Origin of the sequence: Corynebacterium sp. 401_CJEI (assembly GCF_001076435.1) — a bacterium.
GTDB lineage: Bacteria > Actinomycetota > Actinomycetes > Mycobacteriales > Mycobacteriaceae > Corynebacterium > Corynebacterium jeikeium_D.
The window spans coordinates 1-56,792 of sequence record NZ_JVIP01000011.1 but is presented as its reverse complement, the minus strand read 5'-3'; the positions used below and the strand labels follow the sequence as shown (position 1 = coordinate 56,792).

Below are 56,792 nucleotides of genomic sequence, written 5' to 3'. Positions count from 1 at the left end.
AGCGGGGATTTCACAGATTTAATGGAACCGATTCCGGGATTTTCGCGCCTAACTTAATATGAGCCCAAAATATTCGTCCCGGTTTCCGCGTCCATTCCGAAAGCTCCGCCCCACAACTATTCGGCGAATAGTTGCAGTCACAGTTTTCCTATGTGCCGTCGGACTGGCGGCGGTGGAGTCATTGACACCTCGCAGCGGCCATATCCGGGTCATGATTAGCGCCAAATCCATTGCCGCTGGCGCATCGGTGGCAGAAGAAGATGTGGCTTTCAAGGACATTCCCCGGGATCTCGTTCCTGGCGGGGCCGTAACGGACATCGCTGCTGTGCGGGGACGCACCCTGGCCACCGGCATGTCACCAGGAGAGATACTTACAGAGCAGCGAATGGTCGGCCCGTCACTTGCCAAGTCGCTGACGGGGACGTCGGAAAGCAAAATTATTGCCATCACGTTGACTGATGTGGGCATCGTGTCCGCTCTTCGCACTGGTGACAGCGTGGATATTGTGTCGACCGCGGATGAGCGCGGGATGGCGGCACCGCTTGCACACGGAGCGAGAGTGGTCAACATCGTCGACGATGAGGTGGTTTTGGTTGCACTGCCCACCGGCGCCGCGGAGGTGGTGGCAGCGACATCGCTAACGTCCCCGCTCACACTGTTACTCGCGGGATAGTGACCAAAATCTCATTGATTACCAGATTTTATGCCCCTGAACAGTGCTTTTTGCAGAAAGTTGACTTGTCCCATAACTTAGCGAAGGGATACAATGGACAGGCAATTCAAAACTACGATGAGAGCTAAGAAGAGTGGCACTGCCAGACATCGCACTGCCCCGTCTCTGAAATCGTAGGGGCCTGCACTGAGCAACGCGATGACTCACAGGTCTCGTTTGGTTTGTTCCGTTTCTACAGAAGGAAATTTCCTATGCTTAAGGGCTTTAAAGAGTTCATCATGCGCGGCAACGTCATCGACCTGGCGGTCGGTGTTGTCATCGGTGCTGCGTTCACCGCAATCGTCACTGCTTTCACCGACAGCCTGCTCGAGCCGCTGCTGAACACCATCGGTGGCGCTGAGGTCACTGGCCTCGGCTTCGAAATCATCAAGGGCAACCCGTCGACCTACCTTGACTTCGCAGCTGTCATCACCGCAGTCATCAACTTCCTGCTGGTCGCAGCGGTTGTCTACTTCGTCATCGTTGCTCCGATGAACAAGTTCAACGAGATGCGTGAGGCTCGTCTGGAGACCTCCGCTGAGCCAGAGGTCACCGAGGCTGACCTGCTGACTGAGATTCGTGACCTGCTGGCAGAGCAGAACGGCAAGCCGAAGACGGAGCTGAACTAGCCTCTAGCTGCTAGTTGCAGGCTTCCGATAAGAAGCGAACTAACGCTTTTACACAGCGCTCATCCCCAATGGGGTGGGCGCTGTTTTGTCCAGTAGTCCACATCAAAATCACGAGCATCCTCCGGGGATTCATCGTGATAGTGCACTGTGCGCGCGGTTTTCGCACTGCGTGACTGGGCAAAGTTTTTCGCCGGTGCACCTGCGCGGCGGCGCTGCCTACGGCTTCCACTGCGCGGCGCAGCTTGCTCGGGCTGATTGGGCTGCTTAGCGTCGCCCATTCCTAAACGCTCCAGCGGCAGAGATCATCAAGCACATGAGAGACCAGCGGGAGAATTGTCGCCATGCCATCGCGCACTGCAGCGCGAGACTCCGCGAGATTGATAATCACTGTCTGACCGGACACACCGGCCAAACCGCGGGACAGACCGGCATCCAATGCGCCAGCTCCCATACCGGAGTTACGAATAGCCTGCTCGATGCCCTGCAGTCGCACATCGAGAACCTTGCGAGTGGCATCCGGGGTCTTCGCACGAGGCCCAACACCAACACCGCCCACCGTAACGACCAAATCTGCGCCACCGACAACAGCGGTATCTAGAGCCTTCCGGATCTCACGCTTCACTGCACCAGTGCTGACCACGGCATCGACCGAGTAGCCGTCTTCTTCCAACAGCTCAACCATGAGCGAAGCCGCACCATCCGGGTTCTCGAAATGGTCACCCACGAGGACAACGAACGCATTTCGAACCTGGCCGTCGTCGTTGATAAGACGCTCCATCTCAGCGAGGTTGACGTCACTTGGCTCAGTACTCACGGTTTCACTCATCTGCTCTATCTCGCTTTCTCCCACAGCTTTTCACTCGAAGTTTCACTCGAAAACTCTTCTACAGATGGTGAGGTACTCACTCCACCACGCTGCCTATCAATCCTGGGCTTCTGCCAAGGTGACATCGACCGTTCGCTCGTTGCCGCCTCGCTCATCTGTAACTGTAAGTGTGACAGAATCCCCGATCCGATGCGACCGAATAGCCGCAATTAGTGCAACGCCGTTGTCAAGTGTGCGGTCATCAACCTTGGTAATCAGGTCACCATCTTTCAGCCCCGCTTTATCAGCTGGGCCACCTGGCGTTACCTCTCGCACCAGTGCACCACGTGCAATCGGACGCGAATCGATCTGGGCGCCAATGACAGGCATCCGCGCCTTGCCGGAATCGATCAGGTCTTCCGCTATGCGACGAGCCTGATTAACCGGAATTGCGAAACCAAGGCCAATGCTGCCCGCCTGTTCCGATGCCTCACTGTTAGAGGCAATCACGCTGGGCACACCGATGAGGTTGCCTTCCATATCCACTAGCGCTCCGCCGGAGTTACCCGGATTAATCGCCGCGTCGGTCTGGATTGCATCAATGACCGAGGACTGACCGTCTTCACCAGCGGCGGTCACTGGACGGTTTTTAGCGGAGACAATGCCCTGCGTAACAGTGGAGGTCAGTCCCAGTGGCGAACCAACGGCCACCACTTCCTGGCCAACCTGGACCTGCGAGGAGTTACCCAGAGAGATTGGGCGCAGCCCGTTAACACCTTCAATTCGAATAACGGCAATATCAGTCGCTGCATCCCCTGCAACCAGAGTTGCCGGGTGCGTGGTGCCGTCGGAAAGCAGGACTTCCATATGTGCGTCCGGACCTGCGCCTGCGACGACGTGATTATTCGTCAGCACCAGGCCGTCGGACGACAGAATGGAACCTGAGCCCGACGCCGTGCCCCGCTCCGAGACAGTGGTGATGGAGACGACACTGGGAAGGACCTTCTGCGCGACCTTCTCCACGGACCCCTCAGCTGCTGCTACCTGACGGGTTTCCGCAGGCTTATCCAGCGCGTTGTCCGCGGGAGCCGACGACTGCGAGTTGTGAACTACCCATGCGCCGACACCGCCACCAATACCGGCCGAGCACAGCATCAGGGCAGCGACTGCCAGCGCCCCCATGCCCTTAGCCCCCTGGGCACCCTTGGTCTTCTGCTGATTGGCCGCAACATCCCACTCTGAACCGCCTCCGTAAGCGCCGTTCGGCTGAGACGGGATGGTGTTGTAGTGGGAATTCTCCCAGCCGCGCTCGTCGGCAGAAAACTGGTTTGTCTCACCAGCATTCCCCATGGCACGGTTCTCGCTGAAGTTGTGAGACTGCGAGGAGTAGTGTCCCCGCTCATCTCCTCGCGAGGAATCGTTGAAAGAGTTGCTCATACGTAATACCTTGCACTGTCTGTCTAACAATTGGCTGAGAGCAGTCTGCAGTCTCGCCGAAAATTCCCCGAATGAAACACCGAATCCCCGCCACGCACTTCCTTAAAAGGCTGCGCGCAGCGAGGATTACATCAGCTTTGACGTGGGGTTATGCGTTTCTAGCTAGGCTCTTGAGCGGAATCGGAGTCGTCACCTTTTCCGCTGTGCGGACTGCCCGGCAGCGTTACTCTCATCAAGGCACCGCCATCATCGGACTCATCGGCAGTAATCGTACCCCCGTGGCGAACGATGACCGACTTCACAATGGCCAAGCCCAGGCCGGATCCAGGCATCGACCGCGACTGAATGGAACGGTAGAAACGCTCGAAGACCTTGTCTCGATCTTCCTTCGGGATACCTGGCCCCGAGTCCGCCACCGTGAATTCAGCAACAACCTCGCTGAGCGGCGTCAGACGAACCCGCACGGTGCCATTTTCTGGCGACCACTTTGCAGCATTGTCCATCAAGTTCAAAACTGCGCGACCAAGACCCGCCGAATCCCCGTAGACATACCACGGAGCTGTCTGCACATCGAAAGTAATGTCCGGACGACGACGCTCAACACGCGCCAGCGACGTGGAAATGATTTCGTCGACATCGACATGCTCAATAACCTGTTGCGGGCCATCTTCGCGTGCCAGATCAACCAGGTCACCGACCAGCGTCGACAGCTCTTCCAGCTGTGCGATGACGTCAGCTTCCAGATCCGCGCGATCCTCATCCGAGATTGCCGCTCCCGAACGGGAGGCCATCATCAGCAGTTCAATATTTGTGCGTAACGACGTCAGCGGAGTCTTCAACTCATGACCAGCATCTGCAACCAGCTCCGCCTGCTTAATGCGCGACGCTTGAAGTGCAGCCAACATCTCATTGAAGCTGCGGGTGAAGCGCGCAAGCTCATCGTCGCCCTCCACAGGGATTGGGCGCAGCTCGTCGGTTTCCGTCACCCGCTCCGCAGCAATGCGCAGCCGAGTGACCGGGCGCAGACCCGTTGTTGCCACCGTAATACCTGATCCGATTGCGAAGAGGATTCCGATAGCAGAGATACTCAGCAGCACTGCACTGAGCGCTTTCAAGACCGACTGCGTCGAGCTCAGATCCTGCGAAAGGATCAGCGTCGCACCGTCTTCGGAGCGGACGGCGTATACACGACGGCCGTTGTACTCATCGGTGCGAATCGATTCCTGTCGATTCCCCCGCAACACCGCAAGTTCGGGGCCACCAATAGAGATTGAGCCACCGCCTTTGCCCGCCACACTGCCGTGGGCAAAGTACACCGCGTCCAAATCGGGGTTCAGAATCCTGTTCGAGTCCGCTTCAAAGGAGGGGCCAATGGCAAACTCCGAAGCGTACGGTGACATCAGCAGCTTTTCCGCCTGGCTACGGAGGTTACTGTCCACCTCGCGGTATAGCGCTGCCTGCACAGTAAAAAATGCAGCCAGCGTCATCAGCCCCACCGACATCGCCACAATGAGCGCTGTCAGAATAGTCAGCCGCCAACGCAGCGAAGGGATACGCGAGCTCCGCGGCAGGCCGGGAAGCGATTCCCCTGCCATCGTCTCAGTATTCGCGGACTTCTCTTGCTTACCGACGGTACCTTGCCCCGGATTGACCTCCGTGGCAGAACGCTGATTTGATTGCACGCCACCGCCGGTCGAACGACGACGGCGCAACATCACGGTGCGGTCTCCCGCATCACATAACCGACACCACGAACGGTGTGAATCAGACGCGGCTCTCCCTCTGCCTCAGTCTTACGACGCAGGTAACCAATGTAGACCTCCAGCGCATTGCCGGACGTCGGGAAGTCATAGCCCCAGACATCCTCCAAGATGGCGGTACGGGAGAGTACACGCCGCGGGTTGCTCATCAGCAATTCCAGCAGCGCAAATTCTGTACGAGTGAGGCTAATGCGGCGTTCACCGCGGAAGACCTCACGAGTTTCCGGGTCCAAGGAGAGATCCTCAAACTGCAGAGTTGCGGCATCCTCCATCGCAGGCACTTCCAAAGCAGAACGACGAAGTAGCGAACGGACACGAGCGAGCAGCTCTTCCAATGCGAACGGCTTGGGCAGGTAGTCATCTGCGCCGGCATCAAGACCAGCTACGCGCTCGGAGACCGAATCACGTGCAGTCAACATCATGACCGGCAGATCATCGCCTTCGCTGCGCAGCCGACGGCAAACATCCAGGCCGTCCAGCTTCGGCATCATGACATCCAAAATGGCCAAATCCGGACGATCCTTGGCAATCTTTTCCAAGGCCTCTGCGCCATCCTCGGCGAGCTCGACCGTGTAGCCATTAAAAGTCAACGATCGCCGCAACGCTTCGCGTACCGCTTGATCGTCATCAACTACCAAAATCTTCATACTGCCCATTGTGCCTTGAAAATATAAGGTGAGTGTAAATGTGACACAGATTCTTCGTGAGAGTGCTCCCATAAAACCTGGCCATAGAACTGAAAAACCTCACCCCATCGCCGAGTACAAGCGATGGGGTGAGGTTTAAAAAGCTCTTTATCAACTGTTCCTTACACACTGAACGCGCTCTGGGCGCTCGAAGCGCTCTTCGGTTCAGCGAGGAACGTTGTCAGCATCCTAAAAGATGCGCGTTAGAACTTCTCGACGTCAACCAGGCCGAGCTGAACAGCCTTGGCGATGCGACGAGGAACGTTGTAGACGCGGCCGTTTACCTTGACTTCCTGGAGAGCGACGTTGTTGCTCTTCCACTGGGAACGGCGAGCGCGGGTGTTAGCACGCGACATGCGACGCTTTGGTACTGCCATTTTCTTATTCCCCTCCTATTCTTAGTTCTTCTTCGCGCGGCGAATGCGGTTACCGTAACGGCGCTGGAACTTCTCGACGCGACCAGCGGTGTCCATGACACGCTGAGCACCGGTCCAGAACGGGTGCGACTCGCTGGTGACGTCAACGACGATCAGCGGGTACTCGTTACCGTCTTCCCACTCGACAGTGCGGTCGGAGGTGGCGGTGGAACGGGTAAGGAAAGAGTGACCCGTGCCTGCGTCCTTGAAAACCACCGGGTGGTAATCAGGATGGATGTCCTTCTTCATTAATTCTCGTTTCCCTCAGGATTGAACTTCAGGTCGCTTTCCCCCAGCTAAGAGTGAGAGAATCGTGCCTGAGTTGGGTACGAACACGACTTACAATGACACGTACCGGGTCAATATTTCTATAAACCGGCATGTGACACTCGATGGAATATTACAGGCTCGAGCCCGAAAATTAAAAAAGGGCCCTGCACTAACGCCCGTCGACAAGCACGAACTCTATGACGACCCGCGAGAGTCGCGCCGAGAAAACCACAGTGGAACAGCGATTAGGTTATCCCGCAACTCGTGTGTAAACTGTTCTCTCGCTGTTGTCTAGTTATTCGTTTACGCGCTCAGCGTCGAGTGTCAGTGGGCAGCGCCCCGGAAAAGGCCAGGTGGATTCCTCGGTTATTCAATAGTCCGGCGTGGCGCACCAGTGATGTCGGCATTGGGCGGCAAGGAAGCAAAGGAATCCCTATGTCGGCGATTTGCCAGGTTACGGGACGCAAGCCGTCTTTCGGCAAGACCGTGTCCCACTCCCACCGGCGCACGTCGCGCCGTTGGAACCCCAACGTGCAGCGTAAGAAGTTCTACCTCGCCTCTGAGGGGCGTCACATCACTCTGAATGTGTCCCCGAAGGGTCTGAAGACCATCGACAAGTACGGTATCGAGGCTGTTGTTGCTCAGATTCGTGCACGTGGGGAGAAGATCTAAAAAATGGCACGTAATGACATTCGTCCAATCATCAAGCTGAAGTCCACTGCGGGCACCGGTTACACCTACGTGACCCGTAAGAACAAGCGCAATACCCCGGACCGTATCACCATTAAGAAGTACGATCCGGTTGTCCGCAAGCACGTCGAATTCCGCGAGGAGCGCTAATTCATGGCTAAGAAGTCCAAGATTGCCAAGAACGAGCAGCGCAAGGAAATCGTCGCTCGTTATGCAGAACGTCGCGCTGAACTGAAGCGCATCATCAAGTCCCCGCACTCCACTGACGAAGAGCGCATGGACGCACAGTACGAGCTGAACCGTCAGCCGCGTGACGCGTCCCCGATTCGCGTCCGCAACCGTGACGCTGCAGATGGTCGCCCGCGCGGCTACCTCCGCAAGTTCGGTCTGTCCCGTGTCCGCGTTCGTGAGATGGCCCACCGTGGCGAACTCCCGGGCGTCCGTAAGTCCAGCTGGTAAGTCGAGGAGCACCAATGAAGCGCAATCACTCTAACAAGAAGGCGCGGATGGAGCAGTCCCGCCGCCCGAAGAAGAACCCGCTCAAGGCCGCAGGCGTTGAGAAGGTTGATTACAAGGACATTAACCTGCTCCGCCAGTTCATCTCTGACCGTGGCAAGATTCGTTCCCGCCGCGTCACCGGTCTGACTCCGCAGCAGCAGCGCCAGGTCGCTACCGCTGTGAAGAACGCCCGCGAGATGGCACTCCTGCCGTTCACCAGCCGCTAAAGATGGCTGGTCGGCGGGAGCCGATCATTCGAACACCCGCCGAAAGGCCTTATTTACGCGCTGGCCGCATGACGATACATGCGATAACAGCGTAAAACGGACTCAGTCCTTCCCCACCGAGGGGATTGGATTGGGTCCGTTTTTTATTGTCTAAAATATGCACTTATGCCCGCTCTCACCGAAATATTCACCGGCTTTGGTTCCGTCGCAGTACTGATCATTGTTGGCTGGTTGTTTGGGCGCAGTGAGATCGTCGATAAGCGGGCATCTTTTACCCTGAACATGGTCGTGTTCTGGATCGCGATGCCGTGCATGCTCGCGCACACTCTCGCAACGGCGGATTCGGCGAGCATCTTCGGTTCGGCGTTTGGTGTCGCGGCACTGTCGGCGCTTGGCACGGCGGCGTTCTACCGGATTTTTGTGGCGCCCATGTTCAAACAGCGCGGCGCCGATGCTGTGGTCGGCGCGATGTCGACGAGTTACAACAACGTCGCTAATCTCGGCGTGCCCATCGCAGTCGCAGTGCTTCACGACGCTACCGCCGTCGTCCCAGCCCTTATCTTTCAGATTGCCTTCTATGCGCCCGCTTCCATGACGGTGCTGGAAATCCTCACTAACCGCGGTCATTTCCGGCCGCGCAATGTCATCATGGCACCGCTGAAGAACCCAATCTTTCTGGCGGCGATGGTGGGGCTTGCGGTTAATGCGTTTGCTATCGAAGTACCTCAGTTCGTAGCGCATCCAGTGGGGCTATTGGGGCAAGCCGCAGTGCCAATGGCACTTCTGGCCTTCGGTATTAGCCTGCATGGCATGCCGTTTATGGAAGCCGGCCGCTCCCCTCGTCGCGCCGTCGTGGTGGCGTCTATGCTGAAGCTTTTCCTCCACCCCGCGCTCGCTCTGCTGTTCGGTCATTTCGTCTTCGGTCTCAACGGGCATGCGCTGCTGGCAGCTGTGATTATCGCCGGCCTGCCGACAGCCCAGAACGTCTACACCTTCGCCTCCCGCTTCGGCCGGAACCTTGAGCAGGCGCGCGATTGTGGCGTGATTACGACAATCGCCTGCTTGCCGACGGTCCTGTTGTTCACCCTGCTATTGAGTTAGGCGACTCTTCCCGACGGCCTGGAGAGAATCTCGTTACCCTTGGAGGCGTGGAGATTCTGAAGACACTTCTCGAGGCCGACCCGTCCGTGCCTCGTTTGACCTGTTATGACGAAACTACCGGCGGTCGTACCGATTTATCGGCCCAAACCCTGGACAACTGGGCCAGCAAGATCGCCAACATGCTGCACGATGAGTTCGACCTCGTCGCCGGAGACCAAGTATGGATTGACTTGCCGTTGATCTGGCAGTCCGCCTGCATCATCCTGGGCTGCGAGCGTGCTGGCGTCACCGTTAGCGATGAGGAGCCGCTGGTCGTATTCACCACTGTCAGCAACGTCAGCACGTGGGAAGAGAAGTTCCCAGATGCCTACCTCGCAGTGCTTACCGACGATCCCTTTGGCCGTGGTGTCGTGGAATGCGGTGATGATATTCCACCGGGAGTCATTGACTTTGGTCCGGAAGTTCGTTTCCACCCAGACGCATATCTAGGCGCAGGCCCGGACTCCGACCAAACCCCCGTTATTGGGGAGAAGTCGGCTGCAGAACTGCTTTCATCTGCTGGCGATTACGCGGACGAGATGCAGCTCACGACCGGTTCCCGCGTCGTTTCCGACGGCTGGCTGGTGCCTGATTCTTCACAGGTCACCGCAGATAAATGGGCACGTAATGTGCTGTCGGCTTGGGTTCGTGGAGGTGCTGCCGTCGTCGTGCGCGGTGGTGATAGCGAGCGTGTCACTGCTATTTCTACGGCCGAAAAAGCCCGTGTGATTTAGTCGCAGCTGTCCCGTCGAGAAGCGCTCTAAGTAGTCGCGATAACCTGGAAACCGTGATTACCCGACCATATATTCTTGCGATTCTCGCCCTCATCAACGTCTTGGGCGCACTGGCTGTATGGGATCTGAGCCCATGGTGGTGGATTCTGATGGCCTTCATCCTCTTCCTGGATGTTGTGGCTATCTATGACATGCTTCAAAAGAAGCACTCCATCTTGCGGAACTTCCCGGTCATCGGCCATCTGCGCTACATGGGTGAGACCATTCGCCCTGAGATGCAGCAGTATTTCATCGAGCGCAACTTCGACGGCGCTCCGTTCGACCGCGATACTCGTACCGTGGTCTACGAGCGTGCGAAGGGGCTGTCCTCGAAGAAGTCATTCGGTACTGAGCGAAAGATTAATGCGCCCGGCTACGAGTACGTCCGCCACTCGATGGCGCCGAGCCAGCACGTCATCGAGGATCCGCGCGTAGATATTGGCGGTCCGGACTGCGCCCAGCCGTACTCAGCGTCTATCTTCAACATCTCAGCCATGAGTTTCGGCTCTCTGTCCCCTAACGCTGTCATGGCAATGAATAAGGGCGCGAAGCTGGGCAACTTCGTACAGGACACCGGCGAGGGCGCTATCAGCCCTTACCACTTGAAGTATGGCGCAGACCTCTATTGGCAGCTGGGGTCCGGATACTTCGGTGCACGTACTGAGGATGGCGACTTCGACCCGGAGCTCTTCCGCGAAAAGGCTAAGATTCCGCAGGTCAAGGCAACCTATCTGAAGGTTAGCCAGGGCGCAAAACCTGGACTCGGCGGCATGCTGCCAGGTCACAAGGTCAACGAAGAGATTGCGGCTACTCGCCACGTACCAGTTGGCAAGGGCGTGATGAGCCCTCCGTACCACCGCGTCTACTCCACCCCGCGTGAACTTGTTCGGTTTATGGGCACCATGCGTGAGCTCAACGGTGGCAAGCCGGTCGGTTTCAAGCTGTGTGTTGGCTCCCAGCTTGAGTTCCTCGCCGTGTGCAAGGCCATGCTGGAAGAGAACATCACCCCGGACTTCATCATCGTCGACGGCGCTGAAGGCGGCACCGGTGCTGCACCGCTGGAATACTCCGACCGCGTTGGCCTGCCGCTTACCGACGGCCTGATTCTCGTCCATAACGCGCTCGTAGGTGCCGGTCTGCGCGATCGCATTAAGCTCGGTGCGTCCGGCAAGGTCATTACTGGCTTCGATATTGTGAAGCGCATGTGCATCGGTGCTGACTTTGTGAACTCGGCTCGCGGCATGATGATGGCCACCGGCTGTATCCAATCTCAGCTATGTCATACAAACACCTGCCCGGTGGGTGTGGCTACCCAGGATCCGAGCCTGTGGAAGGCCCTGGATGTCGACGACAAGGGTCAGCGTGTGGCCAACTATCACAATGCCACGGTCGCGGAAGCAGCTAGCCTGTTGGCATCGATGGGCCTGAATAGCTTCTCTGAGCTGGGGCCGTCCCACCTGCTGCGGCGCACCAATGAGCAGGTCGGTGAGACCTACGCGGAGCTCTACAACTGGCTGCAGCCAGGCGAGCTGCTGAGCGGAACTCGCTTCCACAACTGGGCCGAAGCCTGGGAGACCGCCGACCCGGACACGTTCCACTACCCCGCAGTTCATATGCGCGGGTAGTTCGGGGCTGGTTGCGCGCCCTACTCACCCATCAGCTTCTTGCGCAGACGCTCGTCCTTCGCCAGAACTTCATCGCGCATGTTGGCCTGGTAGTTCTCCATCGCCACAATGAGCTCCGGGTAACCGGCCGAGAGAATACGCACAGCCAGCAGGCCAGCGTTCTTAGCGCCGCCCACACCGACGGTTGCCACCGGAACGCCGCCCGGCATCTGAACGATTGACAGCAGGGAATCGACACCCTCCAGGTTCTCCAACGCGCGTGGCACGCCGATAACCGGCAGCGGAGTGGCCGACGCAACCATGCCCGGCAGGTGTGCTGCACCACCGGCGCCAGCGATAATGCAGCGCAGCCCCTTGTCAGCGGCGGACTTTGCGTAGTCAATCATGCGTTCCGGAGTGCGGTGTGCAGAGACCACACCTACCTCAAAGGGAATTCCGAACTCAGCCAAGACCTCCGCTGCGGGCTCCATGGTCGGCCAATCCGAGTCCGACCCCATAATCAGACCGACCAGCGGACCGGTTACGTTGGCCAACTTCGGGCTTGCCACCTGGTTTGCTTCAGCCAATGTTGTCTCCTTGAGATAGCAATCTAATTCTTATACAGCGCCAGCCACCTATGCGGTGTAGCCGTCTGCCCACACGCCATCGACGATGTAGCCAGCAGCGAGGTTGGCAACCCGCCGGGTCTCCGCGATGCCTTCCGGGCTTGCGTCGTAGCCGCACAGGTTGACGTGCCCCAGCTTACGTCCAGGGCGCCAATCCTTCCCGTACCAGTGAATCTTCGCTGATGGGAAACGACGCCATACCTCAGCAAAACGCTGTGAAATAGGTACATCCGAGGCCTCATCGCCACCGAGCGTATTGACCATTACCGTCACCGGCGCAGTCGGGCGAGTGGAACCCAGTGGCATGTCAGCAACTGCACGCAGGTGCTGCTCAAACTGGCTGGTCTCACAGCCGTCCTGCGACCAGTGACCAGTGTTGTGTGGCCGCATGGCCAACTCGTTGACAAAAATCTCCGGATTGCCGTCAGCATCGACGGTTTCGAACAGCTCAACTGCCAGCGCGCCGGTTACTCCCAGCTCGGAAGCGATGGTCACACTGAGCTTTTCGGCCGCTCTCGCAAGGTCGTCGGCAAGCCCTGGCGCCGGGCAGATTGCCTCAACACAGATGCCGTCACGCTGCACGGACTCGAGGACCGGCCAGGCCTTGACCTCGCCCGACGGCGTGCGCGCACACATGGCCGACAACTCACGAACCAGCGCGACCTTCCGCTCGGCCATCAGCGGCACATCTTTGCCCAACAGCTCGTCGACAAGCGTGCGCAGATTCTCGCGGTCCTTCGGGAACCACACGCCGTGACCGTCGTAACCGCCGCGGCGAGCCTTCAGGCAGACGGCACCGTCAACGCGGTCGAAGAATGCTTCGGCATCCTCGGCGGACTCAATTGCAGCGTAGGCAGGTACTGGAGCGCCCAGTTCCTCCAGGCGCTGGCGCATCAGCAGCTTATCCTGCGCGTACAGCAACGCCGACGGCTGAGGCTGAACCGAGTAGCCCATCTCGGTCAGCTTGTTGAGGAATTCGGTGGGAACGTGCTCATGGTCGAAAGTCACGGCCTGCGCACCGGCGACAGCGCGCTCAACATCTTCCCAGACGTGGTAGTCGCCGATGATAACGTCCGCACACACCTGCGCTGCGGAAGCATCCGGCGAACCGGCGAGCAAACGGATGGACTGTCCCAGCTCAATGGCCTCAGTCTGCATCATACGAGCCAGCTGACCGTCACCAATCACCGCCACAACCGGCACGCCATCAGCATGCGCGGGATGCTGCGCAGCAGTTAGCGCTGCAGCGGAATTAGAAGTGGAATTAGTGGAGTTCTCAGGGGTATCCGAAGCAATCACACCCCTGATTGTAGGTTATGACCCAAAATTCTAAGTCAACCGGGAGACCAACTTAGCCACCTTACGAGAGCTGGGAATATCTTCCACAGCCAGCGGCGGGCCGAAACTGCGGGTGTGCAGATACAGCACGCCGCCCTTGCGATTGACCGCACGTACCGAACGCAGATCAATCGAGACCACCTGCGGGCGCAGAATGCCACGGCGCAGAATAATTCGCCTATCAGTTAGTACGAACCGCTCCCCCAACCAACTTAGTACCGGACGAACGACGCGCCAGAGAATAAGCCCCAGCCACGCGAAGAGCAGCAGCTGACGCACACCTTGCAGATCTCCCGGAGCAATCGCAGGGCCGTCGATAAAACCAATCAGCAACCAGCAGACGCCCGTGATAACCATGAGTTCCAAGAGCGGCCACACCAGCCGACCAAAAGTTGGATTGGTGTCCAGCAGAATTGCCTCGCGCGTGTCCAACTCATCATCGGGAAAGGTCATACAGCACTACCCCCGCTCCGAATCAGCCTGCGGGGACGCATAGCCGCCGTCAGTGGCACGAACATGGAACACGTCACCGGCCGCAACAAAGTGACTTGTGCCAGCTTCATCGGTGACGATCAATTCGCCGTCGGCACGCACGCCAACCGCCTTGCCCACCAGCACGCGATCCCCCGGCAACTCCACGCGCACGTTCGAACCGATGGTCGCGCACACCGCCTCGTAGTCCCGCAGCAGCTCCGCATCGCCCTTTCGCCACTGCGCTTGACGACGTCCCAGCGCACGCAGCACACCAGCGGAGATGTCGTCGCGGTCGAGGTTTTCCGCTCCCGCCAGGTATAGCGAAATGGCGTGTGGCACCGGCAGCTCATCTTCCTGCAGGGAAACGTTGACGCCGATTCCCGGAATGAGAATTGGCGGTGTCAGCGACGCGGCCTCCACCAGAATTCCGCAGAGCTTACGACCGTCAACCAGGACATCGTTCGGCCACTTCAGGGAAACGCGTTCAGGCGCAAGACCCGCAACTTCCACAACAGCATCGACAACTGCGAGGCCCGCGACTAACGGCAACAGACCCAGTTGCTCGGGTGCGAGCCCTTCCGGGCGCAGCAGCGCGCTGAGTGCAATGGACGCACCCTTCGGGGCCGTCCAACTACGACTCAGTCGACCGCGACCTGCGGTCTGCTCCGAGGCGATAAGCGCACTGAGATCTGCCACCTGCCCCAGTGCCGCCTGTTTCCGAAGATCAGCGTTGGTCGAACCAGTGGTTTCGACAACCTCAATGGAATTCCAGCCCGGCGCGGCTGCGCGCACACGCGTGGCGTCAAGAGGCTTGCGGGAAGCAACAATCCTGGGGTTGGTCATGCACAGCAGTCTAGCGCCATGGCCGGATTCACTGAGTCGTGACCTTTCTCAAGAGCTCTACAGCGTGAGAATCATCACAGCTCGCCTGCTTTACTATTTTCCTTCCCAAACACTACATTCCATAACATGACTATTTCCTCACGTTTGGCGGCGGAGCAACACACCACCGCTTTCCTCAATGAAGACCTTCTACGCCGACGCACTGCTGCACTGACTCCGATGGGGTCGCGGGGCTACGACAAGCTCAAACTGACTGAGCGCATGAATGCCCGCGAGCGCATTGACTACCTGCTGGACGAAGGATCTTTTGTCGAATTTGATGCGCTAGCCCGCCACCGCACTACCGCATTTGGGATGGAAGCCAAACGCCCCGCGACCGACGGAATCATCACCGGCTGGGGAACCATAGACGGCCGTGAGGTCTGCATCTTCTCTCAGGACGGCACAATCTTCGGTGGTGCACTCGGAGAGGTCTACGGCGAAAAGATGGTCAAGATTCAGGAACTTGCCATCACTACCGGCCGCCCCCTTATTGGCATGTACGAAGGTGCCGGCGCCCGCATCCAAGATGGCGCAGTCTCACTGGACTTTATTGCCCAGACGTTCCACCACAACGTTCGCGCCAGCGGCGTCATTCCGCAGATTTCAGTCATTTTTGGCGCCTGCGCGGGCGGAAATGCCTACTCCCCAGCACTGACGGACTTCGTTGTCATGGTGGAGGAAAACTCCCGTATGTTCGTCACCGGCCCTGACGTAATCGAAACAGTCACAGGCGAAAAAATCAGCCAGCACGAGCTCGGCGGCGCCGACACCCATATGGAGATCGCCGGAAACTCCCACTACACCGCCGCTAGCGAGCAGGATGGACTCGACTGGGTCTGCGATTTGCTCGACTACCTCCCCAACAACACAACCTCCCCCGCGCCCAGCTGGGATTCCGATGCCAGTGACGAAATCACCGACACCGATCGCACCCTCGACAGTCTCATTCCCGACAGCCCATCCACGCCGTACGACGTGCACGAAGTCATCTACGCGCTTTGCGACGATGCGGAGTTCCTGGAAATCCAGGAAAACCGAGCAGCCAATGTCGTGATTGGCCTTGGCCGTCTCAACGGTCAATCTGTTGGGTTTGTCGCTAATCAGCCCATGGAATTCGCGGGCTGCCTAGATATCGATGCAGCGGAGAAGGCCGCGCGATTCGTCCGAACCTGCGATTGTTTCAACATTCCACTCGTCTTTCTCGTAGACGTACCCGGCTTTCTCCCCGGTTCAAATCAAGAACACCAGGGAATTCTGCGCCGTGGCGCTAAATTGCTCTATGCGTATGCAGAAGCAACCGTTCCTAAAATCACCGTCACCATGCGCAAAGCCTATGGCGGCGCGTATTGCGTGATGGGATCAAAGGGGCTCGGCGCGGATGTAAATCTGGCTTGGCCGACGGCACAGATCGCCGTGATGGGCGCCTCAGGCGCAGTACGCTTCCTCCATCGTGCCGAGATTCGAACCGCCACCGAAGCAGCTCTCGCAGCAGACCCAGCGGCCGATAGATTTGGCACTCCCGAGAGTGTGAAAGAACTCATTGCTGAACTGGAAATGGGATACGAGCAACACATGCTCACGCCTTATCGTGCCGCCGAACGGGGGTTAATTGATGAAGTCATCCTCCCCTCCGAGACACGAACTCGAGTGATAAAAAATCTGCGCCTTCTAACTTCAAAGAAAGTACCGTGGCCTGCGCGCAAGCACGGCAATATTCCACTGTAAGAGCAGGCTTTTTGCTGTACAACGAGCTAGTCATTACCCCTACTTTTGTTAACAGCGATTGCCCCCAACTACCTCCCCCCGTTTTCGAAACGTAAACTAGTTGGTATGACGACTGCCGCAAATACATCAACCGGTGAAACCCCGGATTTGACCACTACTGCTGGAAAGCTGGCCGATCTGCGAGCCCGTCTCGCAGAGACCCAGGCTCCAATGGGCCAGGCCAGCATTGACCGCGTCCACGACAAGGGCAAGATGACCGCTCGTGAGCGCATCGAGTTCCTCTTGGACGAGGGCTCGTTCGTGGAGGTTGACGCTCTCGCACGTCACCGCTCCAAGAACTTCGGCCTCGACGCCAAGCGCCCTGTCACTGACGGTGTTGTGACAGGCTACGGCACCATCGATGGCCGCCAGGTCTGTGTCTTCTCGCAGGACGGCGCCATCTTCGGTGGCGCGCTCGGTGAAGTCTACGGTGAAAAGATTGTCAAGATCATGGATTTGGCCATCAAGACCGGTGTCCCAATTATCGGCATCAACGAGGGTGCTGGTGCCCGCATCCAAGAGGGCGTTGTTTCCCTCGGCCTCTACTCCCAGATTTTCTTCCGAAACACCCAGGCTTCTGGTGTTATCCCACAGATCTCCCTGATCATGGGCGCCTGCGCTGGTGGCCACGTCTACTCCCCGGCTCTGACCGACTTCATTGTCATGGTCGATGGCACTTCCAAGATGTTCATCACCGGCCCGGACGTTATTAAGACCGTCACTGGCGAAGAGGTCACACAGGAAGAGCTGGGTGGCGCTGGTACTCACATGAGCACCTCCGGTACTTCGCACTACACCGCCGCTGATGACGAAGACGCTCTGACTTTCGTTCAGGAATTAGTCAGCTACCTGCCGTCCAACAACCGCGCTGAGGCTCCTCGCATGGAGGCTGAGCCGTTCGAGGGCTCCATCGCTGACAACATCACTGAGACTGACCTCGAGCTCGACACGCTGATTCCGGACTCCCCAAACCAGCCGTACGACATCAAGGACGTCATCACCCGTCTGGTCGACGACGAGGACTTCCTGGAAATTCAGGAGGACTACGCACAGAACGTGGTCATCGGCTTCGGTCGCGTGGAGGGTCGCTCGGTCGGTTTCGTCGCCAACCAGCCGATTCAGTTCGCTGGCTGCCTCGACATCAAGGCATCCGAGAAGGCGGCTCGCTTCGTCCGCACCTGTGACGCCTTCAACATTCCGATCATCATGCTGGTTGACGTTCCAGGCTTCCTGCCGGGCACCAACCAAGAGTTCGACGGCATCATCCGCCGTGGCGCCAAGCTGCTGTACGCATATGCTGAGGCCACCGTCCCGAAGATTACCGTCATCACCCGTAAGGCCTACGGCGGAGCTTACTGTGTGATGGGCTCCAAGGACATGGGCGCTGACATCAACCTGGCATGGCCGACCGCTCAGATTGCGGTCATGGGTGCTTCCGGCGCTGTCGGCTTCATCTACCGCAAGGAGCTCAAGGCTGCTGCGGCCGAGGGCAAGGATGTCGTCGCACTGCAGAAGGAGTACGAGGCAGAGTACGAGGCCACCCTGGTCAACCCGTACATGGCTGCTGAGCGCGGCTTCATCGACGCCGTTATCCCGCCGAGCGAGACCCGCGGCCAGATTATCGAGGGTCTGCGTCTGCTGGATCGCAAGGTTGTTAACGTACCCGCCAAGAAGCATGGGAACATTCCGCTGTGACCGATTCCAAAAACACCCCAGCAACCGAAGACAAGGACGCCGCTACAGCCCCGGCTGCACCGTTCATGTCCGTCCTCAAGGGCAACCCGTCAGACGCTGAAACCGCCACGCTCGCGCTTTTGTTCGCAGGTATGGCAGCAGCCGGCGGTGCCCCAGAGGACCGCGGCCCGCGCAACAACTGGGGTCGGCTGGAAGAGGGTTTCCACCAGCCGCACCAGCACGTACCGGGCACGTTCCGCAACGTCCATTTCTACTAGTACAGCTACCGCTTACCGCGTAGTCGTTACCGCACGCTAGCTGCGTCGATTCGCTAGCACAAAGCGCCACCATCGGGTTTTCCGATGGTGGCGCTTTGGTTTTTGTTACTGCCTTAGCCTTGACCACTGCTTATTACTAGCGCTGTTCACCCAGCGACTCGCCATCAAACTCGTCATCGAGCTCCCGGTCCAGCCGACGCTGATCACGGTTGCGAGCTACCGGCCACACCACCTTGAACAGGAAATACACAAACGCCAGACCGATGGCAGCACCCACCACAGCGCCGGCAATGAATCCCCACGATTCCGATAGTGCCCCACCAGCGCTTGCCTCAGAGAGCATTTGCACTCTGATAAAACCAATCAGCCACAGCCCAATGACGGCTACGAGTGCTGCAATCTCGCCTTTTGTAAGACCATTAATCTTCGGCATTGGCACTTGACGTCGCAACCACCGCTGCGAAAACAGGAGTCCAACCAGCGGCATCAAGATGATTGCCACTGTCACGCCCACCATCTTTGGCTCTGGAATGAGCCAAATCAGTACCGTTGCAAGCACGTAATTAGCCCACATCATCATTGTGAACCCGTACGTGTAGGACTTATGCAGCAACATCTGCTGATACTCATCGTCCACCGTGGCGCTGTTGCGTTCAATTACGACATCCGCATAGGACATTGTCAGTATCCTTCCTCACCAAAAATTTCTTCGACTGTTTTTCCCAGTACCTTGCAGATACGCAACGCCAAATACACCGAAGGCGAGTAATTTCCCCGCTCGATATTTGCAATGGTTTGCCGCGAGACCTCCACCTTCGCGGCTAAATCCGCTTGGCTCAGCTCCAACCAGCGTCGGTATCTCCTGACCTGGTTCGAACGTTCTTCCCCACTCATCTGTGTACTTTCTTTAACTTGATGTCCACTTTACTTTACATCACTAGAAGGCAGCTGCCATCTAAAAAAATCTGCCTGTTCTTACAATCGGGCCAACCCCACGCATGTTTGCCACAAAAATTAGGCTTTACGATTCCGCCCTCACTAAAATCACTAACTATGAGCAGCCCCCGAATCGTCTTGGCTTCCACTTCCCCTTCGCGACTGCACATTCTGCGCTCTGCAGGCATCGAGCCCATCACAGTAGCGCCCAACGTCGACGAGGATGCCGTAATCACAGCCCTTCCGGACGCATCGCCGGTACGCATCGTCGAGGAACTCGCACAGGCCAAGGCACACGCTGCCTCTCCGGCCTACCCCAATGACATTGTCATTGGCGGGGATTCAATGCTGCTTCTCGACGGGCAGTTGCAGGGCAAGCCCCACACGGAAGAAAAGACCATTGAGCGCTGGCATCAACAGAGTGGCCGGACGGCTGAGCTGATTACTGGTCACTGTGTCGTGACACCAAAGGGCGAGCACCTTGAGGTGGCGATTACTTCCCTCGATTTCGCTGAAGTCCCAGAAGAGGACATCCGTGCCTACGCTGCGACGGGCGAGCCGCTGAAGTGCGCTGGCGCGTTTACTTTGGAGGCTCTAGGCGGCTGGTTTGTCGATGGCATCAATGGCGACTCATCCAGTGTGATCGGACTGTCGCTACCTGTCGTGCGCCGAGCTCTGTATCGCTACGGCTATTCGGTCTCCCAGTTCTGGAATCGGTAGGCATCGCAAGGACGTCGTAAAGCAAAAACCGCACCAAATTGGTGCGGTTTTCTTAGCTGTTGAGACTACTTGTTAGCAGCCTCAACGCGCTTGATGGCCTCCTGAGCAACAAGCTCCTGAATACCCATATCCAGCTCGGAGGTGAAGCCGACACAGGAGCAGTTGATCTCGCCGAGAACATAAGTGTCCTCGCCGTCCTCGCCGTCTGCCAGCATGAAATCAGCGGTCCAGATTAGCGGGATATTGTCGCCACCGAGGTTCTCGGCAATGACCGGGCGAGCCTCAGCAAACATGTCGATGAGGTCCTGCCACTCTTCCGGCTTGTTGTAGGTGTACTTCGCGCCAGAGAACAAGGTTGCGGAGAAAGCGTCGCCGCCCTCGGCCGGCTTCTTGTGAACCACGAAGACCGGGTGCGGACCGACCAGCAGAATGCGAATTTCGCCTTCGGTGATGCGCGGCATGAAGCGCATGTCCACGAGCATGCCGTTATCGCCGATGATGTACTGGTCGCAGAAATCCATGAACTCGCCGAGCTCGCGAGTCTCGGTGTGGTTGTCCACGGCCTCGGTGCACTTCAGCTTGGTGTTCAGCGGCAGCGGGGTGCCCGGCTCAACGTTCTTAGCAACCTCTTCGTCAGCGATACGCACGCGCCAAATGCCAGATCCGGTGGAGCCACGGTTCTGCTTGAGGACGCGCTCGCCGTAGGACAGGGAGGTCGGGAAAGTGCTGTGGAATGCCTCGACGTCGTAGTATGCAGCGGTGTCAGACGGAACCAGGTCGGTGTCCTTGAGCTTGACCAGTGCGTCCTTTGCGCCGTAGGCCATCATTTCGCCCGGGGTGGACATACCAACCAAACCAGCGACCGAGAGACTGGTCAGAAGCTCGAAGTAGCCCCTCTCACCACCCGGGATGTTGCCCGGGTTTACGCGGGAGATGTAGCCGTCGAAGTTCTGGGAGACGTAGTCGTACAGGTCGTCCTTCCACTCCGGTCGGTAGTAGACGACCTCAGCGGACCAACCGGCTTCGCGGATAGCGTTGACGATTGGCATGGTGTCCTTGCGGTGTCCGTCGAAGTACTTGTCCGAGCCGCCCTCGATCTCGAATACAACAATGTTCTTGTGCACAGGCACTCCTTTTAAGAAAATACATGGACTTCCGGCACTCAATTGTCTCCGTAACGCAGCGAATACCCAGGCAGATAGCCCATTTCAGCCCATTTTCCAGTGATACGAATCAACACAGTTTTTGCGCTAACTCTCAGCTAAATTTTAGGGCACTACCTGGACTCCAAGCGCGCTGAAAACACTGCTTTTACCCCCAACTGTGAGGCGTATCCCAGGGTGGCCGCGGACGCAATTGTTGCCGTCGGAAAGCGCTCACACTGGGGACTATTCCGCCGTTCGCCACGCGACCCGTAAACTAGATATGCAATTGACGATAAACGTCAGAAAGTCCCACCCACCCAACTTGCGCCAAGGGAGTATCCGATGGCTGTTCCGCACGACCCGCACCCCCAGTTCCAGCAGTACGCCCACCCTGAGCGCCTCGTCTCTAGCTCCTGGCTTGCTGCCCGACTGGGCTCTCCCGGTCTGCGCGTTGTTGAATCCGACGAGGACTCACTGCTCTACGACATTGGACATATTCCGGGCGCGGTTCGCATCGACTGGCATCACGACCTTAACGATCCCGTGCGCCGCGACTATATCGACGCCGAAGGCTTTGCCGAGCTCATGCGCGAGAAGGGCATCTCGCGCGATGACACCGTCGTAATCTACGGCGACAAGTCCAACTGGTGGGCCGCCTACACACTCTGGGTCTTCGAGCTTTTTGGGCATCCCGACGTGCGCCTGCTTAACGGTGGCCGCGATGCCTGGATGACTGAAGAACGAGACACGAGCTTCGAGGTCCCCAATTACCCACGCACTGACTACCCTGTCGTCGAGCGCGACGACAAGACACTGCGCGCCTACTTCAGCGATACACGTGAGCTCATTGGAAAGGCTCCGATTATCGACGTGCGCACTCCGGAGGAGTATGCCGGTGCACGAACCCACATGGTCGATTACCCACAGGAAGGCGTCCTGCGTGGTGGCCACATTCCAACCGCGGTAAACATTCCATGGAATCAGTCCGTTCACCCGAACTCGCGTTTCCGCGATCGCGAAGAGCTCGAGCAGATTTACGCGCACGTCCAATTTGAAGATGAGGCGATTGTCTACTGCCGCATCGGCGAGCGCTCCGCGCACACCTGGTTTGTACTGCACCACCTGCTCGGCCACGAGAATGTTCGCAACTACGACGGCTCGTGGGTTGAGTGGGGCAATATGATTGGCATGCCCATTGCCCACGGTTCGGAGCCGGGAAGCCTGTAGGCGATCGACGCAACCGGTGGGCGCTTCCCCCACCGTTTTTCCAGCGTCAGCGGCTGACGCTACACCGGAGATTTAGTTTCCCCCTGCCGCCCCCAATCAAGGGGGCGGCTCTTGCACTCTTGGGTGATGATTTTAACCACAAACCTAGGTTTTTGGGCGGAAAATAGCCACTTCAGCTGCCCCCATGACCACTTGAACGCTGCTCAAGACCACAATCCCTACCCCCTTATGTAGCGAGCAAAAAGAGGTTGCTTACCGCACCTGTGACACAATGGAGACATTGGGTCACACGCTGTTAGCTACCGCGTGGTGAACCGCATTGCGGTTCACCACTCAGTTAACTGCAGTGCTGCTTGTGATTCCTACAAATGACTGTCGCAACCTTGCCCCGAGGGCCAATTCTCGGGGTGCCCACGAAAAATGGAGGATTTCGTGTCCGAGCAGACCACTGAAAAAATCACGAAGGTTCTCGTCGCCAACCGTGGCGAGATTGCCGTTCGCGTTATTCGCGCTGCGAAGGACGCCGGCATTCCTTCCGTCGCCGTTTACGCTGAGCCGGATGCGGACGCTCCTTTCGTGACCATGGCGGATGAGGCTTTTGCTCTCGGTGGCACCACTTCCGCTGAGTCCTACCTAGTTTTCGACAAGATTCTGGACGCCGCAAAGAAGTCCGGCGCTAATGCCATCCACCCGGGATACGGCTTCCTGTCGGAGAACGGCGACTTCGCTGAGGCTGTTGAGAACGCTGGCCTGATCTGGATTGGCCCGTCACCAGAGTCCATCCGCGCCCTGGGCGACAAGGTCACCGCTCGTCACATCGCGCTGAAGGCTGACGCTCCAATGGCTCCAGGCACCAAGGAGCCAGTTAAGGATGCAGACGAGGTCGTCGCGTTCGCTAAGGAGCACGGTCTGCCAATCGCCATTAAGGCCGCTTTCGGTGGCGGTGGCCGCGGCATGAAGGTCGCACACAAGATGGAAGAGGTCGCCGACCTCTACGAGTCCGCTACCCGTGAGGCCGTTGCGGCCTTCGGTCGCGGTGAGTGCTTCGTAGAGCGCTACCTGGACAAGGCACGCCACGTCGAGTGCCAGGTTCTCGCTGATAAGCACGGCAACGTCGTTGTCGCCTCCACCCGTGACTGCTCGCTACAGCGTCGTTTCCAGAAGCTCGTCGAGGAAGCACCCGCTCCGTTCCTGACCCCAGAGCAGGATGAGCGCCTGCGCCAGTCCGCTAAGGACATCTGCCGCGAGGCTGGCTACTACGGTGCGGGCACCGTTGAGTACCTGGTTGGCGCTGACGGTCTGATTAACTTCCTCGAGGTCAACACTCGTCTACAGGTGGAGCACCCGGTCACCGAGGAAATTACCGGCCTCGATCTGGTCCGCGAGCAGTTCCGCATTGCTGAAGGCAAGGAACTGTCCATCAAGGAAGACCCGGAGATGCGCGGTCACGCTTTCGAGTTCCGCATCAACGGCGAGGACGCCGGCAGCAACTTCATGCCGGCTCCGGGCACCATCACCAAGTACGTCGAACCGTCCGGCCCGGGTGTCCGCATGGACACCGGCATCAAGGAGGGCGACGTCATCGGCGGCCAGTTCGACTCCATGCTGGCCAAGCTGATTGTTTGGGGCGAGACCCGCGAAGAGGCCCTACGCCGCTCCGCTCGTGCTCTGTCCGAGTACCAGGTTGAGGGCCTGGCAACGGTCATTCCGTTCCACCGCCACATTGTGGAGAACCCGGCGTTTGTCGGCGATGGCGAGAAGTTTGACGTCTACACCAAGTGGATTGAAGAGGAATGGGACAACCCGATTGCTCCGTACGACGGTGACTCCGACGCTGACACCGACACCGTTCCGGCTCAGAAGGTTGTCGTCGAGATCGACGGTCGCCGCGTCGAGGTAGCCCTGCCGGGCGACCTGGCTCTGGGCGGCGGCAACGCTGGTGCCAAGAAGAAGAGCAAGAAGAAGCGCGCTGGCGGTTCCAAGAAGGCCGCTTCCGGTGACGCTGTGGTTGCTCCGATGCAGGGCACCGTCATCAAGGTCAACGTCGAAGAGGGCCAGGAAGTCTCCGAGGGTGACACCGTGGTTGTCCTTGAGGCCATGAAGATGGAAAACCCAGTCAAGGCTCACAAGGACGGCGTTGTCACGGGTCTGGCTACCGAGGCTGGCTCAGGTGTCGGCAAGGGCGATGTCCTGATGGAACTGAAGTAGTTCTAAAGCTCTAAGCGGGGCTGGTTGCGATGGGATTCGCAGCCAGCCCCGCTTGATTCTTTTCAGCCCCTCCCCCGGCGCCCTTAAACACTGTTCAGGACGTCTAGAGTGGACGGTATGGAACCCATGGAAGTAAATGCCGGCCGCTTCTACTGCCGTCCGCTGCGCCACGATTCCCGCGTCGATGACGCCCCGGTCGCAACCCAATTACTCACAGAATTGGCCCCTGACTCCGTCGCCGAGTTCCTTCGGAACTCCACCACCGAGTGGGAAAACGACACCGCCTACCGCTTTGCGGTTGCTGAGCAGACGAACGTCGAGATGCTCGCACTAGCAACCGTCGAGGTCATCAATGCCGACCACGTCAGCATCACCGTCCGTCCCGCAGGCGATCCCGCACGCGTGTTGCCTAACGACGATCAGGTCCTCACCAAGGTAACCGTCGCCGACGGCGTCGAAGCCGCCGAAAAAGCCCTCCACCGATGGGCAGAGGGCTTCTTGGGCAAGAAAGTCAGCTAGCCGAACTGGCACCGCTGCGACTGCTCAGTCCTAGGCGCCGGAACGCAGCAGGTAGATATCCATAATCCAACCGTGCTCCGCACGGAGCTTCTTTTTCAGCTCCGCAATCTCTTCGCCGACGTCGCCAACGCGACCACGGCGGAGCGTCTCCAGCTCCGTTCCCAGGAATGCACCCCAGAGAATCTCTTCCTCCGGGTCCGCGTGCTCGAGCCAGGCTGCACCGCCATCGAGCATCACCACCGCATCCATGCCAGGCGCACGCTCCCCCAGGCGCCGACCAGTGGTAATCAATACCGGCTTACCAATCTGGTTCAGGCACTCTCCATGCGCTGCGGTCAGCGCGGAAATCGCCGTCACACTGGGGATAACTCGCGAGCGCACGTCCAGCCCAAGGTCGCGGACGCGCTGCAAAATCCGCAATGTTGAGTCATACAAGGAGGGGTCACCCCAGACCAAGAACGCACCGCGGCGCTTGCCCTCTCGTCCGAGGTGAGCGACGAAGGCGTCGGCAAGCAGCTCTGCACGGCGCTGATGCCAGTCACGGACGACTGCGCCGTAGTTATCGGGCGTGCGGTCACGTGGCGGGTCGGGAACGGTAACGAGTTCGACATGCGGCGCATGCTTATCGACGATCGCCTGTCGCGCAGCCAACAAGTCCGCTTTGGCATCACCCTTGTCGAGAGCAAAAACTACGTCGACATCAGCAAGAGCGCCGATAGCCTCGAGCGTAATGTGGCTCGGACTACCGGCGCCGATTCCGATGACGTCTACATCGACATATCCGCTGTATACAGGGCTCTCGGCCTGAGTGCGGGCGGCGTCGTTTCGACTAGTGATTGGTCGGATCTCCCTCGTAACCGAACTGTTCAGCCATCTCATCTGGAGACAGGCCAGCCATCGAACCCTGGAGGTTAGCCGAAGCGGCCTGCTTCAAGTAAATCTCGCAAGCGTTGGCCATGTACTTGGAGTCGTACACGTTCATCTCCAGAATCGGAGTCAAAGAGCCATCATCTTCCATGCGCGAAACCAAAAGGTGCGGCTTGTCCGAGTCCGTGGTCATGGAGCACTTAATCTTGACACCGTTGACATCCGTGAAAGTTGGCTTAATCATATTGTCATCCTCCTCCAAAACAGCGACCGGAAAATAAGTAGCGCTGTTGCGACCGCAAGCGCAAGAAAGTCGCTCGTTATAAACCATGTTAGCCAGATTCCGGGCGGCACCGCCGAGCACAAAAGCACATGGGGGTAATAGCGAGCTTCCTGCATGTTTGCGTGTCAGGTCGAGGACCCAATTGCCACTAGAGCTCGCAGATGCGTTAAAGTGATGAAGTAATTTTCCGGCCGCCGAGAATGTGTTTTCACGGCTGTTTTACCCGGAAGATGATTGCCCTAGTAGCTCAGTGGATAGAGCACGGCTCTCCTAAAGCCGGTGTCGGAGGTTCGATTCCTCTCTGGGGCACAAATACCCTCGTGACCTTTTACATATAGGGCGCGAGGGTTCTTTGTTTTTCTCACGACCGGCCACTACGCCCCCTCCTGAGAACGCATCACCCAGCAATTTCCAGAAACACTTGTGTTAGGCTTACCTAATCACGTGGCGTGTAGACTTCCGCCAGTACAAAACAGCCCAAGACTTGTTGAAGGACAGTGACAACTATGGCTGGCCTAGCTAAAGCAGCAGCACCGAAGCGTAAGCCCCGTAAGGCACACGAGGCAACAGTTACTGGACGTCGCCAGATTTCCCCAGACCTTGTTCGTTTGAGCATGAACTCGCCTGCATTTGTGGGCAAGGAGCTGGAGTTTACCGACCATTACATCAAATTATTGTTTGTGCCAGAGGACGCTGATTACTCCTGGCCGTTCGATATTGCGAAAATTCGCGCCGAACAGCCGCGAGACAAACTGCCAATCACCCGCACATACACTCTGATTAATGTGGACTCCGAAACCGGCGACTTTGACGTCGACTTCGTCACCCACGGCGATTCCGGCCTGGCTGGACCGTGGGCACGCGTAGCCGAAATCGGAGACAAGCGTGGCTTCTTAGGGCCAGGAGGCGCATGGGGACCTGCAGCAGAATATGAACACTTTGTACTCGCCGGAGACGAGTCCGCAGCGCCAGCTATCAGCGCCGGACTGAAGCACCTCCCAGCAGGCACGACCGCAACCGCATACATCGAAATCGAGTCCGAAGATCGGAAGTTTGAGCTCCCAACCCGAGAGGGTGTGGAAGTCCATTGGGTCCTCCGCAACGGCGCAACCCACGGCACAGAGCTATCCCGCGCAGTGCGCGAGGCGGGCATTCCAGAAGGTAAGAAAACTAGCTGGTTCATCCACGGTGTCGCCGAGATGATCAAGGAATTGCGCCGCTTCCTCTTCGTCGAATCTGAGATCCCGAAGAAAGACGTTTCCATTTCTGGCTACTGGCGTATCGGTATGACCGAAGACCAGTGGCAGTCTTCTAAACGAGAATTCAACGCTGAGGTTGAGGCCGAGGAGGAAAGAGCCAGGGCCTGACGCTTGCTCGAACGTTAGCGCTCGCTACGCCTTTCAACAACGACGCGTTTTCCTGCCAACCAGTCGAATGGGTGCCAGCGGCAAACAGCAACCCAAATCATCAGGACACCAAAAAACAGTTCAACGTTTGGCTCAAAACCCGTAGGCAAGAAAATCAGCGACAATAGGTAACAATTACGTACCGCTGCCCGCCAACCTCTGTGCCAAGAATCGTCTCCTGATTCGAGCTCCGATGTTCCCTCTGGCTGAGCGACTTCGAACGGAGTTGCCCCAGAGTCTGCTTTCCGCGCTGGAACAACGTGTAGCAAAAATGCGCTTTTACCAAACGTCTGTTCACCGCGAGCCTCTGCAACCACGCGCACAAAGAAAAAGACAGCTGGGAATATGACACCATACAAAATCCTGAACTCTGGCGGACTCGGCAGCGCCCAGTTCGCCATGGCTGCTTCCCACGCAAGTTTGCCAAGTGCCACAATGATGGCAACAAAGATTCCTACAAGGAACGAATCCAGTATCCACGCGCCACTGCGCCGAGCGAACAAATCCGCATTACTCTTTACGAGGAATCGATTCGGGGTGCGCCGATACATGGGACACACGCTATCAAAACCACTTATGACTTCACAGACGAATTGCCTTTCCCTACCGCACCCGTTCTGCCACGATTAGAAGCATCCAGTATGCAAATCGAAAAGTTGACTGTATAGTTGCCGGTTGAATCAACCTATCTATTGGGTGTCAGCAACTACCTTGCCAATAACTTGGCAAGTTCCCCTATAGCTGGCACCCCCAGTGGTTTTTCAGGAGACGCCGCCCCAGAAAGCCGAGAATTAAACCACGCGACGCAGGCCCGAGAAGCCCAGAAAGTGAGATGGATGTGAATACGCGAACTCAGCTGTCAGCCGTACAGCACCCTAAACTCACTGCCGTCCGGCGCAAGAACCGCCGGCAGCTGGCGCTGGCCTGCTGCTTCCTCACCTTCGCAGCCACGGCCACCAGCTGCGCCAACAGCGAAAGCGAGGAGGTTGCCGCGACGCAAACCTCGTCGTCAAGCTCGCTTACTACGGCGTCGTCGACAAGCTCGCCGACGACGACGGGACCAAAGGTTCGAGAAGGCGGTACGCCGCGCATCGGGCAGCTGTGCCCGAACCAGACCGGCGAAATACGAATGAGCGCCAACGGCCAGAATCTTGAATGCGCACAAGTCGGCGAGCAGGAGGTGTGGACGGTGCTGCAGCAAACCCCCGCGAACCCGACATCGCAGCAAATGTGGATCTCCACTACTTCGACGACCTCTGAGCCACAGCCTCAGGAACCTGAGCCGACGACTCCGAGCGAGAGCACAACGGAGACTAGTGAGACGGAGAGCTCGACGACCTCTGATTCTTCCACGCCGCCCGATACTTCAACGACTCCGACTACCTCCGGCGAGCCGACGGAATCGGAATCGGAGCAAGACGAGCAGCCAAGCGAAGATAATCAAGGGCTCACCGGCCTGTTCCGCTAGGTTCGTCTCGGACGGCGAGGTTCGTCGGCTCGGGACTTAGTTAGGTGAGGTGCGCTAGCTCGCCCTAAAACACCAAAATCCGCTGCAAAAATTCTGCAGCGGATTTTTTATTTACCCAACAGATACGAAGAGACGAACCTGAACAGATCTGAGCCCGCCACAATGCGGCGGAGCACCCGCGCTCCCCTACTTGCGGTGACGGCGGTTGTAGAACGGCGTCGGCACGACGGTGGCGGTAATGTCGGCGCCTTCAACGGTCAGCTCAGTGCCAGTGGAGGACTGCCAACGCTGAACGTATGCAAAACCGATTGGGTGGCCCAAAGTCGGCGACACCTTGGCGGAAGTCAGCACACCAACCTCGTTACCTTCCGCATCAATGAGCTTGGTGCCACGCTTGGGAGCTTCATCACCGGAGAAACGCAGACCAACCAGCAGCTCCTTCGACTGCGGACGGTTAATCAGGGCATTGCGACCAATAAACTGCCCCTTGGTCGGCCCCATGATGGACTTCAAGCCGGCCTCCAGCGGAGTGCGGTCTCGAGTCAGCTCGTAGCCATAGAGCGGCATACCGGCCTCAAGACGCAGGGTGTCGCGGCAGGCCAGACCACACGGCAGCAGGCCGAGGTCAGCGCCGTTGTCAGCCGGATCCTCCGGGTTTTCCACCTTGCCACCTGCTGCAATGATTGCACGCCAGACCTCGACGGCGCGGTCAGCCGGCGGGAAGATCTCGAAGCCGTCCTCACCGGTGTAGCCGGTTCGGGCAACAATCATTTCCACACCTGCGACCTCGAGCAGAGTGCAAGAGTAGTAGTTCATGCCATCGAGAGTCGCGTGCAGATCCTGTGGCAACAGACGGCGCAGAAGCTTCGCAGCCTTCGGCCCTTGAATGGCCAGGAGCACATTCTTGTCATTCATGCGCTCAACCTCGACGTTGTAGCCACCAACGCGCTCGCGCAGCGTCGAGTACACATCTTCAGCGGCTGCGGCATTCTGCACCAGCATGAATTCGTGACTACCGAGGCGGTAAATGATGAGGTCATCAATAATGCCGCCGTCTTCCTGCACAATCATGGTGTACTTGGCACGACCCAACGCCAGCGGCTTGATTGCCGAAATCAGGGAGTGTGCAAGGAACGCCGCCGCATCCTCACCAGTGACGCGGATGATACCCATCAGCGACAGGTCGAAAACACCAACGGCCTCACGCACTGCGTTGTGCTCTGCAATTTCCGAAGAGTAGCGGAACGGCACTTCGTAGCCACCAACATTGCGCATTTCTGCGCCAAGGCTTACGTGCTCATCATGCAGGGCGCTACGGAAAGAATTGTTGTTCTCAGAAGCGCCAGAATTGTCAGTCATACACACTCCAATTATTGCGGTGGGGCAAACCAGATTGTTACCTTCCCACCTTATATCTAAGACTCCGCGCTCGCTTCCGCGAGCCCCTGCGGAGCCAGGGCAACAGGCCCGTCCATTAACTATCATGCACTGATTCGCACATGCTTGACGACGACCCCGCGCCCACCACAAAGGCCCCGCTACCAGTGACGATAACGGGGCTTTTGCATTTGTCTATTCAGTTAATTGAGTTTGGCCGAGCTGTTCGGGCAGCGTTGCCAGCCAAAGGCTCAGTGGTTATTAGTGATCAACCGCAGCCTCGGTACCAACACCGGTCAGGGAGCGAACTTCCATCTCAGCTGCCAGGTCATCGAAGTTATCCGGCTTACCCATGTAGGTGGCGATGATGCCAGCCAGGAACGCCAGCGGGATTGCGAGCAGACCCGGCGAGGTCAGCGGGAACCAGGAGAAGTCAACGGACGGAATCATCGAGGACTCAGCGCCGGAGACTGCCGGGGAGAAGATAATCAGAACCAGCGAGGCGATGACACCGGTGTACATGGAGGCAACTGCGCCTGCGGTGTTGAAGCGCTTCCAGAACAGGGACATCAGGATGGTCGGCACGTTTGCGGATGCTGCCACTGCGAAGGCCAGCGACACCAGGAAGGCGACGTTCTGCCCCATGGCCAGGATGCCGAGGATAATGGCGACAACACCCAGCACGATAACGGTAATGCGGGAGACACGAACCTGCTCGGCTTCCGTGGCCTGTCCCTTGCGAATCACGGCCTGGTAGAGGTCCTGGCCGACAGACGCGGAAGCGGTAATTGCCAGACCAGCGACCACGGCCAGCACGGTAGCGAACGCCACTGCGGAAATCACAGCCATGAAGATGGAGCCACCGATTTCGAAGGCCAGCAGCGGAGCTGCAGCGTTGGCCCCGCCCGGCGCGGCCATGATGCGGTCCGGGCCGACGAGTGCAGCAGCACCGTAGCCGAGCACCAGGGTCAGCAGGTAGAAACCACCGATGAGGATGATTGCCCAAGTCACGGACTTACGAGCTTCCTTTGCGGTCGGCACCGTGTAGAAGCGCATGAGCACGTGTGGCAGACCAGCAACACCGAGGACCAGTGCCAGGCCCAGAGAGACGAAGTCCAGCTGCTGGACGAAGGAGCCGCCGTACTTCAGACCCGGCTCAAGAATGGCGGAGGCTTCGTAGCCCTTCTCGGCGATGTAATCCGAGCTTGCGTGCATGTCCACTGCGTCCTGCAGGAGCTGGGAGAAGTTGCCCTTAACGCCAACCAGGATGATCAGGGTCATGATGATGACAGCACCGACCAGCAGGACGGCCTTAATCATCTGCACGTAAGTCGTGCCCTTCATACCACCGATGAGGACGTAGGCAACCATGATGATGCCGACGACTGCGACAACGATGGACTGCTGAGTGGAGTCGTGGATGTTGAGCAGCACGGCGACCAGGGAACCTGCACCGGCCATCTGCGCGATGAGGTAGAACAGGGTCACCGCGAGGGTCGAGATAGCAGCCGCAGTACGTACCGGGCGCTGCTTAAGACGGAAGGACAGCACGTCGGCCATGGTGAACTTACCGACGTTTCGCAGCGGCTCTGCAACCAACAGCAGCGCGACCAGCCAGGCTACGAAGAAGCCGATGGAGTAAAGGAATCCGTCGTAACCAGTCAGCGCGATGGCGCCGACGATACCGAGGAAGGAAGCCGCCGAGAGGTAGTCACCCGCAATGGCAAGACCGTTTTGGGTACCGGAGAACTGTGCGCCACCGGTGTAAAAGTCTGATGCTCCCTTGTTTCCGCCCTTGCCCACTCGAGTAACGATGAACATGGTCGCAACAATGAAGGCGACGAAGACCGCGATGTTGAGAATCGGGTTACCTGCTGCTGCAGTGTCATCTGCAGCAAAGAAACTAGTCAGCATGCCTATGCCTCCTTCTTTGCGACGATTTCAGCGATTTCTCCGCTTTCCAGTGCCTCGCGCAGCTCTGCCTGCATCGGCTCGAGCTTCTTGTTGGCGAAGTTGATGTACACCCAGGTGATGGCGAAGGTGGTCACGAACTGAAGCAGACCAAGGACGATGCCCAGGTTGATATTGCCTAGTACGGGAGTCGCCATGAGGTCTGGCGCGAACGTCGCAAACAGAACGAATGCGATGTACCACACCAGACCTGCGACGGTCATCGGGATGGCGAAAGAACGGAATGTAGAGCGGAGCTCTTGGAACTGCGCTGAGTTTTGCACGTAGCGGTACTCGGCCGCCTGTGGCTTATGCCGGTCTGCCGGCAAGGGAGTTGCGGACACGGGCTAATCCTTTCCAGGAAGTTATGCAGGTGTTCGTAATGAGGTCCAGCACAGCCACCCCGAGGGTGTGCCATGCACCACATTTTTCATTATGTGTGGAAACAAAGTTACCTGGAACACAGTTAGCAAAGAAGTTAAATGCGGCTAACTACTTCTCAGCGAGCCTTAAGGCACCCCCAAAAACGCCATTACCTGCATACTTAGGCGCCGTTTTTACTACCCCCATTTACGCCGTTGTACTCGTGTTCTCCGCTTCTTCCGGCAATGGCTTACTCTGACGCCACCACCACAGCGCTTCGATAATGCCCGCACCGATGGCTCCCACAATCAGCGCGGGAATCAACAGCTCCCGCCCTACCCAGTACAGATTAAGCACTGTGGCCACTGAACGAACCGAGAAGATGAACAGGTAGGCTCCTGCCGATACCGCCAGCAACAGAACCTTCCACCAGGTGTATGGCCTAGCCACGACCACCAAAACCCAAAATGCCGAAACAATCAGCACAATGAGGGCCGCAGTAGACGCCTCCCCTCGTGCCGCATCGCTGGCGTCGACTCCCGGGTTTGCCCACAACCAAAACATGAAGGTCAACAACCCCACCGTGATGCCCGCCGGTATCGCTAAGCGCAACACGCGCCGTACGAAACCATCGCGCGCACGCTCCAAGTTAGGAGCCAACGACAGCACGAAGGCCGGGATTCCAATCGTGAACCATCCCGTAATGGTCACATGAATCGGCTCGAATGGATAATCCATCCCCCACAGCCCCACAGCCAGCGCCAGCACCACCGAGTAGATAGTCTTCGTCAAGAAGAGGTTGGCCACGCGCTCGATATTGCCAATGACGCGACGCCCCTCCGCCACAATCATCGGCATCACGGCGAAGCGATTATCCAACAGCACCAACTGCGCAACCGAACGTGTCGCCGGCGCCCCATCGCCCATAGCCACGCCCAGGTTCGCCGCTTTTAGCGCCAGCACATCATTGACACCATCACCGGTCATCGCCACATGATGCCCCCGCGACTGCAGCGCATGAACCATATCGCGCTTATTCTCGGCCGTGACACGGCCGAAGATCTGCCGCGACTCCACAATGTCTGCGAACTCGTTGCGGATCTCGGTGGGCTTGGCTTCGCTATTCTCATCGCGGCTGACCGGAAGCTCAGACGCATCGACAGGATTGTTAGCCCCCTCCATTTCCAGCTCACGTGCAACAGCCCCCACGGAGCGGTCATTGTCACCAGAAATGACCTTGACCTCGACGCCTTCTTCATAGAAGTAGGCCACCGTGTCCGCCGCATCTGAACGCACCTTCTGCCCCAGCACGACAAGTGCGACTGGCTCCAACTCCACCTCGCCACTCTTCCGCAGCGCACCGCCGGGCAGGTCATCTGCCCCAACTGATGTCCGCGCGAGCAGGAGCACACGAAGTCCTTCCTCCATAAGCTGCCGAGCTTTCTGCATGCCGACCGCGGAGTCGTCGACAAGCACATCGGGCGCGCCGAAAACCCACGTCGCACCGCCGTGATACGTCAGCGCCGACCACTTATTCGCCGAGGCAAAGGGGCGGGTTCTGGCTTGTTCATGCTTTACGACGTCCCCTGCGTCCGCAAGCCCATCGAGCAGTGCACGAGCCGTTGCGTTGGGACGATCGTCGAGCTTGCACAGATCGATGAGTGCGGAGTCGAGCTCATCGCGGGAGGTACCGTCACCCGATACGATGTCGACTTCCACTAGCTGCATCGCATTTTCGGTGAGCGTGCCAGTTTTGTCGACACACACGGTGTCGACACGCGCGAGACCTTCGATGGCGGGCAACTCATTGACCAGCACGCGATGTCGCCCCAAGCGCACCACCCCAAGGGCAAATGCGATGGTGGTCATGAGGACAAGCCCCTCAGGGACCATGGGCACCAGCGTGGCGACCATCCCCAGCAGCGCATCGTTGAAATCATCGCCGGCGACAAAGAGCTGCGTATAGATTGCCAAGGCGCCGACGGGAATGAGAATCCAGGAAATGTAGGTCAGGATCTTGTTGATGCCGCGGAAGAGCTGGGAATCAGTCAGCGTGAATTTGTTGGCCTCAGCTGCGAGCTTGGCGGCGTAAGCCTCCTTGCCCACTTTGGTGGCCTGATATCGCGCCGACCCCACCACGACCGAGGAACCCGAGTAGACCATGTCCCCAACGCTCTTATCGACGGCATCGGATTCACCGGTGAGAGAGGACTCATCGACAGCCACGTCAGAGGCGTAGCGGAGAATACCATCAACGACGATTTGGTCACCGGGACCAACCTCGATGAGATCGTCGAGGACGACGGACTCGCGGTCGATCTCGCGAGCAGGCTCCCTGTCGCGAATGACCATGGGTTTTGCACGGCCGACAATGGAAAGCTTGTCCAGTGTGCGCTTGGCACGCAGTTCTTGGATGATGCCGACGATAGAGTTGGCGATAATCAGCAGACCAAAGGCACCGTTGACGATTGAGCCGGTATAGAGCACGACTGCGAATAAAACAGCGAGAATACCGTTAATCCGGGTAAACACATTGGCACGGATAATGTCCCACACACTGCGCCCGGATGTTGGCGGCAGCTCGTTGACGTGCCCCAACTCGATGCGTTGCTGGACCTGCTGTTGAGTAAGACCACTGTCGGGAGTTTTCCACGAGCCCATGCCTGCCTACCCTATTCGCCTAATTGCTGAACCTATTCGACCTATTTGCCAATGAAATTTGGTTCGCGCTTTTCGGCTCGCGCCTTCGATGCCTCCGCAGCATCCTCGGAAGCCCACACCGTGTCGTAGAGCTCCTGCTGGTAGTCCTTCAACGGGCTATGTGTCTCATCGTCGTTGAGCACTGCCTTGTGGTAGGCCAGCGACAGGGGCGCGTAGGTGGCGATACGAAGCGCTACCTCCTCCGCCTTGTCCGGACCACCGAGGTAGGAAGCCAGACCACAACCGCGGGCGGCTTCCTGATCCATGCGCTCGGCCGCCAACAAAATAGTGCGGGCGCGGGCACCGCCGACGAGTACGCGTACGCGGCGAATTGTCCAGGCATCGACAGCGATACCGAGCTTGACCGGCGGAATCATAAACCAGCCGCGCTCACCCACGACGCGCAAATCGGCCGCCATCGCCAGCTGCATACCAGCCCCGACAGCCGGCCCCTGCACATCCGCTATAACCACCAGACGGCTGGCCTCGATTGTGCGCAGCATTCGACGTAGCTGTTCGTGGAAGGAATCTTCATGATGCTGGCCACTCAGGTCAGCACCAGCGCAGAAAGCACGACCTTCGCCGCGCAGTAGGATAACGCGCTGCTCTGGAACCTCAGCGGCAGCTTCCACCGCATCGGCGATGTCACGACACACGTCGGCAGTCAAGGAGTTGCGCTTATGATCTCGGTCGATGGTGATAGTGACAATTGCGCCGTCGGCTTCGACGCGGATTTCAGATGCTGGGTTCGTCATAGCATTTAGGCTACCCGCGAAATACCAATAGTGATGGGGCTATAAGCAAATCTAAATTCGCTTATTCGTTGCCGAATACCCGCGGGTCGCCGCTCAGGCGCCCGTCGGCACGCGCCATCGACGCAATCGTTTCCATGTCCTCGTCGGTGAGTTCAAAGTCGGTGACCTGAAAGTTCTCCTTGATGCGCGACGGCGTGCCCGACTTCGGGATGGCCACGATGCCACGCTGAAGGTGCCAGCGGATAGCAACTTGGGCGGGAGTTTTACCCAGGCGATCTGCGATTTCAGCAATCGGCGAGCCCTCAAAGTACTTCGCGCGCCCCAACGGCGACCAAGCCTGCGTGACAATACCGCGACGACGATCGTCTTCAACCTGCTCATTCTGCGGGAACTGCGGATGCAGCTCAATCTGGTTGACCACCGGAGTCTCCGAGAGCTGGTCGAGCACCTCTGGGTAAAAGTTCGCCACACCAACCGAGCGAATCAGCCCCTCACGCTTGAGCTCCAGCAGCGTATCGAAACACTGCCCAAACGTCCCCTGCTTCTCCACCGGCCAGTGCACAAGCACCAGGTCAACGTAGTCAAGGCTGAGCCGTTCCAAAGATGCCCGCACGGACTCGCGCGTCGCCGCCGACCCCTGCGCATCGTTCCAGACCTTCGTGGTCACGAAGATATCTTCACGCTTTACGACGTTCGCAGCGACCGCATCAGCAATACCCTGCCCAACCCCTCGCTCATTGCGATAGAGCGATGCGGTGTCGATGTGGCGGTAGCCGACTTCCAGGGCGTAGCGCACGGATTCGCGCGCCTGCTCATCGTCGAGCTTGTAGGTACCGAACCCCAGAATCGGGATGGCGTTGCCATCGACCATTTCCACGTTGGCAATTCCGGTTGTCGCTGCATCGTACTTCAGATTGAGTGTGGTCATGCCAACCGAGTGTACGGACTGAAAGTTTTTTAGATTTTTTCTACCCCGCTGACCTGCGGTTTAGAAAGGTGAGTGCGCTTCATTCTGTTGTAAACAGTTGACGCAGCGTTGTGTTTATACAACACTTTGGAGTGTGTCCCCAAAGATTAAACCCAAAGAACCGATATTCAACAGAATTTCAGTGCTGCGGGCAGAACACGGACTCAGCCGAGCCGAACTAGCCAAACAAGTAGAGGTCAATCCTCAAACGATTGGCGCGTTGGAGCGAGGTGACCACTACCCCAGCTTGGATCTGGCATTTCGCATCTGCGCGGTGTTCGATCTCCCCGTTGAGGCGGTGTTCTCTCGCGAGGAATTCAAGCCCATGTCCTCTGCCCTATACCGAAAGGAAAGCTAACGATGCCAGCTATTCGGACTGAAAACGCAACACCGAACTTTTTCGAAAAGCTAGAAGCCCGGCGCGAAGCGAAGTACACAAAGCGTGTCGAGCAGATGTCAAGCTGGTTGCCCAAGTGGCGCAACCAGGCGGCGCGGCGGAAGCTGGTCATCGCATTCGAGGTATGCCTTGTGCTGATGCTGCTGAGCGGCATCGCGCTTCTCGGTAGTCTGACCGATATTTTCCCGGGCTGGTTTTCTCTGCTCTGGCCAGTGATTTCCCTCATCATGGTCGTCGTCTGGACCAGCCTCAACATCACAGTCGACATGGTTGACAGCGCACCGACCTCGCTACTGGACGAATACCAGCAGGAACAGATTCTGAACCTGCGGGGGCTGACATATCGCTGCTTCACCTACTTCGGCTTGGTGGCCTTCCTCGCTCTAGTTCTGGTGGGCACTTATGTTCTGAACGAACAACCTGCCTGGGGACACTACATTCCGTACAGCTTCGGAATCTTCGGGATTATCGCTTTCCTCTACATTTCCACGCTGCCCACCGTCGTCTACGCCTGGAATCTGCGCGACGACTAGTACGGGCTCAAAAACTCATATCCCTCCCCTGCCCTTTACTCCTCAATCTAAGGATCACCATGAATAGCCTCATTATTGACGGGCTTGAGAAGTCCTATGGAGACCTGCAGGTTCTCCGTGGCATGAGCTTCCAAGTTCACCCTGGAGAAATCTACGGCTTCGTCGGCTCTAACGGTGCCGGCAAGACCACCACCATGCGCATTGCCCTCGGCGTGCTGGCCACCGATAAAGGCGAAGTGCGCATCGGCAATACCCCGATGAATGACTCGCTGCGCCGCACGATTGGCTACATGCCAGAAGAACGCGGTCTCTACCCGAAGGCTGAGGTCCGCAAGCAGCTGATCTACTTTGCTCGCCTACACGGTGTGCCCACCAAGCGCGCGGAGTCCAACGCCGATAACTTGTTGGAGCGCCTCGGTCTCACTGAGCGCGCCAACGACAAGGTCGACACGCTCTCGCTCGGCAATCAGCAGCGCGTGCAGCTGGCAGCCTCCCTCGTCCACGACCCCGAGGTACTCGTCCTCGACGAGCCTTTCTCTGGCCTCGACCCCGTCGCGGTCAAGGTGATGAGCTCGGTCCTCAAAGAGTACGCCGACCGCGGCACCCCAATCGTGTTTTCCTCTCACCAGCTCGATCTCGTTGAGCGCATGTGTGACCGCGTCGGCATCATCCGCGACGGTCGCATGCTCGTGGAAGGCACCGTTGATGAGCTCCGAGCACGTGGCCCACGGGCTTTCGTCGTCAAGCTCGATAGCGCGTCCCAGGATTGGGCGACCTCCGTCGAGGGTGTGACAAGCGTGGAACGCGATGCCCACGGCGCCACCGTCGTTCACCTCGATTCCGACGCCCCAGCCGACACCGACCAGAAGCTACTGCACAGCGCAATGGCAGCGGGAACGGTCCGTTCGTTTGGACCTCTGCAAATTCCACTTACCGAGCTCTACCAGGAGGCCGTACAGCAATGAGCACCAACACTTACAACGCCTCAACGGCCGTCAAGACCGTTTTCGTCCGCGAACTCCGCGAGCATCTACTGAAGAAGAGCTCGCTAATCACGCTCATCATCATGGCAGTGGCAGTCGTCGGCGGTATCTTCGTTGCCGACTACATGACTTCCAAGTCCGATAATGACGCGGTCAAGATCGCGGTCGTCGGAGAAGCGCCGTTCGCGGACTCTCTCGCCGACGCCACCGCCGAAATGAAGGGTGCTGAAGGCGCGGATGCCGCAGCCGGCGCATTTGCCACGGCATCGCTGTCACCGTTGGAGATTACGTCCGCGGCAGACGACAAGGCCGCTCGCGCTGCCGTCACCGACGGCGATGCCGACGCCGCTCTCGTCCCCGACACCGCAGAAGGCAAGGAGGGCTCGTGGAAGCTGCTTGCCGACGACGCCCCATCCTGGCTAGCCCCAATGCTGCAGGAGTCGCTGCAGAAACAGAACGAAGCCATGCTGCTCAGCGAAAACGGAATCAACCCCGGCGAGTTTTTCTCCAAGACTCAAAGCGCAGCCGTGTCGGTGGAATCCCTGGATGAAGCAAAAGACGAGAAGATGCCTGCGATGCTCATCACGCTAATCGGTGTGATGGTCATGATGACCGCCATCCTCGTCTTCGGTGGCGCAGTGGCCACCAGCGTCATCGAGGAGAAGTCCTCCCGCGTCATCGAGATCATTCTCTCGACCGTTCGCCCGGCGCACCTGCTGGCTGGCAAGATCCTCGGCGCCGGTCTGGCTGGCATCATCATGATGAGCGTGCTGACCGCCAGCGCCGCAGTTGCCCTCATGATTACCGGATTGGCGGAGAGCTTCGATGTGCCGTGGTCCGCAGTCTGGCTGCTGGTCCCGTGCTTCATCCTCGGTTACTTCTTCTTCGCCGCGCTGTATGCAGCCTCCGCATCCTTGGTCAGCCGTATGGAAGATTTCCAGGGCGCACAGATGCCGGTACTAGTGTTCTCGCTGATCACGATGTATGTTCCGCTGTTTGGCTGGAGCAAGCTGGACTCTACCGTCATGCAGATTGCAGCGTGGATTCCACCGGTTTCCATCACCACTGCCCCGATGCAGTACGCCGTTGGCAACTTCTCCGCACTCCAGTTGGCGGCTTCGCTGCTAATCATGGTTGTGGGAGTAGCCGCAGTCATCGCACTCGCCGCCTGGATCTACCCGCGCAATGTCCTGCGCACCGGTGCCGCGGTCAGCTGGAAGAAGGCTCTGACAGCCAAGAGCTAGCCCCAGCCCTGCCCAAAAGAGCGTGACTCCTTCGGCCACGGTCACCTAAAACCGAATAATCGTCAATCGCGTAGTTTGCTCAGCGCACCTTATAGGCCTTTGCGCAGCGCACCTTATAGACCATGGTCCGCCGCAAACTGCGCGATTTTTCCTGTCTCGCCATAGGAGGTCTGCGCCCCCACGCCTGTCGCCGCATGAGCCGAGACCACCGCCGCAAGACGAGCTGCCGTCACCACATCATCGCCCGCGGCCAACGCGGTGAGGACCGTACCCATGTACGCATCACCGCAGCCCGTGGTGTCCACGACCTCGATGGGCAGCGCTGGAATGCGAGTGACTGCCACCTCGCTTTCCGACGTCCTCAAGACCGCAGACCCCTCCCCGCCAAGTGTGACAATGGCCGTGGAAATCCCGTGTTCGTCGGCAAGCGCGCGCCCAACCGCATCCCACTGACCGTGCTCGCAACCGGCGACCGCGCGCTCGGAGCCGATGATGGCTGCGAGTTCGTGCTCGTTGACAATGAGGACATCGACCAGCGCGAGCAGATCCTCACTGACCGCCCGAATCGGCGACAGGTTGAACACCACCGGCACACCCGCATCGTGGGCAATCTGTGCGGCGGCCAGGACAGCCTCATCACAAATCTCCAGACACAGACCGAGGCACCCAGCCCGCTGAATCTTGTCCGCATGACTGCGCACCATCTCAGCATCGACTTCACCATTGGCGCCAGCGGAGATGACAATGAAATTCTCCGCCGCATCATCAACGACAATCATGGCTGTACCAGTGGCAGAGTCGACGGTCTCAACTGCAGAGATGTCCACGTGAGCGTCGGTAAGCGCGTCGCGCAGCAACTGCGCATTGGGATCCGAACCGACCGCGCCGACCAGTTCCACGGCCGCGCCCAGTCTTCCAGCCGTCGCCGCCTGATTCGCCGACTTACCGCCCGGCAGAATGCGCAGAGGACTGCCCTCGATAGTCTCGCCACCATGCGGCAGGCGCTTCACGGTGACGGTCAGGTCTGCGTTGATGGAACCGACGACACATACGTTTGGCCTCTGTTCAGCCAGCTCGGTGAGGCGCTCAGTAATCGGCATTGGTTCGACTCCTCGGTAGTGCGGACACGTTTTTTCCGACAATAGCGCTACCCCTTTCCGCCCACCATCAACTAAGCCGGTTTACCCCTTGTTTACTACCGTGGAGGTATGGCTAGAATCAGCGCCCAACAAGTAATAGATACCGTCCTCGACCACGGAAGTTTCACCTCCTGGGACGGCGCGCCCGAGCATGGCAACATCGACGAGTCCTACCGCGGCACACTGTCCCGAGCCTCTGAGAAGACCGGTCTCGATGAGGCCGTTATCACCGGTGAAGGCACCGTCGGTGGCAAGCGCGTCGCCGTCATCTGTTCTGAGTTCGGCTTCCTCGGCGGTTCTATCGGCGCCGCAACCGCTCGTCGTATTATTCGCAGCATCGAGCGCGCGACTGCGGAGCAGCTGCCGCTGTTGCTCTCCCCGACCTCGGGTGGCACTCGCATGCAGGAGGGCACTGCGGCGTTCGCGCTCATGATCTCTATTACCACCGCAGTGGCGCGCCACAAGGATTCTCACTTGCCATTCCTGGTGTACCTGCGCAATCCCACCACCGGTGGTGTCATGGCGTCGTGGGGGTCGGCAGGCCACTTCACCTTCGCAGAGCCCGGCGCGCTTCTTGGCTTCCTCGGCCCGCGCGTCGTCGAGCTCGCTACCGGCGAACCCATGCCCGAAGGCGTTCAGACCTCCGAGAACCTGTTCAAGCAGGGCATTATCGACGGCATCATTCCGCTCGAAGGTCTGCGCGGCGCTGTCCGCCGCACCATCGACGTGCTTGCCGACGGAGACCCCAGCGAACCCACCCCACCGCCAGTAGCAGCCATTGATGGTCGCGATACCTGGGAAGCTATCCTGCGCACCCGCGATACTTCTCGTCCAGGTGGCGGCGACATTATCGATGCCCTTGTCGACTGCTCCGTGCCGATTTCCGGCACTGGCGATGGCCACAAGTCGCTGTCGGTTCGGGCTCGCCTGGCGCGGATTGGTGAGCGGCCGGTGATTCTGGTCGCCCAGGATCGCCATAATCAGCCACCCCTGGGCACGCATCCAATGGGTCCGGGTTCTCTGCGTTTTGCCCGCCGTGCGATGCGCATCGCGGAAAGCCTGAACATTCCGCTGGTCACGGTCATTGACACCCCAGGCGCTGAGTTGACCAAGGACGCCGAGGAAAATGCCATGGCCGGCGAGATTGCCCGCACCTTGACCACGCTGGTGAACTTGAAGGTTCCGACCGTGTCACTCATTCTCGGCCAGGGCTGCGGTGGCGGTGCGCTGGCCATGCTGCCCTCTGACCGCGTGCTGGTAATGCACGATGCTTGGATGTCTCCGTTGCCGCCGGAGGGTGCTTCGGCGATTATCTACCGAGACACCGAGCATGCCCCGGAAATGATGGAGGAGCAGGGCGTTGGCGCCGAGGCCATGCTGAAGACCGGGGTCATCGACGAGATTGTGGCCGAACCTGAGAATCCGGCCGAACTGCCCCGCCGTGCTCTGAGTGCTATCGAGCACGCCCTCTGGGAGCTGGAGAAGAATCCGGCTCGCGTTGGCCGTGAGCAGCGTTTCGACCACTACCGTCGCTTCGCGCTGGGTGAGTAAGGGGTCTGGGGGCTGGTGTGGGGCTGGTGTGGGGCTGGTTTGGGCCTTCAGCCCCCCACCCCAACCTCAGAAAGCAAGAAAGTGACTGAGTTTATGACACTTTTGGGCAATTTTTCACGCCTGAAGTGTCATAAACGCAGTCACTTTCTTCGCCGGAAATCCTGCAAACCGCCGACGGAGGGATGGGCAGGAACCGCGAAGCGGAGCGAAGCTCAGCCGGCCAACAGAGCTAGCATGCGGACTTCTACTTAACGTCCAACAGGTCGATGACGAAGACCAGGGTCTTACCAGACAGGAAGTGTCCTGCACCAGCCGGGCCGTAAGCTTTCTCCGGAGGGCAAATCAGCTCGCGACGACCGCCGACCTTCATGCCCGGAATGCCTTCCTGCCAACCGGCAATCAGGCCGTTCAGCGGGAACTCGATGGACTGGCCACGGTTCCAGGAAGAGTCGAACTCTTCACCGGTTTCGTAGTCAACACCCACGTAGTGGACCTCGACACGAGCACCCGGGGTGGCCTCCTTGCCGTCACCGACAGTGAGGTCGTTGATGACGAGTTCCGTCGGAGCCGGACCGGACTTAGCAGTGAGTTCTGGCTTGGACAAGACAATCTCCTATCACAGTTGGCTTTTTCACAGTTGGTATTCAGCCCAACGTAAATGGACCCAACTTAAATGGGGTTTCTTAGAATTCTAGGAAAAATAAAAGGCGCGTACCAACCTTTCGAAGGCTAGTACGCGCCTTTTCGCGTTTTCAACGCTGGACTTTTCTATGCTGAGTTACCTGCGAGGAACCCCCTACGCAGTAATCGCTAGAAACCTTAGCGCTGGTCGCGCGGAACGAAGTCACGCTCGGTCTCGCCGGTGTAAATCTGGCGAGGGCGGTTGATCTTCGATGCCGGGTCAGTGACCTGCTCGTTGAACTGAGCGATCCAGCCCGGGAGGCGGCCGATGGCGAACAGGACGGTGAAGAAGTCCGTCGGGAAGCCCATGGCGCGGTAAATCAGACCGGTGTAGAAGTCAACGTTCGGGTAGAGCTTGCGGGAGACGAAGTAGTCATCAGCCAGTGCAATCTCTTCCAGCTTCATAGCCAGATCCAGCAGCTCGTCGCCGCCGAGGTGCTGGAGCACCTCGTGAGCGGTCTTCTTAGCGATAGCTGCACGCGGGTCGTAGGACTTGTAGACGCGGTGACCGAAGCCCATCAGGCGGACGCCCGGCTCCTTGTTCTTCACGCGGTTCATGAACTCGGTTGCGTCGCCACCGTGGTTCTGCTGGATGTCCTCGAGCATCTCCAGAACAGCCTGGTTAGCGCCACCGTGCAGCGGGCCAGACAGAGCGTTGATACCAGCAGCGATGGAGACGAACATGGAAGCGCCGGAGGAAGCGACCATGCGGACGGTGGAGGTGGAGCAGTTCTGCTCGTGGTCAGCGTGCAGGATGAGCAGCTTGTCCAGAGCGTCAACCACTACCGGATCAACCTCGTAGTCAGCGGTCGGGTAACCGAACATCATGCGCAGGAAGTTCTCGCGAGCGTTCAGGTTGTTGTCCGGGTACATGTACGGCTCACCCTTGGATGCGCGGTAAGCGTATGCAGCCAGCATCGGGACCTTAGCCATCAGGCGAACCGCAGCCAGGTTGCGCTGCTCTTCGTTCAGCGGATCCAGCTCGTCCTGGTAGTAGGAAGCCAGGATGTTGACCGAGGAAGCCAGGGTCTGCATCGGGTGTGCGCCACGCGGGAAGATGCTGAATGCGCGACGGAAGTCCTCGTCCAGCAGGGTGTGGTGACGAATGTCGTGGTTGAACTGCGCAAGCTCTTCCTCAGACGGAAGGTGGCCGTGAATCAGCAGGTAGGAAACCTCGTTGAAGGTAGCCTTCTCAGCCAGCTGCTCAATCGGGTAACCGCGGTAGCGCAGGATGCCGTTACCGCCGTCGATGTAAGTGATCTTGGACTCGGTAGAACCGGTGGCGGTGTAGCCCGGGTCGAAGGTGGTCAGTCCAGTTTCCTGGAGCATCTTGCCCAGTGCGATACCGTCGTTACCCTCGGTTGCCTTGACGATGTCCATCTCGAACTCGCCGCCCGGGTAGTGGAGTACAGCCTTGCCGTCTTTAGTAGCCACAACTTCCCTTTCACAGAAAAATTCTTCTTAACGACTCCAGAGTGCGGGGGAAGCAGGCACAGCGGAAAACAGCATGCTGCCTCCCAACTCCACGCCACCCCTTCGGGGTCGCATTGTTTTCAATGATTCAATTATGCGCGACATTTGCGTTCCATTGCATCTTGCTCAGTGAAAAAAGTTTGCTTAGTTCACATCGACCGTGTCGTAACCATAAAGAGCCGACACCTGCAGTGGATTAGAACACACAATATCAAAGAGTGTGAGCAGTGCAACACCCTCTACCCCATTCGGGCAGCCTGGGCTTACCCAATCTTGACCCTTCTTCACCCCGAAATGCAAATGGAAAAAACGGGTTTATTACGTTGTCACTGCTCATTTACTAACCAGGAGGTCAGGAGCCCATTCAACAGCCAATGTCTTTAAAAGTTCAAAAGCCACCGAGCCGACGCCCGAAAACACATCGACTTAATCCACAATTATCCACCCCTCGCCGCCCGCCCGAGGCCCCACACCGCCAAGTTTTCAGCACCAACAAAACTGGAAAAAATTCTTCGCAAACTTTGCAAATACGCCAATCCACCCTGTTTTGTTATGCAAAGTACGGAAGCGGGGGCAATTGAACCCCACCCTTTTGCTATAAGTACCCCCGATTACCGCTAGAGTTTGAAGACAACGGCTGTATATCAAGCTTCACTTTGAATGCACTTTGAAAGGTTGCGCCTCATATGAGCGATCAATTCCCAGTCCTCCCTGAAGAGTTCCAGCCCGGCGACGGCCGCTTTGGTTGCGGTCCGTCGAAGGTTCGCCCGGCACAGATTCAGGCAATCGTTGACGGCGGTACCTCTATCATGGGTACCTCCCACCGTCAGCCGGCAGTGAAGAACGTTGTTGGTGAGGTTCGCGAGGGTCTGGCTGAGCTCTTCCAGCTTCCGGACGGCTACGAGATTGTCCTGTCCCTCGGCGGCGCAACCGCTTTCTGGGATGCTGCTACCTTTGGGCTCATCGAGAAGAAGTCCGCTCACCTGACTTACGGTGAGTTCTCCTCCAAGTTTGCCAAGGCCTCCAAGATGGCTCCGTGGCTCGACGCTCCGCAGATCATCGAAGCAGAGCCGGGTTCCGCACCTGAGGTTGTCGCTGGCGAAGAGGGCGTTGACCTTATTAGTTGGGCTCACAACGAGACCTCCACCGGCACCATGGTTCCGGTCACCCGCCCGGCAGGCTCCGAGGGCCAGCTCGTGGCTATCGATGCCACCTCCGGTGCCGGCGGCCTCCCGGTCGACATGTCCCAGGCTGACGTCTACTACTTCTCCCCGCAGAAGTGCTTCGCTTCTGACGGCGGCATCTGGTTGGCTGCAATGTCCCCGGCTGCCATCGATCGTATTGAGAAGATCAATTCTTCCGACCGCTTCATCCCGGCTTTCCTGAACCTGCAGACTGCCGTTGATAACTCCCGCAAGAACCAGACCTACAACACCCCGGCCGTCGGCACTTTGCTGATGCTGGCTGATCAGGTCAAGTGGATGAACGCCAACGGCGGCCTCGACGGCATGGTTGCCCGCACCACCGAGTCCTCCTCCCACCTCTACAACTGGGCTGAGAACCGCGCGGAGGCAACTCCGTTCGTCACCGATGCTGCAAAGCGCTCGCTGGTCGTCGGCACCATCGACTTCGAGGACAACATCGACGCCGCACAGATTGCCAAGGTTCTGCGCGCCAACGGCATCCTCGACATCGAGCCGTACCGCAAGCTGGGCCGCAACCAGCTGCGCATCGGTATGTTCCCGGCCATCGACCCGGAGGACATCCGTCGTCTGACTGGCGCTATCGACTGGGTTCTGGACAACGGCTACGCTGCAAAGTAACAGCCAAATACCGGCCTCAGCCGCATAACTCCCGCGCCACGCGCAAGGGCATTGCCCCATTTGTCCGTGACGCGGGAGTTTTGTCGTTTACCATGATTAGTGAGCATTACTTATAACGTCGACCAACAAGGAGGTTCTCGCATGAGGGAGCTGAAGCCCGTTCTGGACGGCGATGTGACCGATTCACTGATTCTCGTTCCCGCCGATATCACCGAGCAGGAACGGCAGGAGGGACTTCGCTTCACGCTGCCTCTCGACGAGAACCTGCGCACTTTCCTGGTCGAGCACTTCGAGCTCGCCGATGCCGCCGGTTCCCCTGCTGCAGCTGATTCCGCATCGCTTGCCGACGGATCCAGCGCCGCCACCGCCACTGCCAGCGGTAGCTCTGGGGAGAGTGCTACCGCAGAGAGGGGCTCCACCGACGGAAGTTCCACTAGTGGCAGCACAGCGGAAGCCACCACCGCAAGCGGCGACGCGGCCGAAGGCAGCGAGGCGGCCGGCAACTCCGCTACGGCAGGCGGGGCACCGAAGAAGACTCCAACGGCGCCGAAGCCTGTTCTGGAAGAGCCTCGCGTAGTTTTGTCGCCGCGCGAAATTCAGGACCGCATTCGCAGCGGCCAAACGGTGGAGGAGCTCATTGAGTACAGCGGCATGCAGCCGCGCAAGATTGAGTCCTTCGCCTACCCGGTGCTTGCAGAGCGCGCACGTATTGCGGAGCTCGGCAAGCAGTCGAAGCCACGTCGCATTGATGGCCCGGCCAAGTTGTCCCTGTGGGAGATTCTCGCCACCGCTTTTGCCGCCCGTGGCCAGGAACTCGCCGATGCCTCGTGGGACGCCTACCGCGACCCGAGTGGACAGTGGATTGTGACGGTTACTTGGAATGTCGGCCACACCACCAACGTAGCTGAGTGGAGTTACCAGGCGGAGGGACTTTCCGCACTCACCATTGCTCGCAATGAGCTGGCAGCAGAGCTGATTGACCCCGACTTTGCCCGCCGCAACCGAGACTTGGCTCCGCAGGCCAATCGAGCTGCCGATACCGCGGATACCTCTGAGATGCCAGCCGCATGGCAGTCTTCGGCGGAGCCGCAGCGAGGCCACGGGGAGCAGGATGTTCCGTCGCAAAGCGATGCCGCCGACGACGATGTTGACGAGGCGGAGTTCTTGCAGCACCCGGACGCGGAGCAGCCGAAGCGCAAGAAGAAGACTGTCATGCCGTCGTGGGAGGATGTGCTACTCGGCGTACGTCCGAACGGCCCGAAGAAGTAGGAGTTTCCCTCGACAATGAGCTCCATGACCAGTGGCAACGCTTCTGATTTCGAATTCTCCGCGATTCGCCGCGGTGTAGTCACGATTTGGTTTATCAGCACCAATGACCCTGCTGCGACCCTGGAGACAGGTGTTCAGCATGACCGCGGTTTCGGGCGTCGTTTCCTAGCTCTCTATGACTCGACGTTGCCGGTAACACCGATTGGTGATTTCCCGCTCAACCGCTCGGCGGAAACCGGTGACGGTGAATACTACATCGGTGGATTTGAGGGCGTTGCCGTACTGCAGACGGTTCTCGATGATGTCTCGCAGCTGTCCAAGCTGTCGCCTCGTCTGCGCCAGGAGATTGCCGCCACGGACGTCTACGCGAGTGTGTCGAATAAATCCACGGGCTTCGGTGCCTTTGCGCATTGGCACGATGGTGAGCTCAAGCGTGCTTTCTCCGCTACTCGCTACCGCACACTGGAAGACATCGGTCTTCCCTGCCCCGCAGAGGGCAGCTTCTGGGCGGGCAAGCACCGCCCGCTGCCCGACGCTTTCGAAGATACGGGTTCACGTCCACGCGAGGGGGTCGGTTTGCCGTTCGTTCCGGCAGAGCTTGCCGACGCCGTCATCACCGACTGGCTCGGATTCGACCCGCATTCGCCCGCTACCGATATCCCTGTTAGTGGTTTTGCGGTGGATGGCCGTCGTGCGGCTCCCGGGGCTTCGTATTCGACGTCTCGTAGTCCACGCGGGCTAATGGGTGAGCCGGGTTCGTCCGAGTCTGGCGCAGAGCTTGACCGCGCCTACGACGACTACGAAGTTCACAACGCAGAGCCGAACCGAGACTTTCTGGAGGAGCTCAGTCGCTTTGGGGCTAAGGCCAAGAACTTCGCTGGCCGCACCTGGCAGCGGGCGCGAGGCAAGTTCGGGAAATAGTTTCTACCGCCCTGCGCGCTGCGACTGAACGCGCAGTCGCTCGTAGAACGCGATCGCCGCGGAGGTAGCCACATTCAGGCTGTCAGTTCCCGGTGACATGGGAATGCGAGCACGCACATCGGTGGCTGCCATCGCGTGCTCGGTAAGCCCCTGTCCCTCAGCGCCAACGAGAATCGCGACCTTGTCCGTGTCCATGGCATCCCACAGGTCCACCGTGCCCGCAGGGGTCATGGACACCACGCGGAAGCCCTGCTCTTTGAGCTGGTCCAGGCTTCGCTGCCAGGTGGTCGTAGTACCGGGCAGAGTCGCAAATGGGACTGTCAGCACATGCCCCATGGAAACGCGCACACTGCGGCGATACAGCGGATCGGCGCAGGCCGCGCCGAAGACGACCCCATCCACGCCCATGCCCGCCGCGTTACGGAACAGGGCTCCGATGTTCTCGTGGTCGCCGACGCCCTCCATCACGGCCAAGGTGGTGGCTCCGCTCAGAACTTGGTCCACCGATAGCTCCGGCGCGCGGTCAGCGGTGGCCAGAAGGCCGCGGTGAAGATCAAATCCGGCCGCTGCGGCCAGAACCTCGCGGTCGAGTTCAAACCAGGGCACCGTTTCCGCAATAACGGCCTCGCTCGCGGTCAGTCCGTCGGCAAGCGATGCGAGCTTCTGGCGAGTACCAAAGACTGCGCGGAGCGGAAAGCGTGAGCGCACTAACCGCGGCACAATGAGCGTGCCTTCGGCGATGACCAGCCCCTTCCCACCGGGCAAATCGGGGCGGGAATCGGACTTGTTGAGGTTGCGGATGTCATCGAGACGGCTGTCGGCGGGATCGTCGACGACGATGGGCGCAAAGCGTTCGAGGAATGTGGTGGTACTCATGGAAACTCTTTAGCCGCCCAGCAGAGCGGTGAACGGATCGGCGGCGAAGTAGATGATGAACAGGCCGGAGACAATCCACATCAGCGGATGTACGGACTTGGCACGACCCGAGAAGATAGCCATCGCAGCAAAGGTGATGAAACCGATGCCGATACCATTTGCAATCGAGTAGGTAAACGGCATGGTGACAATAGTCAAAAATGCCGGCAGTGCGATGTCGAAACGGGTGAAATCAATCTCGGTGATCTGCCCGATCATCATGGCACCGACGATGACCAGCACTGGCGCGGCAGCCTCGATGGGCACGATTTCATAGAGCGGGGTGAAAAACATCGCTGCCAGAAAGAGGATGCCGGTGACAATGTTGGCAAGGCCAGTGCGTGCACCATCGGCGATGCCCGCTGCGGAATCCACAAAGACGGTGTTCGACGAGGAGCTGACTGCACCACCGACAATGGCACCGGTGCCTTCGACAACCAGTGCGCGCTTCATGTCCGGCAGCACACCGTCTTCATCGACAAGTGCGGCCTGCTTGCCCAGACCAGTCATCGTGCCCATGGCATCGAAGAAGTTCGCCAGGACCAAGGTAAACAGCAGCATGGTGGCGCTGAGGGCACCGACGCGGGCAAAGGATCCGAAAAGATCCACAGCTCCAACGAGGGACAAGTCCGGCATGCCGCCTACGCGGTCCGGCAGAGTCGGTACCGCGAGATTCCAACCGGTCGGCACTGGCTTGCCATCAGCGAAGGAGGGGCCCGCATCCGTCAAGGCCTCGACTGCGAGCGCAATGATGGTATTCAGCACGATGCCGATGAACAGGCCACCTGGAATATTGCGGACAACCATGATGCCGCAGATAATCAGCCCGAGGACGAACACGGCGGTCGGCCACGAGGCAATCTGACCATTGATGCCGAGCTGCACCGGGACAGTCGTGTCAGCGGCATCGGGAATACGGCGAACCAGGCCACCGTCGACCAGACCAATCATGGCAATAAATAGGCCGATACCCACACTCATCGCGGCCTTCATATCGGACGGAATCGCGTGGAAGACAGCTGTGCGGAATCCGGTCAGCGCCAGCAGCACGATAATCACGCCGTCCAGCACGACCAGGCCCATCGCTTCTTCCCAGGCCAGTCCCTCGTTAGCAACGAATGTCACGGCAACCAGGGTGTTGATGCCCAGGCCCGTCGCAATGCCGAAGGGGTACTTGGCAAAGAGACCAAAAGTAATGGTCATGACACCCGCGGCGAGCGCAGTGACAGCGGCGACCTGTGGTATCCCCAGGCTATTGCCGTTGACATCCTCGATATTGCCGAGGATCAGCGGGTTGAGCAGAATGATGTAGGCCATCGCGAAGAAGGTCACTACGCCACCGCGAATCTCGGTCACGGTCGTCGAACCGCGCTCCGTGATGTGAAAATAGCGGTCCACTGCCGAAAGATGGCTCCCCTTCCGTGCAGGCTTGGAGTCCTTCGCCTCATCTGAGGATGTTGCAGAGGTGGACGTACCTTTGTCCATTTTTTATGCCTCTCTAGAGTCTCTTTACTATCCGTGTCAGAGCGGAATTTTTGTGCCGAAATCCGTAACGGTGCAGTCTCTGGGGCCACAGTGGCGTCGAAACTGCACCTTCTCCGTCATCGCGTTTGCCTAGGTGGAAAGCTACAGGTGGGAATCCTGGTAGGGTTCCGCCACCGGTGCACCCTGCCCCGTTACTTCCGGGATAGCTGAGTGAGCACCGCAGCCGTGGTCAAAGCTTACGGCCGTGGCATCGAATGTCCATTCGTTAACGCACACGCCCCAGTTCTTACCGAGCGGACCGGTCAGCGGGACCATAAAGGCGCAGGTTCGGCAGCGGTGCAATGCTTCCCGAGCAAAGTCACTCTCGGGGCCGGTATCGCCCTCTTCCCAACGCTGCTCGGTGTCTTCCACACCACGCGCCGACAAGGTGCGGGTCTGCAAGTCATCGCCGTCGAGTCGCTCATCTCCCACTGCAGCCGGCAACAAATCGCGCGGACCGAGGTCACCGGGGCGCAGCCGCTCCTCGTAGGGCACCCATTCAGGCGCCTGCAGCGCGGTTTCGCCAGGGACAAGAGCCACTTCACTGACCGTCGCCTGTTGAGTGCCCGGCGCGCACGCGACCACCACATGCCACTCCCAGCCCCTGTATCCGGGCAGGTCAGCCGCAAAACGATGCACCGCAACGCCCTCGCCTACGACACTTACACCGGTGTGCGCGCCGGCAGGCCCCTCCCCGAGCTCTTCAATCGCGGTACGGGCAGTGTCGACCGCCTGGTGATTCATCACCTTCCCCCGTCGGCGGCTGTTTCGGGAACGTCGTCGATTTTCAGTCACGTTTCCTATCCTAGAGTGAAGCTATGGACAGATTCCCGTCGGGCGACGCAAAACCCGCCCGCACCTTCCACTCATCACGCTTTACGACGGCCCGAGCTGCCATCCTCTCCGTGGCAACTGCCGCCCTATTGGCCGGTTGTGCGGCTGAAACTGGTTCAGGTGGCAATCACTCAGGCGAGGCCACTACTAGTAGAGCTAGTGCCGGCTCGAACTCCGGCACCGCCCCAAGGTCGACTTCAGCATCGGTTAATCCCTCCGAACTGGTCGGTGCCGATAAGGTGCCGGGGCTCGGTGACGTTCCGACACTGAAACTGGCCATCGAGCAGTCCTATCCTGTCTCGGCTCCACCACTTCCCACGGAGAAGAACGTCGCTGCGCCTTTTGTCCAGGGCCTTGAGTTCGAACCCGATGGCTCTTTGTTGATGGGCACCGGCCTCTACGGCGAGTCCCAGATTTACCGATTACCGCAGTGGCTCGACAACTCTGCAGCCGAGCCGACCAACGTGGAAGATTTACAGCCTGAACTCTTCGGCGAGGGGATTACCCGTCATGGAGATACCGTGTGGCAGCTGACGTGGAAGGAAGGACGCGCCATTGAACGCGACGCGGCTACTCTCAAGCAGCGTCGCGAGGTTCCCTTCGACACCGAAGGCTGGGGCGCGTGCTCCTTCGAGGACACCATCGTGACCTCCGACGGCAGTGGCACCCTCACTTTCCGCGCCCCCGATGACCTCTCTTCCCAGCGTCAACTGCCCGTCACTGCAGCAGGTACAGAGACAACGTGGCTCAACGAACTCGAGTGCGTCACTGTCGACACCGACATAGCCCCGGACGCAGCTCCGGACGAAGCACCAGCGGACACGAGCGATTCAAACAACCAGAGCAACGCGGACGGACCAAACTCCCCGCAATCGCACCGCGAGATTTGGGCCAACGTCTGGCAGAGTCCATTCATCTACCGCATCAACCCGGAAGACGGAAAGGTCACAGGCATCGTCGATGCCACCGAGCTCTTCCGCGACTTGTACGCGCAGCTCTCCCCGGCAGAGCAAAACAGTATTGATGTGCTCAACGGCATTGCTCTATTGCCGGATTCTTCCTCTACCTCCCCCAATGGCCCCCGCCAGTTCCTGCTCACAGGGAAGAAATGGCCCACGGCCTACCGTGTTACCGTGAGTGAATAGCAGTATCTAGCCCGAGAACGGCTAGTGTGACTGAACGTAGCTTCAATTCCGTTACGAATGTCGGGAAGTGAGAGTTGATGGGATCGAGTAGGCGCCGCTGGCAACAGAATAGTAAGGCGTTCATGGTTGTCGGCGCTATTGTCGTGGTGGGTCTTGTCGTCACCGGCATTGTCCTTGCCGTCAATAAGTGGACCAACCAGGCAATCGACGACCCGCACGCGCTGTCCATCGAGGTCATTCAGGACGGCGAAACCACAGAGGTTCTTCCCTACCGTGTCTGCGACCTCTTTGAGAAGAATGCCTGCACCACGACTGAGGCCAACGCCGCCAAGATCTCCCTGGGCGAGCAGGAGACAGCTGAGGTTAACGTCGGCTCCACTGTTGGCTCTAACTCTTGGACTCTGCAGCGTTTCTTCTCCGACGATGCGGTCAACTCCACCTCTCGCAAGGATCCGGGCGAAGCCACGACCGAGACCATCGCCGGCTCCGCAGCTGTTGCCGGCAAACGCACCCCACTCGGGGTCGTGGAGGTTTCCACCGCGCTCATCGGAAAGAACTCCGAGGGTGAAGAGACCACCTACGGTATTACTTGGTCGATCGTCAACGAACAGTCGTAAAGCACAGCAAAACGCCCGCTCACTGAGGTTATCCACCTTCGTGAGCGGGCGTTTTTCACATCTTCTACCGACTTACGAGTCCAGCTCGCGCGCGACCGCACGCAGGACTTCAGCCATCTGGTGGCCGTCCTTACGCTCCGGGTAACGCCCGGCGCGCAGGTCACGCTGCACCGTCGACTCCAGCATGGAAATCATGTCCGAAATCATGCCGTTGAGATCGCTGGGGCTGTGCTTCTTTGCTTGACGACGGGCTCCTGCGCCCCCACCTGCCCCGCCACGGCGGTGACGGGCACCGCGCGGTCCCTCGTCGAGCACCTTGATCCGGAGAGCCTGCGGGCCTGGGCGGCCGTCAGCGTAGTCGTACTCCAGGCGCTGACCAGTTACGAGTTCTTCCACACCTTTCGGCAGCACGTTCTTGCCGATGTAGACATCTTCACCGTCCGGATTCGAAACGAAGCCAAAACCGCGATCCTTGTCGTACCACCTGACCTTACCGATGGGCACTTTCCACCTAACCTTCCCGTGCCCTGTGACTGGGGGCACTCAACCTCGTTCCCCCTTGTGCAGCGGTGACTGCCCTTCGGGGTCTTCGGATCGGAGATGCAATTCTTCCGCATTTGCCACCGTCCTCGCACGCACAAACGGCCAGAGTTAGAGGCTCGCTCGCGGCGAGCCTGGCCAGACAGGATCGCGAGGATATGCCGGGCCGGGCGCTGTCTTAATGGTGTTCCTTTAATTAAGGTGCGACCAAAACAGGACGCACTCCAACGGGGAACACATTATTTATTACTGCTTACTAGTGCGAAGTGGCGGCAGCGGTAGCGGCGTGCATGTGCACGTCACCTCCGATTACCTAAAGAACTCAATTATACCCATAGATGGAGACATAAAGGGAAGACGGATTTGAGTGAAGCGAGCACGCTCGCGGATTGACACACCGAGACGGTAACTAACTGCCAGCGTTGGTTCTTTATGGCTATCTCTTATGACCTCTTTTCAAGTACCGGAGACGCGCCAAAACAGGAAAAATAACAAGACGATAACGTGAGCTTTATCACATTTTGAAGTTTTAACTTACACAACACCAATAACAGTCACGTCTCTTACCTGCAGTTTCACCTACTTTTATGCATATTTCCCACCTGCGCTCAAAATTAAGAATCCGGCGATTCGCGTGACTATTTCGTTATCAACCGCTACGGTGTGCAATCGACGCGTTTAACGGACGAAGTCGCATAGATCGCCTTCATCTCACTCCAGTGCGATGACATCGGCCCGTTATCAATAACGTGAAGAACTTTCCATAAGAGTGAGATGGGGTTGCATTAGCCCCACTGGCGCCACAAAGAAAATCGACGAAAAGGAAATTTTCATATGGCTCGCCACGCAGCTAAGACCAACACCTTCGCTTCCACTTCGGCAAAGGTTGCACTGACCGGCGCAATCCTCGGTGCCGGTGCCGCTATCTTCGCACCGACCGCTTCTGCAGCTCCGGACTCCGACTGGGACCGCCTGGCACAGTGTGAGTCCGGCGGCAACTGGCACATCAACACCGGAAACGGCTACTACGGCGGTCTGCAGTTCTCCGCAAGCACCTGGAACGCTTTCGGTGGTAACGAGTTCGCTTCGACCGCTGATCAGGCTTCCCGCGAGCAGCAGATTTACGTTGCTGAGAAGGTCCTGGCTCAGCAGGGTTGGGGCGCATGGCCGGCTTGCTCCGCAAGCCTGGGTCTCTCCTCCGGCCCGACCGATCGTCCGCACCCGAGCCAGGGCTCCGCTCCTGTTCGCGCACAGGCCGCTCCGGCAGCTGCTGCTTCCGACTCCAAGACTGACCTGGTTCAGCAGTTCGCTGACCGCCTGTCCAACGTCGACAGCCTGTCCGACGCTCAGGCACTCATCGCTGAGTTCCGTGCACTGACCGGCGAGGTTGAGCTCCCGCAGGAACTGGTCGCAGCCATTCCGTTCGACCTGTCGAAGCTGCAGGGTCTGATTTAAGACTTTCGAGCTAGCCAGCTCATCACAGTAGCCCCGAGGGTAATCCCCTCGGGGCTACTTTTTGCCTTCCGCAGATTGGCGGTGCCGACCCAACGCGAGTTAGTGACTGCGTGAGTTACTGCTTGCGTTTATGGCTGGCGACCGCCTGCCAACGCGAGTTAGTGACTGCGT

59 protein-coding genes and 1 tRNA gene (1 of these 60 running past the window's edge) are annotated in these 56,792 nt (G+C 58.6%); 31 read left to right on the top strand and 29 right to left on the bottom strand.

The features are described from left to right. The 3 genes from ADM64_RS02730 to mscL all read left to right on the top strand — a co-directional run. Positions 1-22, top strand: partial view of a 5-formyltetrahydrofolate cyclo-ligase gene (locus tag ADM64_RS02730; protein WP_049171297.1) — the 3' portion only. Its footprint begins 653 nt before the window's first position; 22 of the gene's 675 nt are visible here — the last part of the coding sequence; the start codon falls outside the window, past its left edge; the stop codon is at positions 20-22. Positions 23-211: 189 nt separating this feature from the next. Then, entirely contained in the window at positions 212-673 is a 462-nt protein-coding gene (locus tag ADM64_RS02725) for an SAF domain-containing protein (protein ID WP_241486314.1), read from the top strand. 251 nt (positions 674-924) lie between these two features. Next, the gene (gene mscL, locus ADM64_RS02720) at positions 925-1,341 is read left to right on the top strand and encodes a large-conductance mechanosensitive channel protein MscL (protein ID WP_049193054.1); all 417 of its coding nucleotides are present in this window, start codon (positions 925-927) and stop codon (positions 1,339-1,341) included. Positions 1,342-1,621: 280 nt separating this feature from the next. Here the strand turns inward: mscL and ADM64_RS02715 are convergent, their stop codons facing one another. From ADM64_RS02715 to ADM64_RS02690, 6 genes are all read right to left on the bottom strand, one after another. Further along, positions 1,622-2,191, bottom strand: coding sequence for a MogA/MoaB family molybdenum cofactor biosynthesis protein (locus tag ADM64_RS02715; protein ID WP_005511427.1), 570 nt, complete (start codon positions 2,189-2,191; stop codon positions 1,622-1,624). A gap of 72 nt (positions 2,192-2,263) precedes the next feature. Then, entirely contained in the window at positions 2,264-3,583 is a 1,320-nt protein-coding gene (locus ADM64_RS02710; protein WP_049193053.1) for a S1C family serine protease, read from the bottom strand. Between the two features lie 158 nt (positions 3,584-3,741). Further along, on the bottom strand, positions 3,742-5,298 hold the full coding sequence (locus ADM64_RS02705; protein ID WP_049189711.1) for a sensor histidine kinase: 1,557 nt from the start codon (positions 5,296-5,298) through the stop codon (positions 3,742-3,744). Then, positions 5,298-5,990, bottom strand: a complete 693-nt coding sequence (locus ADM64_RS02700) for a response regulator transcription factor (RefSeq protein WP_005511429.1) — start codon at positions 5,988-5,990, stop codon at positions 5,298-5,300. The genes ADM64_RS02705 and ADM64_RS02700 overlap by 1 nt, the downstream gene beginning before the upstream one ends. Before the next feature lie 242 nt (positions 5,991-6,232). Then, on the bottom strand, positions 6,233-6,406 hold the full coding sequence (gene rpmF / locus ADM64_RS02695; RefSeq protein WP_005511439.1) for a 50S ribosomal protein L32: 174 nt from the start codon (positions 6,404-6,406) through the stop codon (positions 6,233-6,235). Positions 6,407-6,427: 21 nt separating this feature from the next. Continuing rightward, positions 6,428-6,694, bottom strand: coding sequence for a type B 50S ribosomal protein L31 (locus tag ADM64_RS02690; RefSeq protein ID WP_005511390.1), 267 nt, complete (start codon positions 6,692-6,694; stop codon positions 6,428-6,430). 456 nt (positions 6,695-7,150) lie between these two features. Here ADM64_RS02690 and rpmB point away from each other — a divergent pair, with 456 nt between their 5' ends. The 7 genes from rpmB to ADM64_RS02655 all read left to right on the top strand — a co-directional run bounded on the left by rpmB (position 7,151) and on the right by ADM64_RS02655 (position 11,668). Then, the gene (rpmB, locus tag ADM64_RS02685) at positions 7,151-7,387 is read left to right on the top strand and encodes a 50S ribosomal protein L28 (RefSeq protein ID WP_016423274.1); all 237 of its coding nucleotides are present in this window, start codon (positions 7,151-7,153) and stop codon (positions 7,385-7,387) included. A gap of 3 nt (positions 7,388-7,390) precedes the next feature. Further along, positions 7,391-7,555, top strand: a complete 165-nt coding sequence (rpmG, locus tag ADM64_RS02680) for a 50S ribosomal protein L33 (protein WP_005511413.1) — start codon at positions 7,391-7,393, stop codon at positions 7,553-7,555. Positions 7,556-7,558: 3 nt separating this feature from the next. Further along, a complete protein-coding gene (gene rpsN, locus ADM64_RS02675) occupies positions 7,559-7,864 on the top strand; it encodes a 30S ribosomal protein S14 (RefSeq protein ID WP_005511414.1) in 306 nt (101 codons plus the stop codon). A 14-nt stretch (positions 7,865-7,878) separates the two neighbouring features. After that, positions 7,879-8,130, top strand: coding sequence for a 30S ribosomal protein S18 (gene rpsR, locus ADM64_RS02670; RefSeq protein WP_005511410.1), 252 nt, complete (start codon positions 7,879-7,881; stop codon positions 8,128-8,130). 165 nt (positions 8,131-8,295) lie between these two features. Next, positions 8,296-9,231, top strand: coding sequence for an AEC family transporter (locus ADM64_RS02665; protein WP_049171304.1), 936 nt, complete (start codon positions 8,296-8,298; stop codon positions 9,229-9,231). Positions 9,232-9,278: 47 nt separating this feature from the next. Then, a complete protein-coding gene (locus ADM64_RS02660; RefSeq protein WP_016423276.1) occupies positions 9,279-10,004 on the top strand; it encodes a TIGR03089 family protein in 726 nt (241 codons plus the stop codon). A 53-nt stretch (positions 10,005-10,057) separates the two neighbouring features. Continuing rightward, the gene (locus ADM64_RS02655) at positions 10,058-11,668 is read left to right on the top strand and encodes an FMN-binding glutamate synthase family protein (protein WP_048733621.1); all 1,611 of its coding nucleotides are present in this window, start codon (positions 10,058-10,060) and stop codon (positions 11,666-11,668) included. Positions 11,669-11,688: 20 nt separating this feature from the next. Here ADM64_RS02655 and purE read toward each other — a convergent pair whose 3' ends face one another. From purE to ADM64_RS02635, 4 genes are all read right to left on the bottom strand, one after another. Further along, a complete protein-coding gene (gene purE / locus ADM64_RS02650) occupies positions 11,689-12,165 on the bottom strand; it encodes a 5-(carboxyamino)imidazole ribonucleotide mutase (protein ID WP_042389458.1) in 477 nt (158 codons plus the stop codon). A gap of 117 nt (positions 12,166-12,282) precedes the next feature. Beyond that, positions 12,283-13,572 carry a 5-(carboxyamino)imidazole ribonucleotide synthase gene (locus ADM64_RS02645; RefSeq protein ID WP_080969567.1) on the bottom strand — a complete coding sequence of 430 codons (1,290 nt, stop codon included), beginning with the start codon at positions 13,570-13,572 and terminating at the stop codon, positions 12,283-12,285. Between the two features lie 30 nt (positions 13,573-13,602). After that, the gene (locus tag ADM64_RS02640) at positions 13,603-14,064 is read right to left on the bottom strand and encodes a PH domain-containing protein (protein WP_049171313.1); all 462 of its coding nucleotides are present in this window, start codon (positions 14,062-14,064) and stop codon (positions 13,603-13,605) included. Positions 14,065-14,070: 6 nt separating this feature from the next. After that, positions 14,071-14,928: a biotin--[acetyl-CoA-carboxylase] ligase gene (locus tag ADM64_RS02635; RefSeq protein ID WP_049171316.1), complete on the bottom strand. Its 858-nt coding sequence runs from the start codon at positions 14,926-14,928 to the stop codon at positions 14,071-14,073. Positions 14,929-15,054: 126 nt separating this feature from the next. On the opposite strand from ADM64_RS02635, the gene ADM64_RS02630 reads away from it, so the two are divergent. From ADM64_RS02630 to ADM64_RS02620, 3 genes are all read left to right on the top strand, one after another. Beyond that, entirely contained in the window at positions 15,055-16,695 is a 1,641-nt protein-coding gene (locus tag ADM64_RS02630) for an acyl-CoA carboxylase subunit beta (RefSeq protein ID WP_049171320.1), read from the top strand. Positions 16,696-16,800: 105 nt separating this feature from the next. Continuing rightward, entirely contained in the window at positions 16,801-18,429 is a 1,629-nt protein-coding gene (locus ADM64_RS02625; RefSeq protein WP_016423283.1) for an acyl-CoA carboxylase subunit beta, read from the top strand. After that, entirely contained in the window at positions 18,426-18,686 is a 261-nt protein-coding gene (locus ADM64_RS02620) for an acyl-CoA carboxylase epsilon subunit (RefSeq protein ID WP_016423284.1), read from the top strand. Before ADM64_RS02625 ends, ADM64_RS02620 begins: the two co-directional genes overlap by 4 nt. A 136-nt stretch (positions 18,687-18,822) precedes the next feature. Here ADM64_RS02620 and ADM64_RS02615 read toward each other — a convergent pair whose 3' ends face one another. Then, positions 18,823-19,365, bottom strand: coding sequence for a hypothetical protein (locus ADM64_RS02615; RefSeq protein WP_049193052.1), 543 nt, complete (start codon positions 19,363-19,365; stop codon positions 18,823-18,825). 2 nt (positions 19,366-19,367) lie between these two features. Next, positions 19,368-19,580 (bottom strand): helix-turn-helix transcriptional regulator, encoded by a 213-nt coding sequence (locus ADM64_RS02610; protein WP_048733637.1) that lies wholly within the window; start codon positions 19,578-19,580, stop codon positions 19,368-19,370. 159 nt (positions 19,581-19,739) lie between these two features. Here ADM64_RS02610 and ADM64_RS02605 point away from each other — a divergent pair, with 159 nt between their 5' ends. Continuing rightward, entirely contained in the window at positions 19,740-20,342 is a 603-nt protein-coding gene (locus ADM64_RS02605) for a Maf family protein (protein WP_016423286.1), read from the top strand. Positions 20,343-20,407: 65 nt separating this feature from the next. Here ADM64_RS02605 and ADM64_RS02600 read toward each other — a convergent pair whose 3' ends face one another. Beyond that, positions 20,408-21,466, bottom strand: a complete 1,059-nt coding sequence (locus tag ADM64_RS02600) for a Cj0069 family protein (RefSeq protein WP_049189713.1) — start codon at positions 21,464-21,466, stop codon at positions 20,408-20,410. A gap of 363 nt (positions 21,467-21,829) precedes the next feature. Between ADM64_RS02600 and ADM64_RS02595 the strand changes: the two genes are divergently transcribed. The 3 genes from ADM64_RS02595 to ADM64_RS02585 all read left to right on the top strand — a co-directional run bounded on the left by ADM64_RS02595 (position 21,830) and on the right by ADM64_RS02585 (position 25,441). Next, positions 21,830-22,714, top strand: a complete 885-nt coding sequence (locus tag ADM64_RS02595) for a sulfurtransferase (protein WP_049189714.1) — start codon at positions 21,830-21,832, stop codon at positions 22,712-22,714. 420 nt (positions 22,715-23,134) lie between these two features. Beyond that, on the top strand, positions 23,135-24,922 hold the full coding sequence (locus tag ADM64_RS02590) for an acetyl/propionyl/methylcrotonyl-CoA carboxylase subunit alpha (RefSeq protein WP_042388874.1): 1,788 nt from the start codon (positions 23,135-23,137) through the stop codon (positions 24,920-24,922). 117 nt (positions 24,923-25,039) lie between these two features. Further along, a complete protein-coding gene (locus tag ADM64_RS02585) occupies positions 25,040-25,441 on the top strand; it encodes a hypothetical protein (RefSeq protein WP_042388876.1) in 402 nt (133 codons plus the stop codon). A gap of 30 nt (positions 25,442-25,471) precedes the next feature. Here ADM64_RS02585 and cobF read toward each other — a convergent pair whose 3' ends face one another. Together cobF and ADM64_RS02575 are read right to left on the bottom strand one after the other, a co-directional pair. After that, positions 25,472-26,320, bottom strand: coding sequence for a precorrin-6A synthase (deacetylating) (cobF, locus tag ADM64_RS02580; protein WP_016423291.1), 849 nt, complete (start codon positions 26,318-26,320; stop codon positions 25,472-25,474). Next, positions 26,271-26,552 (bottom strand): hypothetical protein, encoded by a 282-nt coding sequence (locus tag ADM64_RS02575; RefSeq protein ID WP_016423292.1) that lies wholly within the window; start codon positions 26,550-26,552, stop codon positions 26,271-26,273. The genes cobF and ADM64_RS02575 overlap by 50 nt, the downstream gene beginning before the upstream one ends. Positions 26,553-26,827: 275 nt before the next feature. Between ADM64_RS02575 and ADM64_RS02570 the strand changes: the two genes are divergently transcribed. Further along, positions 26,828-26,900, top strand: a tRNA-Arg gene (locus ADM64_RS02570). A 197-nt stretch (positions 26,901-27,097) separates the two neighbouring features. After that, positions 27,098-27,958, top strand: a complete 861-nt coding sequence (locus tag ADM64_RS02565; protein ID WP_016423293.1) for a siderophore-interacting protein — start codon at positions 27,098-27,100, stop codon at positions 27,956-27,958. Between the two features lie 14 nt (positions 27,959-27,972). Here ADM64_RS02565 and ADM64_RS02560 read toward each other — a convergent pair whose 3' ends face one another. Continuing rightward, positions 27,973-28,548 (bottom strand): RDD family protein, encoded by a 576-nt coding sequence (locus ADM64_RS02560; RefSeq protein WP_049193051.1) that lies wholly within the window; start codon positions 28,546-28,548, stop codon positions 27,973-27,975. Positions 28,549-28,829: 281 nt separating this feature from the next. On the opposite strand from ADM64_RS02560, the gene ADM64_RS02555 reads away from it, so the two are divergent. Further along, positions 28,830-29,465, top strand: coding sequence for a hypothetical protein (locus tag ADM64_RS02555; RefSeq protein WP_049193050.1), 636 nt, complete (start codon positions 28,830-28,832; stop codon positions 29,463-29,465). A gap of 186 nt (positions 29,466-29,651) precedes the next feature. Here ADM64_RS02555 and gcvT read toward each other — a convergent pair whose 3' ends face one another. From gcvT to ADM64_RS02525, 6 genes are all read right to left on the bottom strand, one after another. Then, positions 29,652-30,824 (bottom strand): glycine cleavage system aminomethyltransferase GcvT, encoded by a 1,173-nt coding sequence (gene gcvT, locus ADM64_RS02550; RefSeq protein WP_016423296.1) that lies wholly within the window; start codon positions 30,822-30,824, stop codon positions 29,652-29,654. A gap of 279 nt (positions 30,825-31,103) precedes the next feature. Then, complete coding sequence (locus ADM64_RS02545) at positions 31,104-32,756, bottom strand: solute symporter family protein (RefSeq protein ID WP_049193049.1); 1,653 nt, start codon at positions 32,754-32,756, stop codon at positions 31,104-31,106. Positions 32,757-32,758: 2 nt separating this feature from the next. Then, complete coding sequence (locus ADM64_RS02540) at positions 32,759-33,136, bottom strand: DUF485 domain-containing protein (RefSeq protein ID WP_016423298.1); 378 nt, start codon at positions 33,134-33,136, stop codon at positions 32,759-32,761. A gap of 226 nt (positions 33,137-33,362) precedes the next feature. Then, the gene (locus ADM64_RS02535) at positions 33,363-35,816 is read right to left on the bottom strand and encodes an HAD-IC family P-type ATPase (RefSeq protein ID WP_049193048.1); all 2,454 of its coding nucleotides are present in this window, start codon (positions 35,814-35,816) and stop codon (positions 33,363-33,365) included. A 41-nt stretch (positions 35,817-35,857) separates the two neighbouring features. Further along, entirely contained in the window at positions 35,858-36,610 is a 753-nt protein-coding gene (locus ADM64_RS02530; protein ID WP_048733677.1) for an enoyl-CoA hydratase, read from the bottom strand. A 61-nt stretch (positions 36,611-36,671) separates the two neighbouring features. Then, positions 36,672-37,538, bottom strand: a complete 867-nt coding sequence (locus ADM64_RS02525) for an aldo/keto reductase (RefSeq protein ID WP_049193047.1) — start codon at positions 37,536-37,538, stop codon at positions 36,672-36,674. Positions 37,539-37,671: 133 nt separating this feature from the next. On the opposite strand from ADM64_RS02525, the gene ADM64_RS02520 reads away from it, so the two are divergent. Genes ADM64_RS02520 through ADM64_RS02505 form a run of 4 tightly spaced genes read left to right on the top strand, consistent with a single transcriptional unit; the run spans position 37,672 to position 40,734 of the window. Beyond that, positions 37,672-37,935: a helix-turn-helix transcriptional regulator gene (locus tag ADM64_RS02520; RefSeq protein WP_042388879.1), complete on the top strand. Its 264-nt coding sequence runs from the start codon at positions 37,672-37,674 to the stop codon at positions 37,933-37,935. Between the two features lie 2 nt (positions 37,936-37,937). Further along, the gene (locus ADM64_RS02515) at positions 37,938-38,507 is read left to right on the top strand and encodes a hypothetical protein (protein ID WP_049193046.1); all 570 of its coding nucleotides are present in this window, start codon (positions 37,938-37,940) and stop codon (positions 38,505-38,507) included. A 59-nt stretch (positions 38,508-38,566) separates the two neighbouring features. Further along, positions 38,567-39,472, top strand: coding sequence for an ABC transporter ATP-binding protein (locus tag ADM64_RS02510; protein ID WP_049193045.1), 906 nt, complete (start codon positions 38,567-38,569; stop codon positions 39,470-39,472). Then, entirely contained in the window at positions 39,469-40,734 is a 1,266-nt protein-coding gene (locus ADM64_RS02505; RefSeq protein WP_049193044.1) for an ABC transporter permease, read from the top strand. The genes ADM64_RS02510 and ADM64_RS02505 overlap by 4 nt, the downstream gene beginning before the upstream one ends. A gap of 113 nt (positions 40,735-40,847) precedes the next feature. On the opposite strand, the gene ADM64_RS02500 is transcribed toward ADM64_RS02505, so the two are convergent. Continuing rightward, positions 40,848-41,834, bottom strand: a complete 987-nt coding sequence (locus tag ADM64_RS02500) for a ribokinase (RefSeq protein WP_016423305.1) — start codon at positions 41,832-41,834, stop codon at positions 40,848-40,850. A 108-nt stretch (positions 41,835-41,942) separates the two neighbouring features. Between ADM64_RS02500 and ADM64_RS02495 the strand changes: the two genes are divergently transcribed. Continuing rightward, on the top strand, positions 41,943-43,424 hold the full coding sequence (locus ADM64_RS02495) for a carboxyl transferase domain-containing protein (RefSeq protein WP_049193043.1): 1,482 nt from the start codon (positions 41,943-41,945) through the stop codon (positions 43,422-43,424). A 244-nt stretch (positions 43,425-43,668) separates the two neighbouring features. On the opposite strand, the gene ADM64_RS02490 is transcribed toward ADM64_RS02495, so the two are convergent. Together ADM64_RS02490 and ADM64_RS02485 are read right to left on the bottom strand one after the other, a co-directional pair. After that, a complete protein-coding gene (locus ADM64_RS02490) occupies positions 43,669-44,028 on the bottom strand; it encodes an FKBP-type peptidyl-prolyl cis-trans isomerase (RefSeq protein WP_005511805.1) in 360 nt (119 codons plus the stop codon). 215 nt (positions 44,029-44,243) lie between these two features. Beyond that, entirely contained in the window at positions 44,244-45,539 is a 1,296-nt protein-coding gene (locus tag ADM64_RS02485; protein WP_016423307.1) for a citrate synthase, read from the bottom strand. 725 nt (positions 45,540-46,264) lie between these two features. Here ADM64_RS02485 and serC point away from each other — a divergent pair. The 3 genes from serC to ADM64_RS02470 all read left to right on the top strand — a co-directional run bounded on the left by serC (position 46,265) and on the right by ADM64_RS02470 (position 49,591). Then, positions 46,265-47,401: a phosphoserine transaminase gene (serC, locus tag ADM64_RS02480; RefSeq protein ID WP_049193042.1), complete on the top strand. Its 1,137-nt coding sequence runs from the start codon at positions 46,265-46,267 to the stop codon at positions 47,399-47,401. Between the two features lie 141 nt (positions 47,402-47,542). Beyond that, positions 47,543-48,670 (top strand): septation protein SepH, encoded by a 1,128-nt coding sequence (gene sepH, locus ADM64_RS02475; protein ID WP_049193041.1) that lies wholly within the window; start codon positions 47,543-47,545, stop codon positions 48,668-48,670. Positions 48,671-48,685: 15 nt separating this feature from the next. Then, positions 48,686-49,591 (top strand): DUF6928 family protein, encoded by a 906-nt coding sequence (locus tag ADM64_RS02470; RefSeq protein ID WP_049193040.1) that lies wholly within the window; start codon positions 48,686-48,688, stop codon positions 49,589-49,591. Between the two features lie 3 nt (positions 49,592-49,594). Here the strand turns inward: ADM64_RS02470 and ADM64_RS02465 are convergent, their stop codons facing one another. The 3 genes from ADM64_RS02465 to ADM64_RS02455 form a co-directional block, all read right to left on the bottom strand. Further along, a complete protein-coding gene (locus ADM64_RS02465) occupies positions 49,595-50,467 on the bottom strand; it encodes a TrmH family RNA methyltransferase (RefSeq protein ID WP_049193039.1) in 873 nt (290 codons plus the stop codon). Between the two features lie 9 nt (positions 50,468-50,476). Then, complete coding sequence (locus ADM64_RS02460) at positions 50,477-51,991, bottom strand: NCS2 family permease (RefSeq protein ID WP_016423312.1); 1,515 nt, start codon at positions 51,989-51,991, stop codon at positions 50,477-50,479. Between the two features lie 141 nt (positions 51,992-52,132). After that, on the bottom strand, positions 52,133-52,825 hold the full coding sequence (locus ADM64_RS02455; protein ID WP_224433761.1) for a DUF3027 domain-containing protein: 693 nt from the start codon (positions 52,823-52,825) through the stop codon (positions 52,133-52,135). Positions 52,826-52,848: 23 nt separating this feature from the next. Here ADM64_RS02455 and ADM64_RS02450 point away from each other — a divergent pair, with 23 nt between their 5' ends. Both ADM64_RS02450 and ADM64_RS02445 read left to right on the top strand, forming a co-directional pair. Continuing rightward, positions 52,849-54,009 carry a glutaminyl-peptide cyclotransferase gene (locus tag ADM64_RS02450; RefSeq protein WP_049193038.1) on the top strand — a complete coding sequence of 387 codons (1,161 nt, stop codon included), beginning with the start codon at positions 52,849-52,851 and terminating at the stop codon, positions 54,007-54,009. Between the two features lie 122 nt (positions 54,010-54,131). Further along, positions 54,132-54,626 carry a DUF2771 family protein gene (locus ADM64_RS02445; RefSeq protein ID WP_049193037.1) on the top strand — a complete coding sequence of 165 codons (495 nt, stop codon included), beginning with the start codon at positions 54,132-54,134 and terminating at the stop codon, positions 54,624-54,626. 72 nt (positions 54,627-54,698) lie between these two features. Here the strand turns inward: ADM64_RS02445 and ADM64_RS02440 are convergent, their stop codons facing one another. Beyond that, the gene (locus tag ADM64_RS02440; RefSeq protein ID WP_005511873.1) at positions 54,699-55,130 is read right to left on the bottom strand and encodes a cold-shock protein; all 432 of its coding nucleotides are present in this window, start codon (positions 55,128-55,130) and stop codon (positions 54,699-54,701) included. 870 nt (positions 55,131-56,000) lie between these two features. Between ADM64_RS02440 and ADM64_RS02435 the strand changes: the two genes are divergently transcribed. Beyond that, positions 56,001-56,621 carry a transglycosylase family protein gene (locus tag ADM64_RS02435; protein WP_016423316.1) on the top strand — a complete coding sequence of 207 codons (621 nt, stop codon included), beginning with the start codon at positions 56,001-56,003 and terminating at the stop codon, positions 56,619-56,621. Positions 56,622-56,792: the final 171 nt, after the last annotated feature.

Coding starts and splice junctions, on each gene's coding strand:
- ADM64_RS02665 (WP_049171304.1), top strand. CDS start 8,296: ATGCCCGCTCTCACCGAAATATTCACCGGCTTTGGTTCCGTCGCAGTA.
- ADM64_RS02585 (WP_042388876.1), top strand. CDS start 25,040: ATGGAACCCATGGAAGTAAATGCCGGCCGCTTCTACTGCCGTCCGCTG.
- ADM64_RS02690 (WP_005511390.1), bottom strand. CDS start 6,694: ATGAAGAAGGACATCCATCCTGATTACCACCCGGTGGTTTTCAAGGAC.
- ADM64_RS02700 (WP_005511429.1), bottom strand. CDS start 5,990: ATGAAGATTTTGGTAGTTGATGACGATCAAGCGGTACGCGAAGCGTTG.
- ADM64_RS02515 (WP_049193046.1), top strand. CDS start 37,938: ATGCCAGCTATTCGGACTGAAAACGCAACACCGAACTTTTTCGAAAAG.
- rpsN (WP_005511414.1), top strand. CDS start 7,559: ATGGCTAAGAAGTCCAAGATTGCCAAGAACGAGCAGCGCAAGGAAATC.
- ADM64_RS02545 (WP_049193049.1), bottom strand. CDS start 32,756: ATGCTGACTAGTTTCTTTGCTGCAGATGACACTGCAGCAGCAGGTAAC.
- sepH (WP_049193041.1), top strand. CDS start 47,543: ATGAGGGAGCTGAAGCCCGTTCTGGACGGCGATGTGACCGATTCACTG.
- ADM64_RS02630 (WP_049171320.1), top strand. CDS start 15,055: ATGACTATTTCCTCACGTTTGGCGGCGGAGCAACACACCACCGCTTTC.
- ADM64_RS02460 (WP_016423312.1), bottom strand. CDS start 51,991: ATGGACAAAGGTACGTCCACCTCTGCAACATCCTCAGATGAGGCGAAG.
- mscL (WP_049193054.1), top strand. CDS start 925: ATGCTTAAGGGCTTTAAAGAGTTCATCATGCGCGGCAACGTCATCGAC.
- ADM64_RS02560 (WP_049193051.1), bottom strand. CDS start 28,548: ATGTATCGGCGCACCCCGAATCGATTCCTCGTAAAGAGTAATGCGGAT.
- ADM64_RS02595 (WP_049189714.1), top strand. CDS start 21,830: ATGGCTGTTCCGCACGACCCGCACCCCCAGTTCCAGCAGTACGCCCAC.
- purE (WP_042389458.1), bottom strand. CDS start 12,165: ATGGGGTCGGACTCGGATTGGCCGACCATGGAGCCCGCAGCGGAGGTC.
- ADM64_RS02610 (WP_048733637.1), bottom strand. CDS start 19,580: ATGAGTGGGGAAGAACGTTCGAACCAGGTCAGGAGATACCGACGCTGG.
- ADM64_RS02635 (WP_049171316.1), bottom strand. CDS start 14,928: ATGACCAACCCCAGGATTGTTGCTTCCCGCAAGCCTCTTGACGCCACG.
- ADM64_RS02535 (WP_049193048.1), bottom strand. CDS start 35,816: ATGGGCTCGTGGAAAACTCCCGACAGTGGTCTTACTCAACAGCAGGTC.
- ADM64_RS02450 (WP_049193038.1), top strand. CDS start 52,849: ATGGACAGATTCCCGTCGGGCGACGCAAAACCCGCCCGCACCTTCCAC.
- rpmB (WP_016423274.1), top strand. CDS start 7,151: ATGTCGGCGATTTGCCAGGTTACGGGACGCAAGCCGTCTTTCGGCAAG.
- ADM64_RS02725 (WP_241486314.1), top strand. CDS start 212: ATGATTAGCGCCAAATCCATTGCCGCTGGCGCATCGGTGGCAGAAGAA.
- ADM64_RS02510 (WP_049193045.1), top strand. CDS start 38,567: ATGAATAGCCTCATTATTGACGGGCTTGAGAAGTCCTATGGAGACCTG.
- ADM64_RS02505 (WP_049193044.1), top strand. CDS start 39,469: ATGAGCACCAACACTTACAACGCCTCAACGGCCGTCAAGACCGTTTTC.
- ADM64_RS02445 (WP_049193037.1), top strand. CDS start 54,132: ATGGTTGTCGGCGCTATTGTCGTGGTGGGTCTTGTCGTCACCGGCATT.
- ADM64_RS02705 (WP_049189711.1), bottom strand. CDS start 5,298: ATGTTGCGCCGTCGTCGTTCGACCGGCGGTGGCGTGCAATCAAATCAG.
- rpmG (WP_005511413.1), top strand. CDS start 7,391: ATGGCACGTAATGACATTCGTCCAATCATCAAGCTGAAGTCCACTGCG.
- ADM64_RS02525 (WP_049193047.1), bottom strand. CDS start 37,538: ATGACCACACTCAATCTGAAGTACGATGCAGCGACAACCGGAATTGCC.
- gcvT (WP_016423296.1), bottom strand. CDS start 30,824: ATGACTGACAATTCTGGCGCTTCTGAGAACAACAATTCTTTCCGTAGC.
- ADM64_RS02605 (WP_016423286.1), top strand. CDS start 19,740: ATGAGCAGCCCCCGAATCGTCTTGGCTTCCACTTCCCCTTCGCGACTG.
- ADM64_RS02710 (WP_049193053.1), bottom strand. CDS start 3,583: ATGAGCAACTCTTTCAACGATTCCTCGCGAGGAGATGAGCGGGGACAC.
- ADM64_RS02555 (WP_049193050.1), top strand. CDS start 28,830: ATGGATGTGAATACGCGAACTCAGCTGTCAGCCGTACAGCACCCTAAA.
- ADM64_RS02615 (WP_049193052.1), bottom strand. CDS start 19,365: ATGTCCTATGCGGATGTCGTAATTGAACGCAACAGCGCCACGGTGGAC.
- ADM64_RS02435 (WP_016423316.1), top strand. CDS start 56,001: ATGGCTCGCCACGCAGCTAAGACCAACACCTTCGCTTCCACTTCGGCA.
- ADM64_RS02465 (WP_049193039.1), bottom strand. CDS start 50,467: ATGAGTACCACCACATTCCTCGAACGCTTTGCGCCCATCGTCGTCGAC.
- ADM64_RS02530 (WP_048733677.1), bottom strand. CDS start 36,610: ATGACGAACCCAGCATCTGAAATCCGCGTCGAAGCCGACGGCGCAATT.
- rpsR (WP_005511410.1), top strand. CDS start 7,879: ATGAAGCGCAATCACTCTAACAAGAAGGCGCGGATGGAGCAGTCCCGC.
- ADM64_RS02575 (WP_016423292.1), bottom strand. CDS start 26,552: ATGATTAAGCCAACTTTCACGGATGTCAACGGTGTCAAGATTAAGTGC.
- cobF (WP_016423291.1), bottom strand. CDS start 26,320: ATGAGATGGCTGAACAGTTCGGTTACGAGGGAGATCCGACCAATCACT.
- ADM64_RS02640 (WP_049171313.1), bottom strand. CDS start 14,064: ATGACCTTTCCCGATGATGAGTTGGACACGCGCGAGGCAATTCTGCTG.
- ADM64_RS02495 (WP_049193043.1), top strand. CDS start 41,943: ATGGCTAGAATCAGCGCCCAACAAGTAATAGATACCGTCCTCGACCAC.
- rpmF (WP_005511439.1), bottom strand. CDS start 6,406: ATGGCAGTACCAAAGCGTCGCATGTCGCGTGCTAACACCCGCGCTCGC.
- ADM64_RS02590 (WP_042388874.1), top strand. CDS start 23,135: ATGGAGGATTTCGTGTCCGAGCAGACCACTGAAAAAATCACGAAGGTT.
- ADM64_RS02565 (WP_016423293.1), top strand. CDS start 27,098: ATGGCTGGCCTAGCTAAAGCAGCAGCACCGAAGCGTAAGCCCCGTAAG.
- ADM64_RS02470 (WP_049193040.1), top strand. CDS start 48,686: ATGAGCTCCATGACCAGTGGCAACGCTTCTGATTTCGAATTCTCCGCG.
- ADM64_RS02500 (WP_016423305.1), bottom strand. CDS start 41,834: ATGCCGATTACTGAGCGCCTCACCGAGCTGGCTGAACAGAGGCCAAAC.
- ADM64_RS02625 (WP_016423283.1), top strand. CDS start 16,801: ATGACGACTGCCGCAAATACATCAACCGGTGAAACCCCGGATTTGACC.
- serC (WP_049193042.1), top strand. CDS start 46,265: ATGAGCGATCAATTCCCAGTCCTCCCTGAAGAGTTCCAGCCCGGCGAC.